Origin of the sequence: Chryseobacterium sp. Leaf180 (assembly GCF_001424585.1) — a bacterium.
Taxonomy (GTDB): Bacteria; Bacteroidota; Bacteroidia; order Flavobacteriales; family Weeksellaceae; genus Chryseobacterium.
Map to the genome: position 1 here is coordinate 346029 of NZ_LMPJ01000010.1, position 53339 is coordinate 399367.

The 53339-nt window shown below is 38.2% G+C and carries 51 protein-coding genes and 3 tRNA genes (1 of these 54 only partly in view); 20 read left to right on the forward strand and 34 right to left on the reverse strand.

The window, feature by feature from the left end:
* On the forward strand, positions 1 to 363 hold the 3' portion of the coding sequence (locus tag ASG01_RS12665) for a hypothetical protein (protein ID WP_055864162.1). The gene continues 15 nt to the left of window position 1, outside the view; only the last 363 of its 378 coding nucleotides appear in the window; its start codon lies beyond the left edge, outside the window; the stop codon is at positions 361 to 363.
* Positions 364 to 366: 3 nt separating this feature from the next.
* Here ASG01_RS12665 and ASG01_RS12670 read toward each other — a convergent pair whose 3' ends face one another.
* From ASG01_RS12670 to ASG01_RS12705, 8 genes are all read right to left on the reverse strand, one after another.
* A complete protein-coding gene (locus ASG01_RS12670; protein ID WP_055864164.1) occupies positions 367 to 1404 on the reverse strand; it encodes an NAD(P)/FAD-dependent oxidoreductase in 1038 nt (345 codons plus the stop codon).
* Between the two features lie 60 nt (positions 1405 to 1464).
* On the reverse strand, positions 1465 to 2403 hold the full coding sequence (gene gldN, locus ASG01_RS12675; protein WP_055864166.1) for a gliding motility protein GldN: 939 nt from the start codon (positions 2401 to 2403) through the stop codon (positions 1465 to 1467).
* A 15-nt stretch (positions 2404 to 2418) separates the two neighbouring features.
* Positions 2419 to 4011, reverse strand: coding sequence for a GldM family protein (locus ASG01_RS12680; protein WP_055864167.1), 1593 nt, complete (start codon positions 4009 to 4011; stop codon positions 2419 to 2421).
* A 39-nt stretch (positions 4012 to 4050) separates the two neighbouring features.
* A complete protein-coding gene (gldL, locus tag ASG01_RS12685) occupies positions 4051 to 4743 on the reverse strand; it encodes a gliding motility protein GldL (protein ID WP_055864169.1) in 693 nt (230 codons plus the stop codon).
* A gap of 58 nt (positions 4744 to 4801) precedes the next feature.
* Entirely contained in the window at positions 4802 to 6214 is a 1413-nt protein-coding gene (gldK, locus tag ASG01_RS12690; RefSeq protein ID WP_055864171.1) for a gliding motility lipoprotein GldK, read from the reverse strand.
* Positions 6215 to 6322: 108 nt separating this feature from the next.
* Positions 6323 to 8176 (reverse strand): glutamine--fructose-6-phosphate transaminase (isomerizing), encoded by a 1854-nt coding sequence (gene glmS / locus ASG01_RS12695; RefSeq protein ID WP_055864174.1) that lies wholly within the window; start codon positions 8174 to 8176, stop codon positions 6323 to 6325.
* A 21-nt stretch (positions 8177 to 8197) separates the two neighbouring features.
* A complete protein-coding gene (locus ASG01_RS12700; protein WP_055864176.1) occupies positions 8198 to 9769 on the reverse strand; it encodes a DUF4270 family protein in 1572 nt (523 codons plus the stop codon).
* A 10-nt stretch (positions 9770 to 9779) separates the two neighbouring features.
* Positions 9780 to 10550 carry a glycogen/starch synthase gene (locus ASG01_RS12705; RefSeq protein ID WP_055864178.1) on the reverse strand — a complete coding sequence of 257 codons (771 nt, stop codon included), beginning with the start codon at positions 10548 to 10550 and terminating at the stop codon, positions 9780 to 9782.
* A 168-nt stretch (positions 10551 to 10718) separates the two neighbouring features.
* Here ASG01_RS12705 and panC point away from each other — a divergent pair, with 168 nt between their 5' ends.
* On the forward strand, positions 10719 to 11564 hold the full coding sequence (gene panC, locus ASG01_RS12710; RefSeq protein WP_055864181.1) for a pantoate--beta-alanine ligase: 846 nt from the start codon (positions 10719 to 10721) through the stop codon (positions 11562 to 11564).
* A gap of 96 nt (positions 11565 to 11660) precedes the next feature.
* Here the strand turns inward: panC and ASG01_RS12715 are convergent.
* The 3 genes from ASG01_RS12715 to ASG01_RS12725 form a co-directional block, all read right to left on the reverse strand.
* Positions 11661 to 11733 (reverse strand) — tRNA-Lys (locus ASG01_RS12715).
* Positions 11734 to 11801: 68 nt separating this feature from the next.
* Positions 11802 to 11884 (reverse strand) — tRNA-Leu (locus tag ASG01_RS12720).
* A 34-nt stretch (positions 11885 to 11918) separates the two neighbouring features.
* Positions 11919 to 11991 (reverse strand) — tRNA-Lys (locus ASG01_RS12725).
* Positions 11992 to 12107: 116 nt separating this feature from the next.
* Between ASG01_RS12725 and ASG01_RS12730 the strand changes: the two genes are divergently transcribed.
* The gene (locus ASG01_RS12730) at positions 12108 to 12629 is read left to right on the forward strand and encodes a shikimate kinase (RefSeq protein ID WP_055864183.1); all 522 of its coding nucleotides are present in this window, start codon (positions 12108 to 12110) and stop codon (positions 12627 to 12629) included.
* Here ASG01_RS12730 and ASG01_RS12735 read toward each other — a convergent pair.
* Positions 12619 to 13053: an RNA-binding S4 domain-containing protein gene (locus ASG01_RS12735; protein ID WP_055864185.1), complete on the reverse strand. Its 435-nt coding sequence runs from the start codon at positions 13051 to 13053 to the stop codon at positions 12619 to 12621. The genes ASG01_RS12730 and ASG01_RS12735 overlap by 11 nt on opposite strands.
* Positions 13054 to 13107: 54 nt before the next feature.
* On the opposite strand from ASG01_RS12735, the gene ASG01_RS12740 reads away from it, so the two are divergent.
* Positions 13108 to 13848 (forward strand): hypothetical protein, encoded by a 741-nt coding sequence (locus ASG01_RS12740; protein WP_055864187.1) that lies wholly within the window; start codon positions 13108 to 13110, stop codon positions 13846 to 13848.
* A gap of 61 nt (positions 13849 to 13909) precedes the next feature.
* Here ASG01_RS12740 and mtaB read toward each other — a convergent pair whose 3' ends face one another.
* Positions 13910 to 15256 (reverse strand): tRNA (N(6)-L-threonylcarbamoyladenosine(37)-C(2))-methylthiotransferase MtaB, encoded by a 1347-nt coding sequence (gene mtaB, locus ASG01_RS12745; protein WP_055864189.1) that lies wholly within the window; start codon positions 15254 to 15256, stop codon positions 13910 to 13912.
* 156 nt (positions 15257 to 15412) lie between these two features.
* On the opposite strand from mtaB, the gene ASG01_RS12750 reads away from it, so the two are divergent.
* Both ASG01_RS12750 and glgP read left to right on the forward strand, forming a co-directional pair.
* The gene (locus ASG01_RS12750) at positions 15413 to 15748 is read left to right on the forward strand and encodes a nuclear transport factor 2 family protein (protein WP_055864191.1); all 336 of its coding nucleotides are present in this window, start codon (positions 15413 to 15415) and stop codon (positions 15746 to 15748) included.
* A 152-nt stretch (positions 15749 to 15900) separates the two neighbouring features.
* Positions 15901 to 17562, forward strand: coding sequence for an alpha-glucan family phosphorylase (gene glgP / locus ASG01_RS12755; protein ID WP_055864192.1), 1662 nt, complete (start codon positions 15901 to 15903; stop codon positions 17560 to 17562).
* Between the two features lie 56 nt (positions 17563 to 17618).
* On the opposite strand, the gene ASG01_RS12760 is transcribed toward glgP, so the two are convergent.
* On the reverse strand, positions 17619 to 18089 hold the full coding sequence (locus ASG01_RS12760) for a hypothetical protein (RefSeq protein WP_055864194.1): 471 nt from the start codon (positions 18087 to 18089) through the stop codon (positions 17619 to 17621).
* 116 nt (positions 18090 to 18205) lie between these two features.
* On the opposite strand from ASG01_RS12760, the gene ASG01_RS12765 reads away from it, so the two are divergent.
* From ASG01_RS12765 to recG, 6 genes are all read left to right on the forward strand, one after another.
* Entirely contained in the window at positions 18206 to 20335 is a 2130-nt protein-coding gene (locus ASG01_RS12765) for a S9 family peptidase (protein WP_055864196.1), read from the forward strand.
* 145 nt (positions 20336 to 20480) lie between these two features.
* Positions 20481 to 22133, forward strand: a complete 1653-nt coding sequence (locus tag ASG01_RS12770) for a peptide MFS transporter (protein WP_055864198.1) — start codon at positions 20481 to 20483, stop codon at positions 22131 to 22133.
* 135 nt (positions 22134 to 22268) lie between these two features.
* On the forward strand, positions 22269 to 23990 hold the full coding sequence (locus ASG01_RS12775; RefSeq protein ID WP_055864200.1) for a peptide MFS transporter: 1722 nt from the start codon (positions 22269 to 22271) through the stop codon (positions 23988 to 23990).
* 101 nt (positions 23991 to 24091) lie between these two features.
* Positions 24092 to 25765, forward strand: a complete 1674-nt coding sequence (locus ASG01_RS12780) for a peptide MFS transporter (RefSeq protein WP_055864202.1) — start codon at positions 24092 to 24094, stop codon at positions 25763 to 25765.
* 28 nt (positions 25766 to 25793) lie between these two features.
* Positions 25794 to 26327 (forward strand): thioredoxin family protein, encoded by a 534-nt coding sequence (locus ASG01_RS12785; RefSeq protein WP_055864203.1) that lies wholly within the window; start codon positions 25794 to 25796, stop codon positions 26325 to 26327.
* Positions 26328 to 26420: 93 nt separating this feature from the next.
* Complete coding sequence (recG, locus tag ASG01_RS12790; protein ID WP_055864206.1) at positions 26421 to 28505, forward strand: ATP-dependent DNA helicase RecG; 2085 nt, start codon at positions 26421 to 26423, stop codon at positions 28503 to 28505.
* Positions 28506 to 28529: 24 nt separating this feature from the next.
* Here the strand turns inward: recG and ASG01_RS12795 are convergent, their stop codons facing one another.
* The 4 genes from ASG01_RS12795 to dapA form a co-directional block, all read right to left on the reverse strand.
* Positions 28530 to 28811, reverse strand: a complete 282-nt coding sequence (locus ASG01_RS12795) for a type II toxin-antitoxin system RelE/ParE family toxin (RefSeq protein WP_055864208.1) — start codon at positions 28809 to 28811, stop codon at positions 28530 to 28532.
* On the reverse strand, positions 28793 to 29017 hold the full coding sequence (locus ASG01_RS12800) for a hypothetical protein (protein WP_055864209.1): 225 nt from the start codon (positions 29015 to 29017) through the stop codon (positions 28793 to 28795). The genes ASG01_RS12795 and ASG01_RS12800 overlap by 19 nt, the downstream gene beginning before the upstream one ends.
* Positions 29018 to 29069: 52 nt before the next feature.
* Positions 29070 to 29567 (reverse strand): GNAT family N-acetyltransferase, encoded by a 498-nt coding sequence (locus ASG01_RS12805; RefSeq protein ID WP_055864211.1) that lies wholly within the window; start codon positions 29565 to 29567, stop codon positions 29070 to 29072.
* A 330-nt stretch (positions 29568 to 29897) separates the two neighbouring features.
* Entirely contained in the window at positions 29898 to 30770 is an 873-nt protein-coding gene (gene dapA / locus ASG01_RS12810) for a 4-hydroxy-tetrahydrodipicolinate synthase (RefSeq protein WP_055864212.1), read from the reverse strand.
* A gap of 104 nt (positions 30771 to 30874) precedes the next feature.
* Between dapA and ASG01_RS12815 the strand changes: the two genes are divergently transcribed.
* From ASG01_RS12815 to recO, 4 genes are read left to right on the forward strand one after another with little or no spacing between them, the layout of a single operon-like run.
* A complete protein-coding gene (locus tag ASG01_RS12815; protein ID WP_082498364.1) occupies positions 30875 to 31633 on the forward strand; it encodes a 5'-nucleotidase C-terminal domain-containing protein in 759 nt (252 codons plus the stop codon).
* Positions 31633 to 32583: a bifunctional metallophosphatase/5'-nucleotidase gene (locus tag ASG01_RS12820; protein ID WP_055864214.1), complete on the forward strand. Its 951-nt coding sequence runs from the start codon at positions 31633 to 31635 to the stop codon at positions 32581 to 32583. Before ASG01_RS12815 ends, ASG01_RS12820 begins: the two co-directional genes overlap by 1 nt.
* 13 nt (positions 32584 to 32596) lie before the next feature.
* Positions 32597 to 34846 carry a T9SS type A sorting domain-containing protein gene (locus ASG01_RS12825; RefSeq protein WP_055864216.1) on the forward strand — a complete coding sequence of 750 codons (2250 nt, stop codon included), beginning with the start codon at positions 32597 to 32599 and terminating at the stop codon, positions 34844 to 34846.
* A 3-nt stretch (positions 34847 to 34849) separates the two neighbouring features.
* The gene (gene recO, locus ASG01_RS12830; RefSeq protein ID WP_055864218.1) at positions 34850 to 35536 is read left to right on the forward strand and encodes a DNA repair protein RecO; all 687 of its coding nucleotides are present in this window, start codon (positions 34850 to 34852) and stop codon (positions 35534 to 35536) included.
* Between the two features lie 3 nt (positions 35537 to 35539).
* Here the strand turns inward: recO and ASG01_RS12835 are convergent, their stop codons facing one another.
* Positions 35540 to 36349, reverse strand: coding sequence for a glucose 1-dehydrogenase (locus tag ASG01_RS12835; RefSeq protein WP_055864220.1), 810 nt, complete (start codon positions 36347 to 36349; stop codon positions 35540 to 35542).
* 169 nt (positions 36350 to 36518) lie between these two features.
* Between ASG01_RS12835 and ASG01_RS12840 the strand changes: the two genes are divergently transcribed.
* Complete coding sequence (locus ASG01_RS12840) at positions 36519 to 36947, forward strand: EamA family transporter (protein ID WP_055864222.1); 429 nt, start codon at positions 36519 to 36521, stop codon at positions 36945 to 36947.
* A gap of 9 nt (positions 36948 to 36956) precedes the next feature.
* On the opposite strand, the gene ASG01_RS12845 is transcribed toward ASG01_RS12840, so the two are convergent.
* The 4 genes from ASG01_RS12845 to ASG01_RS12860 form a co-directional block, all read right to left on the reverse strand.
* On the reverse strand, positions 36957 to 37649 hold the full coding sequence (locus ASG01_RS12845) for a DUF1684 domain-containing protein (protein ID WP_238584553.1): 693 nt from the start codon (positions 37647 to 37649) through the stop codon (positions 36957 to 36959).
* A 7-nt stretch (positions 37650 to 37656) separates the two neighbouring features.
* Positions 37657 to 38052 (reverse strand): hypothetical protein, encoded by a 396-nt coding sequence (locus ASG01_RS12850; RefSeq protein ID WP_055864225.1) that lies wholly within the window; start codon positions 38050 to 38052, stop codon positions 37657 to 37659.
* 28 nt (positions 38053 to 38080) lie between these two features.
* Positions 38081 to 39586 carry a malate dehydrogenase (quinone) gene (gene mqo, locus ASG01_RS12855; protein WP_055864227.1) on the reverse strand — a complete coding sequence of 502 codons (1506 nt, stop codon included), beginning with the start codon at positions 39584 to 39586 and terminating at the stop codon, positions 38081 to 38083.
* Positions 39587 to 39933: 347 nt separating this feature from the next.
* A complete protein-coding gene (locus ASG01_RS12860) occupies positions 39934 to 40974 on the reverse strand; it encodes an NAD(P)H-dependent glycerol-3-phosphate dehydrogenase (protein WP_055864229.1) in 1041 nt (346 codons plus the stop codon).
* A gap of 218 nt (positions 40975 to 41192) precedes the next feature.
* Here ASG01_RS12860 and ASG01_RS12865 point away from each other — a divergent pair, with 218 nt between their 5' ends.
* Positions 41193 to 42080: a M23 family metallopeptidase gene (locus ASG01_RS12865; RefSeq protein WP_055864319.1), complete on the forward strand. Its 888-nt coding sequence runs from the start codon at positions 41193 to 41195 to the stop codon at positions 42078 to 42080.
* A gap of 57 nt (positions 42081 to 42137) precedes the next feature.
* Here the strand turns inward: ASG01_RS12865 and ASG01_RS12870 are convergent, their stop codons facing one another.
* Genes ASG01_RS12870 through ASG01_RS12885 form a run of 4 tightly spaced genes read right to left on the reverse strand, consistent with a single transcriptional unit; the run spans position 42138 to position 44739 of the window.
* The gene (locus ASG01_RS12870) at positions 42138 to 42788 is read right to left on the reverse strand and encodes an NAD(P)-dependent oxidoreductase (protein WP_055864231.1); all 651 of its coding nucleotides are present in this window, start codon (positions 42786 to 42788) and stop codon (positions 42138 to 42140) included.
* A gap of 52 nt (positions 42789 to 42840) precedes the next feature.
* Positions 42841 to 43251 (reverse strand): Rrf2 family transcriptional regulator, encoded by a 411-nt coding sequence (locus tag ASG01_RS12875; protein WP_055864233.1) that lies wholly within the window; start codon positions 43249 to 43251, stop codon positions 42841 to 42843.
* A gap of 54 nt (positions 43252 to 43305) precedes the next feature.
* Complete coding sequence (locus ASG01_RS12880; RefSeq protein WP_055864235.1) at positions 43306 to 44253, reverse strand: hypothetical protein; 948 nt, start codon at positions 44251 to 44253, stop codon at positions 43306 to 43308.
* 51 nt (positions 44254 to 44304) lie between these two features.
* Entirely contained in the window at positions 44305 to 44739 is a 435-nt protein-coding gene (locus tag ASG01_RS12885; protein ID WP_055864237.1) for an FKBP-type peptidyl-prolyl cis-trans isomerase, read from the reverse strand.
* A 122-nt stretch (positions 44740 to 44861) separates the two neighbouring features.
* Between ASG01_RS12885 and ASG01_RS12890 the strand changes: the two genes are divergently transcribed.
* Positions 44862 to 45854 (forward strand): catalase, encoded by a 993-nt coding sequence (locus tag ASG01_RS12890; protein ID WP_055864239.1) that lies wholly within the window; start codon positions 44862 to 44864, stop codon positions 45852 to 45854.
* Positions 45855 to 45907: 53 nt separating this feature from the next.
* Here ASG01_RS12890 and ASG01_RS12895 read toward each other — a convergent pair whose 3' ends face one another.
* The 7 genes from ASG01_RS12895 to ASG01_RS12925 form a co-directional block, all read right to left on the reverse strand.
* Positions 45908 to 46933 carry a TerC/Alx family metal homeostasis membrane protein gene (locus ASG01_RS12895; RefSeq protein ID WP_055864322.1) on the reverse strand — a complete coding sequence of 342 codons (1026 nt, stop codon included), beginning with the start codon at positions 46931 to 46933 and terminating at the stop codon, positions 45908 to 45910.
* Positions 46934 to 47022: 89 nt separating this feature from the next.
* Positions 47023 to 47634: a TerD family protein gene (locus ASG01_RS12900; RefSeq protein WP_055864240.1), complete on the reverse strand. Its 612-nt coding sequence runs from the start codon at positions 47632 to 47634 to the stop codon at positions 47023 to 47025.
* Between the two features lie 48 nt (positions 47635 to 47682).
* The gene (locus ASG01_RS12905) at positions 47683 to 48603 is read right to left on the reverse strand and encodes a hypothetical protein (RefSeq protein ID WP_131725372.1); all 921 of its coding nucleotides are present in this window, start codon (positions 48601 to 48603) and stop codon (positions 47683 to 47685) included.
* Between the two features lie 30 nt (positions 48604 to 48633).
* Positions 48634 to 49791, reverse strand: a complete 1158-nt coding sequence (locus ASG01_RS12910) for a toxic anion resistance protein (protein ID WP_082498366.1) — start codon at positions 49789 to 49791, stop codon at positions 48634 to 48636.
* A gap of 7 nt (positions 49792 to 49798) precedes the next feature.
* Positions 49799 to 50353 carry a TerD family protein gene (locus tag ASG01_RS12915; RefSeq protein ID WP_055864244.1) on the reverse strand — a complete coding sequence of 185 codons (555 nt, stop codon included), beginning with the start codon at positions 50351 to 50353 and terminating at the stop codon, positions 49799 to 49801.
* Positions 50343 to 51167, reverse strand: coding sequence for a phosphoribosyltransferase family protein (locus ASG01_RS12920; RefSeq protein WP_055864247.1), 825 nt, complete (start codon positions 51165 to 51167; stop codon positions 50343 to 50345). Before ASG01_RS12920 ends, ASG01_RS12915 begins: the two co-directional genes overlap by 11 nt.
* Positions 51168 to 51171: 4 nt before the next feature.
* On the reverse strand, positions 51172 to 51840 hold the full coding sequence (locus tag ASG01_RS12925; protein ID WP_055864248.1) for an HAD family hydrolase: 669 nt from the start codon (positions 51838 to 51840) through the stop codon (positions 51172 to 51174).
* Between the two features lie 283 nt (positions 51841 to 52123).
* Between ASG01_RS12925 and ASG01_RS12930 the strand changes: the two genes are divergently transcribed.
* A complete protein-coding gene (locus tag ASG01_RS12930) occupies positions 52124 to 53062 on the forward strand; it encodes a LamG-like jellyroll fold domain-containing protein (RefSeq protein ID WP_055864251.1) in 939 nt (312 codons plus the stop codon).
* The last annotated feature ends 277 nt before the right edge of the window (positions 53063 to 53339 follow it).

The window sequence follows — 53339 nt, forward strand, 5'->3', positions numbered from 1 at the left end:
CTTCTCGCAGTATTCTGTCTTATAACACTGCAATGCACCCATTCTACTCAGGAAAGCCCGGCTGAAAATATTCAAAAAACTCAAACTGCCAAACCAAAAATTGCTGCTGAAGTTTTTCAGGATGACTTTGGAGATAAACTTGAAGTGTATCGTGACGAAAACGAAAAAAAACTGAGCGTAAAATTTGGCGGTAAAGTGTACGACCTAAAAAAAGAGTTTGAGAGTGCTAGCTTTTCCACCAGTGATAACGTCTATCAGTTTACAGAAACGAAACGCGAGATCACTTTTATGAAAAAAAACATTGGAATGGTGTTATTTCACGGGAAGAAAAATGCTGCTTATAACAAAATTGCAGCCCAATAATTTTTAATGCTTAAATCTTTCTAAAGATACTTCTGAAGGTAAATCGAGACCGTTTTCTAAATGATTATAAAGGATTTTTGAAAAATAACATCCGTTTAAAATTCCGCGTGCCCCCAAACCATTAAAAACTGCGAGATTTAAAAACTTTGAATGTCTTCCGATAATCGGACGCCTGTCTTTCACCGTTGGGCGAAATCCTACCTTCACATCTACAATCTCAAAAGAATGCGGATAAATTTCTTTCAGACCGTTTAATAACTGTAAAACCGCTGCCTCATCAACATTTGGATCTGCGGCATCTCGATCATATGTTCCTCCATAGAAATACAGATCATCTTTCAGCTGGAAAAAGAAATGCTTTTTCTTAAAAGTAAAATGCTCATCCAGAGGTTTGCTCAGGCAAACTTTTATATGATGACCTTTGTTTGCCTGCACCGGAATTTCACTGAAGAATGGATTGTTTATTACAGACATTCCTTCACAGAAAACAATTTTTGAATAATGATATTTTTTGTATGTTGATTCGGTCGGATTCATTTGAGAATAATCGAATCTATCTCTGATTAAGTTACCAGCATTTTCATGATAACGATGTAAATCTCGGAAAAAGTCACTCACATTCAGACGACCGGACTGTATTACTTCTCCACTCTGATAGGGATTAGTGATATCATCAAAACTTCTAAAAATACAATTTAAAAAAGCTTTCAAATCTTCATGAAGCGCTTTTTTAAGCCAAATGCTTTTTTCGTTTTCATCATGAAATATCCGATGAACCTTCTCATTGATAAAATAGTTCTTTCCAGTATATAACGCGATTTCAGATAAAACGAATTGAAGGTCACCAATCTGTTCCTGAGCTTTCCAGAAAGTTGTAAATTTCTTTAAAACAACAGGATTTATAATTCCTGCAGAAACTTGTGAAGCACTTTTCTTGGCTTCAGAAAAGATCCTGAAACTTTTATTGCGCTGAAGGAGTTGATGAGCAAAAAACATTGCAGCATAGCCATCTCCTACGATAATATAATCTATATCTTCCAATTTACGAATAAAAAAACCTGAGTAAAAATACTCAGGTTTTTGTTAAATATCAAGTGAAAATTAATAATTCCACATATCGTTTTCCATCTGAAGAATTTCAGCTTTGATACGGTCACTTTCTTCAATCTGCTCTTCAGCATTTCTTGGAATGTAATCTTTAATCAAACCGTCACCTGTACCGTTTGATGACTTGTAAATCACAGAAGTAAATCTTCTGGCATTGATTAGATCATCAAATGAAAGGTCTGCAGAAGAATTATTTTTATTAAATACATAGTTGTTTGCTAAAATATCTCTCGCCTTCGGATAATAAACCCAGAAAAGATCAACTAAATCATTAGCTCCTTCCATCAAGTTTCCGTTAGCATCCAATCTGTTCAAAGAAGATGGATCTGGTCCTAACGCTGCTATACCTAGAGGTCGATATTTCATCTGACCATCTCTCTTATCAATATACCACATACCGAACATCTTCAATGCTTTTACTTTGTCTGTCGTAGTGACAATTTTGTCGGTAAGTCTTGTTTTTTCTTCTTCTGTCAGTTGACGACCTGTATTTAGAATTTCGATAGCTCCATCATCCATTCTTATACTCTCCAGTTTTTTACGAATACCTTCTGGTGTCGATTTAGTTGAAAAGTCTTCGTCTTCGTAAACTTCTTCAATTTTACCTTCTAATGCAGCATCCAGTAAAATAGAATACAGAGATCTGGTTGTTTTAGACTGCAAACCATTGGGATTATCATAATAAAACGGTTGGTTTATTTTATCATTAAGATCTATAATCTCCCAAACAAACATACTTTTTAATACATCTTTGTCATCTACAAAGCCATATTCTAGTGGGGTTACTTTATTACTAATTACAGTATCACCAACTTTTCTCATGTTTTCAGCTCTCATTTGTCTGAATTCTTCTGGTGAAGAAGCATTTAAGATTGTTTGAGACAGGGCAAAACCTGAAACCAAAACTAATGCACTACTAATATATTTTTTCATAATAAATGCTTTTAATTATTGAACATTAATTGTCACTGGCGAAAGTTCCTTTAACATCTGATTTCCAAGTCCTGTTGCAGTAACTTTAATATCATAAATCTGAACCACATCTCCAGGTCTAAGATTTTTAATTAACCCTTCAGCAGAAGATAATGAATTGCCTTGAATCATAGTTCCTGCTCTTCCAGGTAGTTTTAAAATAAAGCTATTAACTGTAAATGATACAGGGAAGTCGAAATCTGGTAAAGCTGCAGTTACAATCTGGTTACCAATTGAACTAGCTGGCATAAAGTTCACACTTTTACCTCTAATCTGCCCTTGTGGTTTAGGAATACCTTTAATTCTGTATTCAAATACTTCAGAAACAGTTTTACCCGTTGGATCTGTACCTGATAGTGTTAATTTGACTGTAGTTCCAGTAGTAGGAATAACATTCCATTTTCCTTTACCCGTATTCTTAACAACAGCACCCGGAGCGGAAAGTGAAAGTTTAGCATTATCAGCACCAAGGATAGATCCAGTAACTGGGTTTTCTAAACCTCTGTACATCACGTTCATCTTATCAGCTGAAAGTAATAGACCTTTTTCTAATTTCACCTGCTGAGGTCCTGCGATCACATTATACGTATGTGTGAAAGGGAATTGCTGCGCTTTTCCTGTTGCATCAGTTAAAGTAATATTTCCACTGATAGTTCTTTCACCCAAACCACCTGTATTTAACGGAAGATAACCTTTACCGTTTTCAGTTCTGCTTACACCGCTAATTGCAATTTTATTACTGTTGGAATATGTTCCTAACATTACAACAGCTTCTGCCTGCTTACCAGACTGAATGTCTGAAGGAGCAGAAACAATCGCTTCATACTGATTAAACTTAATGCTTGCATCAACTTTTTCCTGAAGCATCAAAGCTAAAGCATCAGATTGAATGTTTCTGGCATCGTTCTGAATAATTCCAAGATTTGAAATCGCTGCAATCAAAGGCTGATTGTAGAATTTATTCTGGAACCATGTTTTACCGTTTGGAGATTTTCCATTAGCATAGCCGGTAATCAAAGATTTATTGGCTCTTTCAACCAATTTAAGCAATTGTGGATTAGCTCCGAATGTATTTACAATATACGCACGAACATCGTCCATTTTTCTTTTCAGTTCGTCAGCGTTTTTAGAAACTTTAGTTTCATCGCCATCGTTAAAGAAATAAGCAGTTGTCGCTTCATTGTTATTTAAAGCTGCAAAATTCTCGCTTACTTCAGCTTTTTTCCCGGTTTTAGGATCAATATCTTTAAACTCTGACTGCTTTTTAAGTGTCGTTTTGATTTGTTCTGCTGATGCTACCAAAACGTTGATCTTATCTCTCATTACTTTGTACTGCTCCCAAGGCTGAGCATAAGTATCCGGTACCTGCTGAGCTTTTGCTTCCAAAGTTTTTTCGAAAATATCTTCATTTTTTTGCTCTGTAAGAAAACGTGTTTCGTTCAAAGCTGTTGTAGAATCGTAATATGATCTGATGATTTCAACATCGATGTTTAGGGCCATCATCGCAATGAACACCAGATACATCAGGTTGATCATCTTTTGACGAGGCGTCTGTTTTCCTTTTGCCATTATTCTCTTTTCTTTATATACGTTTATTAATGGATAGGATTACGATTTCATTGCAGTTAACATACCACCATAAACTCTGTTTAAGCTGTTCAAGTTTGTGGTAAGACCTTGCAATTCTTGGTTGAATTTTTCTGAATGTTCAGCAGATTTCTGCATATCATCAACGTACTTCTTAGCAAAATCTGACTGTCTTTTGCCGTTCTCAAGCTGCATTGCATAAAGAGCATTCATGCTTTCCATATGCGAAGCTGCTTTGTTTAGTTGATCGTTATATTTGTGAGTAGATGCAGAAACGTCTACCGTTTGGTTGATTTGATCTACAGAGTTTGAGAATTTATCGATTCCTGTTCTTAATCTGTCGAATAACTGCACATCAAGTTTTGCATCCTGAAGCATTTTATCCAGTTTAGAAGAAAGAGAATTTTCAAGCTCAGCAAACTGTGCGTTCATATTCTTTCCTGTAACATTTGAGTGCAGCGGATTTGGATTGGCATTCTTATCCAAAAGTTCCGGATACACATTTTCCCAGTGGTAAGACTCTTCAGCTGCTGGAGGGTCAAACGCGAAAATAATAAAGATAATAGCCTCTGTAACCAAACCTACTGTAAGCGCAAGGTTACCATTGATAGGGCCAAATGTAATGTGCGTAATTTTAAGCCAAGCTCCAAGAATTACGATTGCTGCACCGAATGAATAGAAGAAGTTCATCCATGCATCTTTAGTCTTAAACATATAATTTAGTTTTTTTAAATATTAAAGTGAAAATTGAAATTGATAAAAAGAATGCAGGTTATCTGTTAACTCTCTTAGCTTTTACTGCAGCATCCGGAATGTCTTGAACCGTTCTGAAACCGATATAGCTTCTTGCAGAATCTTTTCTTTCCCAGTCTCTAGAGCCAGACATTAGCATATATCCAACATCTTTCCAAGAGCCGCCACGTACACCTTTTCTTGTATCTATCTTATCTTTAGTTGACGGATTCAAAGTTGAGGTAAATCCGTAAGAAGAATTGCTATATCCACTTTCTGTCCATTCTGAAACGTTTCCGGCCATATCAAATAAACCGTAACCATTCTTTTTGAATTTTTTTACTGGAGCTGTGTAAACGTAAGTACCTTTCACATCATCTTCCATATAATTACCTCTTTTTGGCTTAAAGTTTGCCAGATAACAGCCTCTGTCATCCATCAAACCAGGTCCACCCCAAGGATAAGGTGCATTTTGCATGCCTCCTCTTGCCGCATATTCCCATTCGATCTCAGTAGGAAGACGGAAAGACATTGGTCTTTGCTTTCTTCTTTTTAAACTTTCGTTATAGTCTGATTTTAACTTAGATCTGAAATAACAGTAAGCTCTAGCCTGATCCCAGGTAACTCCTACCACAGGATAATCTTTGTAAGCTTTGTGCCAGAAATACTGCTCGAACAAAGGCTCATTATATGCAAAGTGGAAATCTTTTACCCAAACTGTCGTATCAGGATAAATTGCGATGCTTTCACTTTTAAGGTAATTTACACCTCTTTCGTTATCAGCGATTGCAGCGTCCATATCTCCCCACTGATATGTATATTTTAATTTACTAACATCTAGAATTCTTTCACTACCCACTCTTGAAGAAGCCGGAAGATACATTGATTCTAAAACCTCAGCATATTCTACATCCGGGTATTTTGAAGTATTCCAGTGCAAAGGAATTTTCCAGTCTAATCTTTTTGATGCATCAAAACCATCTCCACCACCTTGCGCTTCAAGATATTCCTGGTAAGGTGTAAGATTTTCTTCTTTCTTAGCAAGATAAGCATAGTCACCGATGCTCTGTCCTTTGCCACCGCCTTCACCACCTTCTCCGGCAGCTTCAGCAAGCATAGTTCTTGCGATAGAATCTCTTACGTAATTAATGAATACACGATACTCCGCGTTTGTAGTTTCAGCTTCATCCATAAAGAATGAATTTACCGTAACAGTGGTAGCAGGTGCTTTTTCAGGATTGTTGGTAGGATCCCAATCAGTCATACCCGCAACGAAAGATCCCGCAGGAATAGCTACCATACCAAACGGTCTTTCAGCTACAAATGATTTTGTTTTTTCTCTCGGTATCAACTCTCCTTTTGTTCCGGGCTTCCCAACAGAAGAAGATCCACCACCTGAACAAGATACTGATGCTACTGATGCAGACAATAATAAAAGAAATATCCTTTTCATGTTAATTTTTATAATTAAGCCGTAAATATATAATTTTTTTAAGAAACTTTTAAGGTTTTTTTCTAATTAACGAAAAAAACCTGAATTTATTTTATTTGTAAAAAATCTCTACTCTACCGTGACAGATTTTGCAAGATTTCTCGGCTGGTCAACGTTTGCACCTCTGTAAACCGCAATATAATAGGCAAGTAACTGCAATGGCACAGATGCAACGATTGGAGAAAAACATTCGGAAGTTTCAGGGATTTCGATAACATAGTCTGCCATTTCACTCACCTGCTTATCACCTTTGTTTACAACGGCGATTAATTTTCCTTTACGTGCCTTGATTTCCTGCACATTACTTACAATTTTATCATAATGACCTTTTTTAGGAGCGATAATTACGATCGGCATATTCTCATCGATTAATGCGATCGGTCCATGCTTCATTTCTGCCGCAGGATAGCCTTCTGCGTGGATGTAAGAAATTTCTTTCAACTTTAAAGCACCCTCCAAAGCCGCCGGATAATTACAGCCTCTTCCTAAATAAAGGAAATTTGTTGCATTGATAAAATCCTTCGCAATTTCCTGAGTAAGTTCGTGTGTCGATTCCAAAACATCTTCAATCTTCTTAGGAATTGCATTAAGCTCAGCAATCAGATTCATAAACTCAGCATTCCCAAGATTACCGTTATGTTTCCCCAGTTTTAAAGCAATTAAAGAAAGAATGGTTAGCTGAGCAGTGAAAGCTTTTGTAGAAGCTACTCCGATTTCCGGACCCGCATGAGTGTAAGAACCGGCATCTGTGATACGTGCTATAGAAGAATCTACTACGTTGCAAATACCATATATAAATGCACCTTTTTCCTTAGCTAACTTTAAAGCTGCCATTGTGTCTGCAGTTTCTCCAGATTGGGAAATTGCGATGACAACATCTTTATCGGTAATAATCGGATTTCTGTATCTGAATTCCGAAGCATACTCTACCTCAACAGGAATTCTCGCGAACTCTTCAATTAAATACTCTCCAATCAATCCCGCATGCCATGAAGTTCCGCAAGCGATAATGATAATACGGTTTGCATTCTTGAATTTCTCCATGTGATCCCAGATTCCGGCCATTTTGATAACGCCTTCTTCTACGATCAAACGGCCACGCATCGTATCGTGAATTGATTTTGGCTGTTCAAAAATTTCTTTAAGCATAAAATGCTCGTAACCGCCTTTTTCAATCTGCTCTAAGCTCAGTTTCAACTCCTGAATTTCAGGAATAATTTTTGAGTTTTCGATGATTGTACGGATATCAACTCCTTTTTCAAGCGAAATAATAGCCATGTGACCTTCTTCGAGGTAAATCGCTTCTTTAGTAAATTCAACAAAAGGCGATGCATCTGATGCAATAAAATATTCATTTTCACCAATACCAATTGCAAGCGGAGAACCTAATCTTCCTACCACTAAAACACCCGGATAATCTTCGTGCATTACGGTAATTGCATAAGCACCATATACCTCATTTAAAGCAAAGCGAACCGCCGTCGGAAAGTCTGTTTCTGCATTTAGATCCATAAAATACTGAACCAGATTGACAAGAACTTCTGTATCTGTCTCAGATTTAAAAGTAAAACCTTTACCGGTAAGCATCACTTTAATGGTATCGTAGTTTTCTATAATTCCATTATGCACAATCGCAATTTTGCCATTGTTAGATACATGCGGATGCGAGTTTCTGTCACTCGGAACGCCGTGTGTCGCCCATCTTGTGTGGCCCATGCCTATGTGAGCAGTTCCTTTTAAATTTGATGAAATATTGACAAGATCTTCTACCTTTCCCTTAGTTTTTTCAACTTCAAAATTATTTTCTTTTCCTTCAAGCACGATTCCCGCACTGTCATAGCCTCTATATTCTAATCTTCTGAGACCGTTGATGACAATGTCGTACGCATCCTGAAAACCCGTATATCCTACAATTCCGCACATTCTATTATTGTGTTTTTATGATTATTTTGTTCCGTAAATGACGCGAAGTTTTACGCGTTTCGCATTCGTTAATGGTAGATTTCCTGAACCTACAAGCTGTATACGTTCCACTGCGAAAGGTCTTGTAGTAAGATTCCAGTTTATCAAAGCATTATTATTCTGACTTCTGATAAAATCTCCTATATCAATTCTAAGATTTTTATTTTCATAGCCATTTCCTTCTTCGATAATACTCTTAACTGTTTTTGTAATAATAAAATCATAGTAAGCAGGATTTTTTTCTAAATCATAAGCGCGCAGATAAGCAAATCCAGGTACTACAGCTGCATAATCTTTAAGATCCAGTGTAAATCCAGATTTTCCAGTTAAATTATTAGTCTCAACTATTGTCAGGACATTTGGTTTGCGGTAGCTATTTTTCCACGTTATCTCGTCTGTATACAGTCGCACTTTAGCATTAATAACAGCTGCTTTATTTTGGCTATACATCAATTTTAAAGAATCAAGGGTTGCGGGGGGAAATTTAAGTCCAACAGAAGGTCCGCCCATTCCCTGCAGAAACAATTTGTTATCTCCAGTTGTTGTATTTGGAGTAGCGCTCACATAGTTTGGAAACTGAGATCCAGCTCTGTTATACTGATAACTTCCTGCATGAACATTTCCTGTACCCAAAGCCAATTTAAATGTATTCTGAGGTCTTAAATTGGTAGTACCTTCAATCTTATCATTTTTATAATAAAGTACAATTTCCATATCGGCAGGATTGATCTGAAACAGATATCCATCGCTCTCGTCCACAGAAATTTTGATTCCTCTGAAATATCTAATAAAGTTGGCCACTTCTTTAAGCTCTGGCTGACCTTTCTTATTGATAATCTTATTCTGAAAAAATGTCGCGTCGAGATTTACGCGAATATCATTCGTAGACGTGAAAATCGCAGAATTATCAGAATCTTTCGTGATATTGACAGAAGTAACATTTCCATTAAAAACTTTTGTACCAAGTAGTGTAGTAACTGGAAAATCTTTATTAGACAAAATAGAATCTTCTGTTCCACCAAGAAAATCTTGAAGCTCACTGACTCTCAGAGTAAAATTGGGCACTGCACCATTTATCTTCGCTCTCCCGTATTTTCTGACAGGCGAGGTTGAAAACACTTTTTTGGCAGCAACAGTACCGACAGGATATATGTAATTTTCGTCTGTTGTCGTTTTCAATGAATCTGTACTTGCTTCAAAAACCGGTTTTAAAACCAATACAGCAGAATCCATCACCGCGTTCGCTCCAAAATCAGGATTATAAGTTGACAAACGTGCCTGCGTGATATAAGAAGCCTTCTGCAAACCAAATTGTGACTCATTAAAAGCACCCAAAGTTCCTAAAGTAAGCCTTGCTGCATCACTGCGGATCGCATCACCATTATTTATATTATAGGCAATCATCCCAAAACTTAGTTCTTTGCCAGTTGCACCGTCGCCATCGAAAAGCTGTACCCCAAAATTATCCGCTTCCGGTTCACAGTTGTATAAAAGCACACTTCCAAAAATCACCATCAAAACAGTGGTGAATATTTTTTTGAAATTATAAATCATTAAAATATATTTAGTAAAGTTTATTAATATTTTCCAAATCCAGATATTCAGATTTTGGAGTTTCGCTTTCGTTAAAAGCTTTGTCTAAGTCACCATCCAGAAACTCATCGCCTTTCACAATTGCATCTACATAGCTCATGCTTTCAATCACAAAACTTTCAAAACTGGGATTTTCTAACGCTTTTAAACCTGAAATATTATCAAACTTCAGTTTATCAGAAATTTTTGCATCCAGCGCAGCATTTTTCTCATTATATAGTGACAAAACTATTTTTGCATCTTTGAAATAGGCATCAGACTGGTAATATGTTTTAAGATAGATTGGCACAAAAGAAGCCATCCAGCCATTCAGGTGAATAACATCCGGAACCCAATTTAGTTTTTTAATGGTTTCAATTACGCCGCGTGCAAAGAAAATCGCGCGTTCGTCGTTGTCTTCAAAAGCATTTTCTTCGTCGTCGAAATAATACTGTTTTCTCTTAAAATACTCTTCATTGTCGATAAAATATACCTGAAGTCTCTCACCAGGAAGGGACGCAACTTTGATGATCAGTGGCTGATCGAGATCATTGATAATAATATTCATCCCCGAAAGACGGATCACCTCGTGCAGCTGAAATTTTCTCTCGCTGATCTGGCCAAACCGAGGCATAAAAACCCTCACATCATTGCCTTCGCCATGCATCTTGAGCGCCATTTTGTTTACCACCGAGCCTAAATTTGTATCTTCTTGGTAAGGGTACATCTCTGTGGTAATGTACAGTATTTTCTGATTGGGCATATATTTTTCTTATCTAATTTTAAAAATTGCTGAATGCGCAAAATTACAAAAAAACATCCAACATTATTCTAATTAACAATTTTTTACAACTGCAACGCCGTCAAACTGAAAATAACGCACACGGTAAGGTGATATTTTGCTATTTTTGAATAACATTAAAATAACATCATGGAAGTCTTCAGAAACAGGAAAACCCTGCAGGATTATATAGAAAGACAAAAAGAAATGGGTAAAAGAATAGGATTTGCCCCGACGATGGGCGCGCTGCATGAAGGCCATCTGTCCTTATATAAAGAAGCCCGAAATGAAAACGATCTTGTTGTCTCTTCGGTTTTTGTAAATCCTACACAATTTACGAATGCTGAAGATCTACGCAAATATCCGAGAGATGTAAATCGCGATCTCATGATTCTGAAAAATTCGGGTTTTGTGGATGCAGTCTATCTGCCGGAAACTATAGATATTTATCCGGAAAAAACAGAAAGTAAAAAGTATAATTTTGACGGTCTGGAGAATGAAATGGAGGGAAAATCTCGACCAGGACATTTTGATGGCGTCGGAACCGTCGTAGAAGAACTTTTTCGGCAGGTAAAACCTGATAATGCTTATTTTGGTGAAAAAGATTTTCAGCAGTTGGCCATTATTAAAAAAATGGTTGAAAAAAAGAAAATTCCGGTCGCCATTAAAGGTGTAAAAATCTACCGTGCTGAAAATGGCTTGGCATTAAGTTCACGAAATCAGAGACTTTCAGAAAACCGAAGAAACACTTCCAAAATTATTTACGAAACATTAAAGGATGTGAAAATTTGGTTTAAACATCTTTCAGCTAAAGAAATCACAAAAAAAGTAGAAGAAGTTTTTGATGATCAACCGGGAATGTTTTTGGAATATTTCATGATTGCTGATGAAAACAATTTGCACGAAGCAACTGCCTTTCATTCAGGAAAAAAATACCGTGCTTTCATCGTTGTAGTTGTAGACGGTATTCGCTTGATTGATAATATGGAACTTTAGAATATTATACAAAAATCAAAGGCTTCCGGAGGGAAGCCTTTGAACACCAAATCACAAAATATTAATATGAAAAAAATTTACCTTTCAGTAAACTTGTGACCCGGCTGGGATTCGAACCCAGGACCCATACATTAAAAGTGTATTGCTCTACCAGCTGAGCTACCGAGTCGGCCACAATAGATAATGTTTAAAATAAATTGAATCTACAAAAACATCTCTCATGTAAAAATTTTGCAGTGCCTGCGACTGGACTCGAACCAGCACATCCTTAGGAAACCACCCCCTCAAGATGGCGTGTCTACCAATTTCACCACACAGGCGAAAAAAATTACCCGAAAGTAAATTTTTCTGATGTGACCCGGCTGGGATTCGAACCCAGGACCCATACATTAAAAGTGTATTGCTCTACCAGCTGAGCTACCGAGTCGGCCACATTATTACCAAGTTTCACCGTTGTGTAATGTCCCTTGTTTTTAGTGGTGCAAAGATAGAACATTTTTTAATTTCTCAAAACTTTTTCGCAAATTTGTTTAAAATAAATCTATGATTATTTCACTCGTCGGATACATGGGAAGCGGCAAATCTCACATTTCCAAAATTTTAAGCCAAAAACTCAATTTCCGTGTGATAGACCTAGATCGCGAGATTTCTTTACAAAACAATCTGAGTATTGCTGAAATCTTCGAAAAGCGCGGCGAAATCTACTTTCGGAAAGTGGAAAAAGAAATTTTAGAAGTTATTTTGAATACTCAGGAAAATATTGTGCTCAGCGTTGGCGGCGGAACTCCGGTCTATTACAATAATATGGATACTATAAATGCGCTGTCCACCAGTGTTTTTCTGCAAACCTCTGTACCGATTCTTACCGAAAGACTTTTAAAACAGAAGGAAAAAAGACCTTTGATTTCCAGAATAGACGACGGAGACATCCCCGAATTCATCGCTAAACATCTCTTTGAAAGAAACGTCTTTTATTCTAGAGCTAAATATAAAGTCATTACAGATCGCAAAACTCCTGAGATGATCATTGACGAAATTATAAGTTTAGTCTCGCCTACTCTTTAGATTCTCCCGCATCTGACTCACCAAAAAAGTCGTCCCAATCGGTAAAGTCGCCTTCTACATCATTGCCTACGTAGTCATCCATTTCACGGCGGTCTTTCTTCGTAGGTCGCCCTTCGCCACGGTTTCGGTAATAATCCTGCGACATTTTACGCAATTTCAGAAGCTCGTACTGTTCTTTATCAGTCACATCTTTAATATGAAGCGGAACCAGCTTCGCGCCCATTCTACTTTTAGGAATTTCTAAAACCTTGATTTTATAATCAATCTGATTCTTGCGGATCTTTATTGTATCGCCAATTTTTACTTCGCGGGAAGATTTTACGACAGCGTCACCTATCTGAACTCTGTTTTTCTTTATCTCATCTGTTGCAAGTGTGCGGGTTTTATAAAAGCGAATACTCCACAAAAATTTATCTATTCTCATTATTTTTTATACTTTTGCCGTTATATTATTTGTAAAGTAATCAAAGTTTTTTAAATGAAAAAAATATTTTTATATATACTCGCGGGATCTCTCTGTTTTTCAGCTTGTAAGAAAGATGACGAGATAGAAACGTACAAAGAACCGGAAGATATCTCTATTCAGAATTCTTACGATGACATTTCAATTGAGAAGTTTTTAGGTGAAAACTATCTTGACGCACAGGGAAATATTAAAGCTTTCAGTGCGACAGATGCTTCAGATGATAATGAAACGAAGCTTAAAGATTTAAATCCGGCACCTGTTAAACTAAGCTCTGGGGTTATTTATATTGTAAGAAACGGTGCACAGCCAAACCCCGGAACTGAAATTAAAACTGAAAATGTAATGCGAATTATGATGAGGGCGAGAACATATCTTGCCGCAAATACTGATGGCAATACTGCTTTTTTTAATACATCAGACTTTGCAGGCTACAGCTCGTTAGACGGCAGCGGGACACCAATCGTTGATCCAGCTTTTTTTTATGCAAGGAAAGTATTAACTGATCTAAATCCTAGGAGCTACTATGAAATTGAGGGGTTTCAGGAAGCGATTACAAAATTCAGAGCTTTTGATTTAGATGATTCTGCCAATTACAACCTTCAGGGCGTGATTATCGTTCCTTCGCGGGCCGCTTTTGCGAGAGACAACCATTCTTCATTTGGTGTGCAGGGAACAAATATTTACCGAAACAAAACTTTTGTATTCAACTTTCAGGTTTACAAATCAAGGACTAGACTACCTAATGAATATTAAAAATAAAGAAGGCGTATCAATATTTGAAACGCCTTTTTTTTGCTTCATATTTAAATAAAATTTACACTTTCGCCAGAAACTCACTGAATAAATTTTCAACAGCGACAGAGCCGTCATCTAGGAGATTTTTAAGCGATACATTTTCAATTTCGTTTACGCTGTTTATATCATAATCTTTCGATACACGCACATAATTTTCAGTAAATCCATACATTTTTCCATTGCGGTTTTCATGCTCCCAAAGAACAGGTAATGTTTTCCCGATCTGCGAGCTGTAAAAAGCCATTTTTTTCTTTTCACTTAAAATTCTTAACATCTTATTGCGCTTTTTTCTTTCGAAAATCGGCACTTCACCCTCCATTACTGCAGCTTCCGTATTTTCTCTTTCTGAATAGGTAAAAACATGCAGATAACTTATCGGCAAATCATTTAAAAAATTATAGGTTTCCAAAAACAGCTCCTCGCTTTCACCAGGAAATCCTACAATTACATCAACACCAATCGCGGCTTGAGGCATCACCTCTCTTATTTTCAGAATTCTGTCGCGGTATAATTTTGTAAGATATCTGCGTTTCATCATTTTAAGCAGATAATCACTTCCCGACTGAAGCGGAATGTGAAAATGCGGTACAAAACGCTGACTTCTGGCGACCAGATCAATACTTTCGTCTTTCAGAAGATTGGGTTCTATCGAAGAAATTCTGATTCTTTCGATGCCTTCCACCTCATCAAGTTCTTTTATTAGATCTAAAAATGTATGCTCATGTTTTTTATTACCAAACTCACCTTTACCGTAATCGCCGATATTCACACCGGTAAGAACAATTTCTTTGATATCCTTTGATGCAATTTCTCTAGCATTGAAAACAACATTTTCGATGGTATCTGACCGTGAAATCCCTCTTGCCAAAGGAATCGTACAATAGGTACATTTGTAATCGCATCCATCCTGAACTTTTAAAAATGCTCTTGTACGGTCGCCAATCGAATAACTTCCGATAAAAAAATCGGTTTCTTCAATTTCACAGGAATGAATAATTCCAGAAGCGTGAGATTTCTGCAAATCATCAAGATAACTTAGAATGTTGAATTTTTCTTTCGCACCCAAAACCAAATCCACACCGGTGATCTGAGAAATTTCTTCCGGTTTAAGCTGAGCATAGCAACCTACAATTACTACCAGACCGTCCGGATTGGCTTTCATCGCACGTTTCACATGAAGTTTACATTCACGGTCAGCGTTTTCCGTAACCGAGCAGGTATTAATTACGTAGACATGTGCACGCTCTTCAAAATTTACCTTTTCGTAGCCTGCATTTGTCAGTTGGCGGGCAATAGTAGAAGTTTCTGCAAAATTGAGTTTGCAGCCAAGTGTGTGATATGCTGCAGTTTTGTTGTATATTGGCATGATATTTCGGTCGCTGAAATGCAAGTGCAAAGATAATCAAAAGAATTTTAGCTTAGAAAAATCTCAGAAAGCAAAATATATGAAAGATAAAACCGTTGTCGTAATTCACGCGTATATATTGAAAAGAAGTTGATGACGTGTAGAGTAAGCCAGTTCATGCAAGATTTAAATACATTAGATATAAATCTGATCGGTGAATGGTTTGTTGATGACAGTGAAATCTGGATTCCGCCTTCAAAAGAAATTTTCGGGAAAAGAAAAATTTTAATTTTATTCAGAGCTATTTTTAAACGTTACAGCACTTTGGAATGGTCGGTACAGAATATTTTTACTTTGGACGAAAATAAATTTATGTACCAGACCAAATCTTCAGGCATCATGAGCGATGGCAGAGATTATCAAAACGAGATCTGCACCATTATTCACTTTTCCACAAGTGGTAAAATCACTTTTTTATCAGATTATTTCAAGAATACCGAGATTTTCAATTAATTCTTACTTCTTAATATTCCTGTTTTTTTCGCGCCAAATTTAAATTTTCATAATTTTTGATTAAGTAATAATTCAGAAATTGTGAAATATACTTATGTATTACTATTTCAGACAAACCACTATTAATAAATCATAAAAAAACAACAGCGTACATGGATTTTAAAAATTTCAAGCTTCCCTACACAGCAGATGAAAAATACTCGCAAAAAGTTGCTTATTTCTCTATGGAATTTGCCCTAGAGCAGGTTCTAAAAATTTATTCCGGAGGACTGGGGTTTTTGGCAGGCTCTCATATGCGCAGCGCATACAATCTGAAGCAGGATTTAATCGGAATTGGTATTCTCTGGAAGTATGGTTACTACGACCAAAACCGAAATCACGACCAAACTTTACAGCCTGCGTGGACGAAGAAAATGTACAGTTTTCTAAAGGATACCGGCATAAAATTTCAGATCGACATTCACAGCTCGCCGGTTTGGGTGAAAGCGCTTTATCTCGACCCCGAAATCTTTCATACTGCACCGATGTTTTTTCTAACAACTGATGTCCCGGAGAATGATCATGTATCGAAAACCATTTCACACAAACTGTATGATGCCAACGAATCTACAAAAGTTGCACAATACATTCTTTTAGGAAAAGGTGGTGCGCAGCTCTTGGAAGAACTAAATGCCAACCGAGAAGTTTATCATTTGAATGAAGCACATGGCTTGCCAGCTGCTTTTCATTTGCTGAAAAAATTTGAGGGAAACATGCGGAAGGTTCGTGAGAAAATGGTTTTCACGACGCATACGCCTGAAGAGGCCGGAAATGAGAAACATCCTTTAAGACTTTGTCACGAGATGTCATATTTTTCCGGACTTGAAATTGAGGAGGTAAAAGAAATTATGGGCAGCAATGAAGACGTTTTCGATCATTCGCTTTGTGCACTAAAAATGTCGCGCATTGCAAACGGCGTTTCTCAGCTTCACGGTGAAGTTGCCCGCGAAATGTGGAGTAAATATCCCGGCATCTGCGAAATAAAATCGATTACCAACGCACAGGATTTCAAGTACTGGTCAGATAAAAAACTCTACAATGCGAAAGATGAAAATGATCATACTTCTTTTGATTACCGAAAGAAAACTTTGAAAAACCGTCTGTTTAAAATCGTTGCAGATCAGACAGGAAACCTACTCGATCCTGAAGTTTTTACGATTGTATGGGCAAGAAGATTTGCAGGATACAAACGTGCAGATCTACTTTTGCAGGACAAAGAAAGGTTTGCAAAACTTTTAAATAACGAAAAACATCCGGTACAGATCATCTGGGCAGGAAAACCTTATCCTATGGATTATTCTTCAATTTCGACCTTTAATACTTTGGTGGAAGAAAGCAACAGGTATACAAATATGGCGGTGCTTACAGGTTACGAACTTTCTCTGAGTAAATCTTTGAAACAGGGTTCGGATGTCTGGCTTAATAATCCGCGTGTGCCGAGAGAAGCTTCCGGAACATCGGGAATGTCGGCGGCAATGAACGGAACAATTAATCTGTCTACCGACGACGGTTGGATTCCGGAGTTTGCAAAACATGGCGAAAATGCTTTCGTCGTTCCTAAAGCTGATTATGAAAATCTCGATACGTATCAGCAGGATCAGTACGATATGAATGCATTATACGAGTTGCTAGAAAATGAAATTCTTCCTTTATATTACGACAACAAAGATGAATGGAGAAAAATTCAGCAGACCGCGATGGACGATGTGAAAAAACAGTTCAGCAGCGATAGAATGGCAGATGAATATTACGAACTGCTTTATAAAAATTCTTGATAAGAAAAACAAAAGCCCTGAAAATTTCAGGGCTTTTTTATTTTTAAAAAATTTAATTATTTTGGAACTGATACTGCAAGTTCATAGACTTTCGCATGTTTCAGATATTTTGAACGTTCTCTGGAAGTAACAGATTCTAAACGGTCATTTTTTAAAACAATAATCGGATCTTCTGTATTTTCAATCTCAAAATTTGCGATGTAACGCTCGTCTGGCGGTGACTGTGTGAGTTTTGCTTTTATCTTCTGAAGCTCGTCTGCATAATCTCTGAAACCGGGATCTGAAGAATGAACAAACTTATATTCATCACCCGCATTTACATAATAATGCAGTTTTTTATCAATTAAACCTGCTTCAGTAGATATCACAGGATTGTCATTTCCGTCTTTAAAAGCAACTTCTACAAGCTTTCCGCCCAATTCGCCGGCATGCTTTTCTGCATCTGCATAACTTCCAAATCCCGTATACAGGGTTTGATCTTCGAGGTCATATTTGTTTAACTTCTGGTCGTAGTCATTAGTTTCCATGATTATATATTTTTTTGTGAAAATGATGATTCAATTTGTCTGCCAAATTGCAATATAGGCAAGCTTTCGGTAAAAAATATGCTAAAATTGCTATCTTTGAAATCCATACTTAAACAATGAAAAAATTTCTTATCACACTCAGCCTGGCCGCAGCGTTTTACAGCGTCTCTGCACAGGAAATCACTTTAGATAAAATATACTCGGGATATTACCGCGGCAAAGGTATTTCAGGAATCACGTCCATGAAAAACGGCGAAAATTATCTTGTGATCGAACCTTCCGGCTTGGCCAAATATTCTTACAAAACTTCACAGAAAGAAGGAAATTTAGTTGACGGAAGTTTTCAGAGCTACGAATTTTCTGATGACGAATCGCAGATTTTACTTTTAAAAGCAAGCGAGCCGATCTACCGTCATTCTTTCCTTGGAAAATTTGATGTAAAAGATTTAAAATCAGGAAAAACCATGACTCTGAATGAAGGAAAATTTGTGCAGGAGCCCAGATTTTCTCCAGACGGAAAAAAAGTGGCTTTCGTTGCTGATAACAATCTGTTTTATCAGGATTTAGCTTCAGGAAAAATCACACAGATTACAACTGACGGCAAAAAAAACAATATACTGAACGGTCTTGCAGACTGGGTTTACGAAGAAGAATTCGGTCATGCGAGACTTTTTGAATGGACAAAAAATTCGGATGCGATTACTTATGTGAAATTAATTGAAACCGAAGTTCCTGAAATTTTCATCCCGATCTACGGCAAATCTCTGTATCCGACCGAAATGCGCTATAAATATCCTAAAGCCGGGGAAAAAAACTCGGTCGCTTCTGCACATATTTTCAGGCTTGATAATGCTAAAAACATGACCGTGCAGCTTCAGGATTTTAAAAATTATTACATTCCGGATGTTTATCAGACCGCTAATGCTGACGAAATTGTACTGATCACATCCCAGCGTACGCAAAATGCTTCAGATGTTTTAAAACTGAATACAAAAACCGGCGCTGTAAAAAAACTTTTTACGGAAAGCGATGACAAATGGTTAGATACTGATAATGTTAGCCTTGAATTTTTGGACGATAATTCATTTCTTTGGGGAAGTGAGCGCGATGGTTTCCGTCATTTATACTGGTATGATAAGGATGGAAAGCTGAAAAAACAGGTAACAAAAGGCAATTGGGAAGTGACCGAATATTATGGCTACAACCCAAAAACGCAGGAAATCTTTGTACAGACTACCGAAAAAGGAAGCATCAATAAAGTGGTCTCTAAAATAAATATCAATACCGGAAAATCTCAGCTAATTTCTGCTGCAGAAGGAAATAACTCGGCGAGCTTCAGCAAAAATTTTAATTATTTTATTGAAACTTCATCCAGCGCAGCAAAACCTTACACTTTTGTATTGAAAGATGGCAACGGAAAAATGCTGAAAGAACTGCAGAACAACAGCGAAATGCTGAAAAAACTGGAAGCTGATAATTTTACGGTAAAAGAATTTATGACGATTCCGAATGAAGCAGGCGATCAGATGAATGCGTGGATTATTAAGCCTAAGAACTTTGATCCGAATAAAAAATATCCGCTGTTTATGTACCAGTATTCAGGTCCGGGATCGCAGCAGGTCGCGAATTCCTGGGACGGCGGAAACGCGATTTGGTTTGAAATGCTCGCTCAGAAAGATTACATCGTCGCGTGTGTAGACGGCCGTGGAACCGGTTTTAAAGGAGCGAAATTTAAAAAAGTTACTTATAAAAATTTAGGAAAATATGAGATCGAAGATCAGATCGCAGCTGCAAAATGGTTTGGAAATCAAAAATATATTGATAAAACGCGTATCGGAATTTTCGGATGGAGTTTTGGCGGATATATGGCAAGTCTTGCAATGACGAAGGGTGCCAACGTTTTTAAAACGGGGATTGCTGTAGCGCCGGTGACCAACTGGAGATATTATGATTCTGTGTATACCGAAAGATTTTTGCTCACGCCGCAGGAAAACCCGGCCGGTTATGACGAAAATTCTCCAACGACATATGCAAATTTACTGAAAGGAAATTTCTTGCTGATTCACGGAACTGCCGATGATAACGTACATTTTCAGAATTCGATGGAGTTTTCTGAGGCGTTGATTCAAAATAAAAAACAGTTTGATTTTATGGCGTATCCCGATAAAGATCACGGAATTTATGGCGGACAGACGCGACCGCAGCTGTACAAAAAAATGACGGATTTTATTCTGGAGAAACTTTAGAATTTATTTTAGAAAATGTAAACCGCAGCAACTGTTGCGGTTTTTTTGTGAAATTTAAACAGAAATCATTTTAAAATTTTGTGTAAAAATTTTACGACTAAATCAACGATAAAAGTTTATTTTTGGGAAAATTGACAGAAAACTTATGAAAACAAAACACCCAAAAGGCCTTCCCTATCTTTTTTTCACAGAAATGTGGGAGCGTTTCGGCTACTATCTCATTCTCGGAATTTTTGTGCTATACATGATCGACAGCGAAAAGGGCGGACTCGCCTTCGACGATAAAAATGCCGACGATATTTTCGGAACCTTTATTGCGCTGACATATCTGACACCTTTTTTGGGTGGATTTCTAGCGGACCGCGTTTTGGGATATATAAAAGCTATTTACATCGGTGGCGTTCTTATGGGTTTAGGTTATCTCGGTGTGGGTTTTTTTTTAGAATTGCCGCTTTTTTATGCTTCTCTAGCTTTAATTATTATTGGAAACGGTTTTTTTAAACCCAGTATTTCTACGCTTTTAGGAAATTTATACAATGAAGAACCTTATAAAGCCAACAAAGATGCCGGTTATAATATTTTCTACATGGGAATCAACATCGGCGCGTTTGTATGTAATATCATCGCCGCCTTTATGCGGAATAAATATGGCTGGGGACCTGCTTTTATGACGGCAGGAGTAGGCATGTTTGTCGGTTTGCTGGTCTTTACGATTGGAAGACAGCATATTATAAAAGCCAATATTCTAAAACCCTCACAGGAAGGCGATACCAAAATCACCGATATATTGCTTAAAGTTTTTCTGCCGGCAGTTATTTTTGGTCTGATTGGTTGGTTTTTACCAAATGATATTTTTGGAAGCGACAGCACAGATGCATTCATCTTTGCCTGCGTTCCGGTAATATATTTTTATGTGATGCTCTATGTAAAAGCCAATGCGGAAGACAAAAAACCGATCGGAGCATTGCTCGCAATTTTTGCAGTGAGTTTGATGTTTTGGGCAGTTTTCAAGCAAAACGGAACTGCACTCACACGCTGGGCAAATTATTATACCGACCGTACAGTGCCTGCTTCATTAGAAAAACCATTAGAATCTATTTATCTCGTTGATAAAAAAGATTTCCAGGACAAGGAAGTTTCGGTATACGATGAGCAATATCAGGTAAAAAAGAATGCTGTAGGAAAGCCTATAAAAGAACAGGGAAAAGATGTGTATTTCAGAAATGTCAAGCCGGATGATAAGGCAAAACTGGAAGCAAATCCTGCCCAAAAAGTAAATCTTTACAACACCGAATTATTTCAGTCGATCAATCCGGGATGGGTCATTTTGCTCACGCCGGTCGTCGTCGCATTTTTTATGATGCTGCGCCGAAAAGGCAAAGAACCTACAACCCCAACGAAAATTGTGATCGGATTATTTATCAGTGCATTATCCTGTTTAGTAATGGTTGGCGCAGTTTATGCAGGTCAAAACGGCTTGATCAAAGTTTCTGCTTTATGGCTTGTCGCCGCGTACGGTGTGATTACGGTAGGAGAATTATGTCTGTCGCCGATGGGATTGTCTTTGGTCTCAAAGCTTTCTCCGCCGAGATTAACCGCTTTAATGATGGGAGGATTTTTCCTTTCTACTTCAATCGGAAACAAACTTTCAGGGGTATTAGCGAGTTTTTGGTACGATTATGAAAACAAAGCCAACTTTTTTATCGTCAATTGCGGCCTATTACTTTTGGCAACATTGCTGGGTTTACTGATTTTGAAAAGATTAAATAAAATCATGAAAGAGAAAGGCGTCAATTAATTTTAAATCAAAAAAAAACATCATAAAGCTGCAGTTTTCTGTGGCTTTTTTGATTAAAATAAAAAATTAAAACCTTGCTCAAAACGCAAAAAAAACTATATTTGCTAGTCTTAACAAAAAATTAACAGATACAATATGGATACAGCCATTCAGCCAAAAACAAAGCACCCAAAAGGATTGTGGGTTCTATTTGGAACAGAAATGTGGGAGCGTTTCAATTTTTATGGAATGAGAGCATTGCTTACCTTATTTATGGTAAACTCTCTCCTGATTAAAGAAGCAGATGCAGCGATTATTTATGGAGGATTTTTGGCATTGTGCTATCTGACACCGCTTTTGGGAGGTTTTATTGCAGATAAATATATTGGCAATAGAAACGCGATTCTAATTGGTGGAACTTTAATGGCCATCGGCCAGTTGCTTCTGTTTTTCAGTGCATCTACTTTTTCTGCAAACCTTGGTGGTGCAAAAACTTTAATGTGGCTTGCATTATTCATCATCATTTTTGGAAATGGTTTTTTTAAGCCGAATATTTCCTCAATGGTTGGAAGTCTTTACCCGAAACAGGAAAAATCTAAGCTTGATTCTGCATTTACGATCTTCTATATGGGGATTAACATTGGGGCATTTTTAGGACAGTTCATCTGCCCATATCTTGGTGATGTAAAAGATGCTTCTACTGGAGTAAGAGATATTTTTGCTTTCAAATGGGGCTTTTTAGCTGCATCAATCGCAATGCTTGTCGGTACAGTAACGTTTTTTATTCTTAAAAATAAATACGTTGTAACGCCGGAGGGCAGACCGATCGGAGGTTTACCGAAAAACAGTACGCAGGAAGATTTTGAAGAAGGCGAAACACAAACCGCAAAATTCTCAGGAAAAAATATGGGAATTGCTGCTATACTTTTTGTTGTACTTTTCTTCGTTTTCAGATACGTTTTGGTGGCCGAACTTGGTTTCTCATCTGTAGGAATGGGACAGTTAATCAAAGGTCTTATCTATCCTTTCATCTACGCTGCAGGTATTTCTTTGGCATTTTTGATCATGAGTTCTGCAGAGAATAAAGTGGAAAGACAAAGAATCTGGGTAATTTATATCGTATCTTTTTTCATCATTTTCTTCTGGGCAGCTTTCGAGCAGGCAGGTTCATCTTTAACATTTATCGCAGACAATCAAACCGACAGAAATATTTTCGGATGGAATATGCCACCGTCAATGGTGCAGATCTTCAACGGATTATTTGTAGTTCTTTTGGCTTTACCTTTCAGTTTGCTTTGGGATAAATTGAGAGCTAAAGGAAAAGAGCCGGTTTCGCCAATGAAGCAGGCCATGGGTCTTGCTTTAATCGCTTTGAGTTATTTCATCATCGCGTACAACGTAAAAGATTTAGGCAACAGTGGAATGCTTGCGATCAAATGGTTGATCTTACTGTATCTGATCCAGACCATGGGCGAGCTTTGCCTTTCACCAATCGGTTTGTCATTGGTTGGCAAACTGGCTCCAAAAAGATTTGCTTCTTTGCTATACGGTGTATTTTTTATCTCTAATGCTGCAGGTTACGCTTTGGCGGGTTCTTTGGGAGCAATTATACCGGCAACAGGTGATAAATTTGTTAAGGCTGAAAAATTAGGGGTAAATCTTCAGGATGTTTTAGACAAAAAAGTAACGCTTACCGCTCAGCAGGCAGCTTTGTTTGAAAAAGAACAGATTCCAACTGCTAATACGTCATTTGCAGGTGTTGAAATTCACAATTTATTTGAATTTTTCATGGTGTTTGTAGTCCTTTGTGGAATTGCTGCGGTAATTCTGGCATTGCTTTCTCCAAGACTAAAAAAAATGATGAACGGCGTAGGCTAATCAACATTTTATATAAAAACACAACCTCTGATTTTTCAGAGGTTTTTTTCTTTACATTCGTATCTTCTTTTTAATTTAAATTATTACAATTTTAAAAAATCATGAATCTCACCATCGAAGAAATACAAGACTTTAAAGGTAAATATCCCAAGCAGATCTGGAGCCTTTTCTTCTCCGAAATGTGGGAACGTTTCTGCTTCTACGGAATGCGCGGAATGTTGGTTTTCTTCATGATTTCGCAGTTGAATTTCCACGAAAAGGAAGCCAATCTTCAGTACGGTGCGACGCAGGCTTTCGTGTATGCCTTCACTTTCGTCGGCGGTCTTTTTGCTGATAAAATTTTAGGATTCAGGAAATCTCTGTTTTGGGGCGGACTTCTCATGATTGTCGGAAGTTTAATCTTGGCTGCAGATCCGCATCAGTTTTTCTTTTTGGGAATTGCTTTCACCGTTGTTGGAACCGGTTTTTTTAAACCTAATATTTCCTCAATGGTCGGTCAGCTATATAAACCAAATGATTCACGTGCCGACGCCGGTTTTTCACTGTTCTACGCTGGAATCAATCTTGGCGCCCTTCTCGGCGGTTATCTCTGCATCGCGATCGGTAAAGGTGAACTTTTCGCAAACTACATTCCTGAAGCGCTTCGCTGGAATGTGGCCTTTGGTTTCGCTGCAATTGTCATGGTGATAAGTCTGATTAATTTTGTATTTACTCAAAAATCTTTAGGCCCGATTGGTTTAGAACCAAAACTTCCGCAGGCGCTTACGAAAAAAAACGTGAGAAACTTTATCATCGGCGCTGTTTTAATTTTTCTGTTTTTAGGAAGAATGCTCATTCGGTATTTAGACAGCGAAAAAACTTTTGTCACAGGAAATTTACTGATTTTCGCGGCAGTTTTGTTCACGATTATTTATGCAACAATCTGCTATCTTTTCTACAAAGGCGGAAAATCTCTGAAATTTGCCGTTTACATTCTGTCACTGGTTTTTGTACCGATTATTATGCTAATGGTCTCGGTGCCGCAATACACCAATTATTTCATGGCGATCGTCGGTCCGCTTACATTACTGTATCTGTTTTATGAAATGACAAAAGTGACGCCTGCCGAACGGAAAAAACTTTGGGCAGCATTAATTTTCATTTTGTTTTCCATTGTTTTCTGGGGAATTTATGAGCAGAGCGGCGGCTCGTTAAGTATTTTCGCCGCAAAAAACTTGAATAAAGATCTCTTAAATCTCGATCCGAACGGTGTTAATAATTCTGCCGGTGCGTTTTTTATTATCTTTCTCGCTCCACTCGTTGGTCTGTTATGGATTTGGATGAGCAAAAAAAGGATTGAACCCAACACGATTATTAAATTCGGGCTCGGTTTTATATTTCTTGGCCTTGGATATTATGTTCTCTTTGCCACCCGTTTTTTCGCCGATCTGCAGGGGATTACATCATTAAATTTCTTCACCTTAGCTTTACTGATCATCACTTTAGGCGAACTTTGCCTCTCTCCCATCGGACTTTCGATTATGACAAAACTTTCCACCAAAAATCTGCAGGGAATGATGATGGGACTTTGGTTTCTCGCGTCCGCCTACGGACAGTACGTTGCCGGAATCATTGGGGCAGAATTGGCAACCGCCAAAGAAGGTTCAACCAATTACGACGCTCTTTTAGCATACACCGAAGGTTACCGAGATCTGGCCATCTATGCCGTAATCGCCGGGGTGGTATTGATTTTGATCTCCCCACTTGTGAGAAAACTCATGCAGGAAGTAAAGTAATTTTCTGCTAAAACCGTTTTTAAATTTTATGAAAAAGTTTGCAGTCCTCATATTACTTTTAATTTTAAATTTCAACCATGCACAAATACAGTGGATGAGCATCGATCAGGCTCTTGAAGCCCAGAAAACGCAACCCAAAAAAATCCTGATCGATTTCTACGCAGACTGGTGCGGTCCGTGCAAAATCATGGAAAAGAAAACCTACGGAAATACTGTCATCGCATCATTTATTAATGAAAATTATTATCCGGTAAAGTTTAATGCAGAAGAAAAGAAGCAGCTTGAAATCTACGGAAGAAAGTTCTCTAATGAAAATATCTCGCAACGGAAGGGAAGAAATTCTTTGCACCAGTTTACACAATTTATGAATGTAAATGCCGTTCCGAGCACTGTTTTTCTCGATGAAAAAGGCGCACCAATCACGATTCTATCTGGAGAACTGACTGCCGGCGAACTGGAGCCTTATCTTTCGCTCATTTCAAATGACGATTATAAAAAAATAAAAACCCGCGAAGAATGGGAAGGTTATCAGAAAAAGTTTAAATCTAAACTGAAAGATTAGCCTTCAAAAAATCAAAATACATTAAGCTTTCGTCATCGGAAGCTTTTTTAATGCTTTAAAAATGCCGAAATTTACGGTGCTAAATATGATCTTCTGACTTTAGAAACTCCCATAGAATACGTAAAAGGAATCGGTTCCGAACGCGCCAAACTTATTAAAAATGTATTGGGAATTTCGACTGTGGATGATTTTCTTAATTTTTTCCCGATACGGTATTTAGATAAAAGCCAAGTTTTTACCGTTTCTCAATTGCAGGAAACGCCTAATGAGGTTCAGCTTAAAGGAAAAATTATCGCTGTGCAGGAAATCGCCACTGGAAAAATGAAAAGGCTCACCGCGAAATTTCAGGATGCGACAGGCACATTGGATCTGGTTTGGTTTCAATATTCTAAATGGCTCAAAGAGCAGCTTCCGGTGAATCAGGAAGTCTATATTTTTGGGAAACTTAATCTGTTTAATCAGCAGTTTTCGATGCCGCATCCGGAAATTGAAGCGGTAGAAAGTAAAAATAACGACACGCGTCTGCAGCCGCTTTATCCGAGTTCCGAAAAGCTCACGAAACGCGGCATGAGCCAGAAATATTTTCAGAATATTCTGAAAACCATCTGTCGCGAAATTCCGCAGCTTATCGAAGAAAATCTGCCTGAAGAACTGATGAAGTCGATGAAGTTTTTATCACGCCAAAGAACCTATGTTAATATTCATTTTCCTAAAAACCAGCTTTTTTACGAAGCAGCGAACAGACGTCTCAAGTTCGAAGAATCATTCTTTTTTCAGTTGGGATATGCTTTAAAAAAACTGCATCACAAAACGCAGTCGGTGGGAAATCCGTTTTCGATTGTGGGCGATCATTTTGTAGATTTTTACGAAAATCATTTGCCTTTTGAATTGACCAATGCGCAGAAAAGAGTTTTGAAGGAGATAAGAACCGACATGAAAAAGCCCATTCAGATGAACCGTCTTCTGCAGGGCGATGTTGGTTCCGGAAAAACGATGGTGGCGCTTCTGACGATGCTCATCGCGATGGATAACGGTTTTCAAAGCTGCATCATGGCGCCGACAGAAATTCTTGCGCAGCAACATTACAACGGTATTAAAGATCTTTTGAAAGACACGCGGGTAAAAGTAAGTTTACTGACCGGTTCGGTAAAAACTTCCGCAAGAAGAATCATTCACGAAGAACTTGAAAACGGCGAACTTTCGATTCTGGTAGGAACACACGCCGTTTTGGAAGATAAAGTGAAATTTAAAAATCTCGGTCTGGCGATTATCGACGAGCAGCACCGTTTTGGAGTCGCGCAGCGGGCAAAACTTTGGGCAAAAAACAGAATTCCGCCGCATATTCTGGTGATGACGGCAACGCCGATTCCGCGAACGCTGGCAATGAGTTTTTATTCTGACCTCGATGTTTCGGTGATCGACGAGCTTCCGATTGGTCGAAAAGCGATTATCACGGCTCATAGAAAGGAAAAAGACCGCAATTATGTATACCAGTTTTGCCACGAGGAAATCCGGAAAGGTCGCCAGATTTATTTTGTCTATCCGCTCATCGAAGAATCGGAAACTTTGGATTATAAAAATCTCATGGAAGGTCTGGAGCATGTGATGGATAACTTTTCAAATTACAACGTTACAATGCTCCACGGAAGAATGAAACCTGCTGAAAAAGATGCAGCGATGAATTATTTCGCTTCAGGAAATTCACAGATTATGGTTGCGACAACGGTGATTGAAGTGGGCGTCAACGTACCAAATGCTTCGGTGATGGTGATTGAAAGTGCTGAAAGATTCGGGCTTTCACAACTTCATCAGCTTCGCGGTCGCGTGGGTAGAGGCGCCGAGCAGAGCTACTGCATCTTAATGACGTCGGATAAACTCTCGAAAGAAAGCCGCACGAGAATAAAAACCATGACGGAAACCAATGACGGTTTCAAAATTTCTGAGGTTGATATGCAGCTTCGTGGTCCGGGAGATATTTTGGGAACGCAGCAAAGTGGCGTGGTTGATTTCAAAAAACTGGATCTTGTAAACGATGGTGAAATTATCCAGATTACTAAAAAATTGGTGGAAAAAATCTTAGAAATCGATCCTCATCTTACAAGAATTGAGCATCAGATCATAAAAAATTTTTACTTAAAAAATTATAAAGGGAAAAATAAGTGGAGTAAGATATCGTAACAATAATTAAAAACTCCTCTTTGTTTATAAATCTCTCCTACCGTCCCAGATAGAAAGAACCTTAATCTGAACGTCCGAAAAATCGTAAAACATCAGATAATTTCTAACAATTTTTACTCTGCCATCTTTCAAATCTGTTTCACGCCCAATTTTCGGGTTATCTGCAAGTTGCTTAAGAGTCTTAATGAAAAGTTTGTTCAACTTAACACTGTAAGTTTTTGATTTATTATTTTCAATCCAAAACTTAAGAATTTCTTTCCTTTCAGAATTTGCTTCCTTTGTCCAAATTATTTTTCTTGAAGCCATTTTTCAATTTCATTATTTGCTTCATCTTCTGTAAGAATTTCATCATTTTGAGCTTTTAAAAGTCTCTCTCTCTGCTCATCGCTTAACTGAAAAATGGATGAATCCTGTTCGAAATCTAAGAAACTTGTAATTTCGTCTATGAGTCGAGATTCTTTCAGATTTGCGATTCGATTGATCAAAGCTAATTTAACTTCTGCTGCATTCATGGTTTTATTATTTGTTCAAATTTACAAATTATGTGAAAACGTAATCAACATCTTATATATATTTCTCCATCAGATAATCATCCATTAAAAAGTCTTCTCCAATGTCAAAAACGCCTTCATCATACACTTTGTAACCTTGTGATTCATAAAAGCTTTTTGCCGGATTATACTTATTCACGTTTAAAATAATTCGGCTGTCGCCGCTGGCTTTGGTTTTCTCCGCTAAAAATTCGAGGGCTTTTTTTCCCAGACCTTTACCTTTACTTTCCGGTACGAGATACAGGCGGTGAAGTTTGGTCGTGTTTTCTTCGTAATGATTTTCATAACCGACAAATCCGTCATAAATATTTGAAATTTCATCATAAATCAGGAAATAATGATAATCCGGATTTTGCATCTGCGCAGAAATTTCTTCTTCAGAATACATCGTATCGAGCATATATTTCATCTGTTCTCCCGACAGAATTTCGGCGTACGCGTTTTCCCACGACCTTTTCGCCAGATCTTGGATCAACGGAATATCTTTTTCTGTTGCTTTGATTATTTTCATGATAAATCTGTTTTATTTCTTAATTTTCGCGCTTGCTGGCTCATTTCTGCGTTTACTGATTCATTTCCGCGCTTGCTGATCCATTTCCGCGGCTTGCTGACTCATTTCTGCGGGTTGCTGATCCATTTCCGCGGCTTGCTGATCCATTTCTGCGGTTGCTGATCCATTTCTGCGGGTTGCTGACTCATTTCCGCGGCTTGCTGATTCATTTCCGCGACTTGCGGTTTGTTGTCTTCGTTTTAAAATAAAAAAGTGAAAAGCATCAATCCTTTCACTTTTAATTTTATTACTGTACTTAAAAATTCATAATTGACTCATTGACAGTTCATTTTAAATATTCTTCATTTCCGCTTTAATTTTTGCGTGAAGTCCTTCTGATGCCGGAATAAGAGGAAGTCTGAGATAATTTTGAATAATTCCCATCTCACTCAAAACTGCTTTTATACCACCTGGATTTCCTTCTGCAAAAATAAGTCGGGTCATTTCTACCAATCTGTTATGAATGTTGTACGCTTCGTCTACTTTTTTCTCAAAACCGAGCTTCACCATCGTAGAAAATTCTTTTGGATACGCCTGCCCGATTACTGAAATCACTCCTGCTCCACCAGCCAGCGTAACGGGAAGTGTAAATTCGTCGTCACCAGAAACCAGATTAAATCCTTCCGGTTTTTTTCGCAGAATATCGAAATACTGAAGAATGTTTGGAGCGGCTTCTTTTATTAAAAATAAATTGGGGAATTCATTGGCCAGGCGGAGCGTGGTTTCGGCCTCAATATTTTGTCCGGTGCGTGACGGAACATTATAGATAATTATATTTTTACCCGTCGAAGCAAGCATTTTATAATGCTGATAAAGCCCTTCCTGATTGGGTTTGTTGTAATAAGGCGACACCGAAAGAATGGCTGCAAATTCTGATAAATCGGTTTCCTCGATCTGTTTTTTCACCTCAAGTGTATTGTTTCCGCCGATTCCCAAAACCAGCGGAATGCGCTTCGCATTTACTTTAATTATATGAGCAATTATCTGTTTCTTTTCATCGCCGGAAAGTGTGGCGGCTTCTGCAGTCGTCCCTAAAACCACGAGATAATCGGTCCCGTTTTCAATATTATGGTTGATAAGTTTCGTCAGGCTGTTAAAATCTATCGATAAATCTTCGTTGAAAGGCGTAACGAGTGCTACACCAAGACCTTTTAAAATGCTCATTTTGCTGAATTATTTTATTCAAAAGTAATAATTTACCGCAAGAATTTAGAATAATAAACTCATTTTATTCTGCATATAATTATATTTGCATTATACTAGAAAATATGTTGAGAAGTAGATTTTTATGGATTATCAGTGCTTTGAGTTTGCTCAGCGCCTGCAAAACCTCATCTCTGAAGGTAGCAGACGTGAAGACTCAAAACAACATTTCCATAAATGCGGAGATTAAAGATGAGCCAACGTTTACCAGTTTTATCGAGCCTTACAAGAAAAAACTGGATCTGGAAATGAATCAGAAAATTTCTTCAACTCGCGTAGATCTGACAAAATCGGGCGACAACAGCAACCTTGGAAATCTATTGGCTGATTACACCTTCGACGGCGCTGATAATTGGGCCAAAAAAAATCTGAATATCAGTATTGATGCAGCTTTAATCAACATTGGCGGCATCCGTACAACTATTGGGAAAGGTGATATTCTACTGCGAAATGTTTATGAAGTGATGCCCTTCGAAAATGAGGTGATCATTATGAAAATGAAAGGTGCAGATATGCAGGGTTTATTTGATTATTATGCTAAAAATGAAGTCAATAATCCCGTTTCCCATCTGTATATTGAAACTGAAAATCATCAGCTGACAAAATCGCTCATTAGCGGAAAAGCGGTTGATCCAAATAAAACCTATTATATCGCAACCTCAGATTATCTCGCGCTTGGCGGCGATAATATGAAGTTTTTCAGCAAAGGAGAATACATTGCGACAGGCATTAAACTGCGCAATCTGTTCATAGAATATTTTAAGAAAAACGCCGACATCAACCCGAATGAAGAGATTCGTTTAAACTTTATTGAAAAGAAATAATGGACAGAAAAAGTTTTTTGAAAACAGTAGCAGGCGGAACTTTAGCAATGTCTCTGGCGCCAAATCTAATGATGGCCGAAAATCTGTCACAAAATTACGGGAAAGCATCTTCGAAACTTACAATTCTCCACACCAACGACCAGCACAGCAGAATTGAACCTTTTGATGCGAGCTATACTAGAAACCCAAATCAGGGAGGTTTTGCAAGGCGTGCAACTTTGATTGAGCAGATCAGAAAACAGGAAAATAATCTTTTGCTGCTCGATTCCGGAGATATTTTTCAGGGAACACCGTACTTCAATTTTTTTGGCGGTGAGCTTGAATTTAAATTAATGTCGATGATGAAATATGATGCTTCCACAATGGGAAATCACGATTTCGACAATGGTTTGGACGGATTTTTAAAAGTTTTGCCAAACGCTAAATTTCCATTTATCTGCTCCAATTACGATTTTAAAAACACTGTTTTAAATGGGAAAACTGAAAACTATAAAATTTTCGACAAAAACGGAATCAAAGTGGGAATCTTCGGTGTCGGTATAAAACTCGACGGTTTGGTGGGCAAAAAGCAATATCTTGAAACCGAATATTTAGATCCGGTTGAAACCGCGCAGCATTATTCCAATTTTCTGAAAAACGAAAAAAAATGCGATCTTGTGATCTGCCTTTCACACATCGGTTATGATTATCGCGGCGAACCGGAAAAGATCTGCGATAAAATTCTGGCGGCCAAAACAGAAAATATCGATTTGATTTTGGGCGGTCATACGCACACTTTCCTTCCCGCGCCGGAAACTTATACGAACAGACAAGGCAAAAACGTTTTGGTAAATCAGGTTGGCTGGGCAGGTTTGCTGCTTGGACGCATCGATTTCTTTTTTGATTCTAATAAAAATGTACAACAGATTACCTGGAATAATCAGGCAATTGATAGCAGCATCACTGCATAACAGAAAATCACACATGAAAAAATTCTCTATCGTTTCTCTCGGCATTCTGGCTTCTTTCCAGTGGATGAATGCACAGAATATTACCTCAAAAAAGTGGGCTGATATTTTTTCTTACAATAATGTTTTGGCCTTAAAGGAAGATAACGGAAAAATCGTTGCCGCGACCGAAAACGGAATTTTTTACTACACCATCGCATCAGGAGAAGTCAGCAAACTCAGTAAAGCCAATGGTTTACATGATGTCAAAATTTCTGCTTTTGACTACAATCCGCAGACGAAGATCGGTTTGGTCGGCTACCAAAACGGTTCTCTCGACGTGATTACGCCTCAGGGAATTTTTTACATTGTAGATATTCCGATTGCGACAGGCTATAACGGAAGCAAAAAAATCAATCATATTTCGATCACGGGCGACCGGGCTACGGTTTCTGTTGGCTATGGCGTTTCTATTTTTAATTTAACAAAAAGGGAATTCGGTGATTCTTCGTTTTTCCTTACGCCCGGCGGTTTTCAGGCCAGCAACGAAGCGACAATTATCGGGAACAAAGTCTATTCAGCAACAAATAACGGCTTGAAAAGTCATGAACTGAATGTGACATTTCCAGTTTTTTCAACCTGGACAACCGATGCGCCAGGAGCTTTTACCAACATCGATTCTGAAAGCATTCTCGCCTATTCATCCGCGACAAACGTTTTTATTCTAAATAATAATGTTCCGGTTTCTTTAAGCACAAGCTTTGCTGGTGTGCGCGATTTGGTGACAAATACAGATAATATTATTGTGACCGATGCCGCCAGAATTTACACTTTTGGTCTTACCGGAAATCTTTTAGGCTCTGTAGCTTTAGGCGAACAGTGCAATACGGCGACACGGGTTGGCGGTAAAATTTTTGGCGGAACTGTTCTTTCGGGAATCAAAAACGAGGATAACATTTCTTTCCGGCCAGAGGGACCATATTTCAACGATTCGTATAAAATGAGATTGCTGAATGATAATAAAATCTTGGTGTCAACCGGAATTCGCGCAAACGGCTATAATGAGCCTCAGCCAAATGCTAAAAATCCTGGATTTTACTATTTTACGGGAACCGAATGGGTGTATCCTTCCATTTTCGTCGGAGGCACAACCGTTTTTAACGTAGTTGATGCTTTCGCAGATCCGGCGAATAATAATGATGTCTTTTTTACCAATTACAACAATGCGGCAGGTCACGGAATTTATAAGATGCGCTTCAACAGCAGCAACAAAAATTTTGATTTCCTGAAATTATACGATCTCGCTGCGTCCAATAATTTTGACCGCCGTCCCGTAGGATTTACCGCAGATGAACAGAATAATATTTTTTGCTCAGTGGCTTTTGTAGATGCCAGCAGCGGTTTGGCAGTTTACGACCGTGCTGCAGACAATTTTCTTCTTAAAGATTTAAATGCCAGCGCCGGTATTCAGTTTCCTACTTACGTGAACGATCTGATGTGGATTCCGATTCCGAGATCGACCAATTTCATGGTGTACGATACCAAAAAAACAGCTACTTTTTCAGATGATTCTCAATATTATTTAGACCAAACCAATAATCTTCCGGCGAACACCATTTCTTTTGCAATGGATAAAGAAGGCGATGCTTGGATTGGTACAGAATCCGGAATCCGTATTTTGCCAGATGCCGCTTCTGCTGCTAAAACAGATCCCAATCTTGAAGCTATTGTCATCGAGCAAAACGGAATTGCCGAGGAACTTTTCAGAAACTCTGTGATTTTACATATTGAAGTCGATGGCGGAAACCAGAAATGGGTTTCTGTAGAAGATGGCGGCGTCTATTATCTTTCCGAAGATGGTCAACGGGTTATAAAACGCTTTACAAAAGACAATTCTCCGCTTCCGACAAACTCTGTTACCGATATCAAGATCGACAAAAAAACCGGCAAGGTATATTTTGTGACTTTCCAGGGAATTGTAACTTTTCAGGGTGATGTTGCCGACGTTACTTCCAATTTCGGAAATGTTTTGGTATATCCGAATCCGGTTGTGTATTCTCAGTTTAAAGGGAAAGTGACAATTAAAGGTCTTGCTGAAAAAACCAATATCAGAATTACAGACGCTGCGGGTAACATCGTTCATTCGGCGGTTGCCAGATCAGGTTATTACGAATGGGATCTTAACAATCTGCGCGGCGCAAGAGTTGCTTCAGGAATTTATTTTGTTTTAATGACCAACGAAGATGGCAGCGATAAAGCCACAGCAAAAATTGCGGTTGTAAATTAATAAATGACTTCTCAAAATGCTTTTTTACTTTCGTTTTTGAAATATGGCGAAAACGATGCTATCCTGCACTGTTTCACCGAAGAAGATGGTTTTCAGTCATACTTCCTCCGCGGAATTTATACGCAGAAAAATAAGAAACGCGCTTTTTTGCTTCCGCTGAATCATCTTTTTTTCTCTGTAAGAACGGCAAAAAGCGGAAGTATGCAGACTATTTCCCGATTCGAAACACTTTCAGTACAGGATTTTTACAGTGATATTAAAATCAATACCGTTGTTTTTTTTGTCGCAGATTTCCTTCATCAAATTTTAAAGGATGAAAATAAAAATCTGTTAATTTTTGAGAATATCGAAGAATTTAGTGAACAGCTGAACCAGAAAAACTACCGTGCGCATCTTATTTTTTTAATAAAAATTCTGATGATCAATGGCGTCGCACCACTTCCCGGAAACGGAGATTTTTTAGATCCCGAAACCGGAACTTTCAGAACTTCGCAAGTGCATCCGCTTTTTAATGTAGAAATATCTTTGCTCTGGAAAACTATTATTTCAAAAAATGGAAATTACAGCATCAAAATTCCACCGAAGATTCGGCGTGACTTTTTAGACAGTCTGATGGTATACTATCATTATCACGTCCCGGAATTTAAAACTCCTGTTTCGCTGGAAGTGATTCAGCAGATTTTTGAATAAAATTTATCCATTTCCGTCAAAACTCTCCAGACTCGTCATGCCGCCATCCACAAAAATACTCGCGCCGCTGATATAATCGGCAAGATCGCTGGCAATGAAAACCGCTAAATTACCAACATCTTTCGGCGTTCCAATTCGGTTATACGGTATTAATTCCATCAGAGAATCTCGTGCTTCTTCAGTTTCCCACGCCTCTTTATTAATAGGTGTTTTAATCGCACCCGGACCAATCGAATTCACACGAATTTTCTCTGCACCGAATTCCTGTGCGAGCGTCTGCATCAGCATTTTTAAAGCACCTTTGCTCGCAGCATAATTCGCTCTTCCTGCCCAAGGAATAATCTCGTGAACCGACGAAATATGGATAATTTTTCCGCATGCAACAGATCTTGAAGTATCAATTCCCCTACGGAGAAATTCTTTAATCGCTTCACGTGCGCACAAAAACTGTCCGGTAAGGTTTACGTCAATCACTGCATTCCAGTCGTCCAGCGTCATTTCGGTAAATTTTGCATCTTTCTGAATGCCCGCATTATTAACAAGAATATCTACTGTTCCGTATTTCTCAACAACTTCAGCAAACATTGCAATTACTTCTTCTTCTTTCGACACGTCACAGCGAATCACCATTCCATCGCCGCCAGCTTCTTTTATCTCCTTTAAAACTTCGTGTGCACTTTCTGTAGATTTTTCCGACGAATGGTTGATTATTACTGTTGCACCAGCTTCCGCCATACATTTTGCAATGCCGATTCCGATTCCGCTTGAAGCACCTGTGATAATCGCCACCTGATTTTTTAAAGAAACTTCCATAGACTTTTGTTTTTTTGTTCGTTAATTGCCTGAAACTTTCTTGCCAAACTTACCACCGCAAAACAGTAGACCGACTAAATTCACAATTAATTTATACAAAGCCTCACTAAATTTTTGAAACCGTTTCTTTGGGCTGTCTTTTGCTTGGCTATCGCCAGAAATCAGTAATATGTGGATACTTTGGGCAGTTTTAGCGGCGGTTTCCGCAGCGTTGGTAGTAGTTCTTACAAAGGCCGGACTCAAAAATGTAGATTCAAGTCTGGCTTTCGCAATTCAGGCAATCTTGATTTTAGCCATTACGTGGTCAGTTGTTTTATTCCAGGGCAATTTTACAGAAATTAAAAATATTGAGCGCAACGCGTGGATTTTTCTCCTCGCAGCTGGCGTTTTCACGTCACTTTCCACTCTTTTTTCTTACAAAGCACTTTCAACAGGCAATGCATCATATGTAGCAACCATCGAACGGACTTCCCTGGTAATCACCATTATTTTATCGATTATCTTTTTAAAGGAAAAACTCACATGGCAACTCGTAGTAGGCGGAACTGTAATGATCGCAGGCGCCGTACTTATTTCGTTTTCTGGAAACGAAAAATAATTTTGAATTTTAATGATGATAAACGTCATCATACATTACGCCGGCACGGATTTCTGCATCCATTTTATTTTCCGCAGGAACAATAGGGCAGTTGTAATCATACGCATTGTACGCACAATATGGCTGATACGAAAGATTAAAATCCAGAACAATCATGTCGCCTTCAGGAATTTTCAAATCTAAATATTTTCCGCCGCCATAAGTTTCTTTCCCGTTGGTGAGATCGCGAAAAGGCAGAAATAAATGATCGCGGTACTCTTCCGTTTTCATTAAATCTAAACTCTGATAAATATTCACCGTAAGAGGTTTTCCACCAAGTAAAAACGTCGCTTTCCCGTATTCCTGATAAGATTTTGATTTGCCGGAAGAAGTCGGCAGTTCAAAAGGCACGGGATTTTTATTTTTCTCAAACTTAGCCGTGACGCGGTATTTCAGATCAATCGGGAAAAACGGATGACCTTTAAACTTCCTAAAATTATCACCGCGCAAAGGCGTTTCTTCAGCATTAAGGTATTCTTCATTTAAATCTACCTGAAACTTTTTAATCTCGCTGATTGTATTTGAATGATCATTTTTTGGCGAAACTGAATCGGCTTCTACAACTGTGATCGTTGGAGGCTGGTGAATTTGCTTTTTCTTGTTTTGAGAATAGGCAGACAGTGACACTATGATAAAAAAGATAGATAAAAGATTTCGCATCATGTAATAATTATTCTGAGATTTTTATTCTGTAAATGTCCGAAGAGTTTCTTTTAATTGAGTTCACAAAAAAACCGCCTTCTTCAGGTATAATTTCTTTAAAATCAAAAACGCTGCATTCTTTTGGCAAGCCGGAAAAAATTAAGGTAAACCAAAAATCCCGCATGAACGGAACGACCGTCCAGTCTGGAAAAATACTGATATTTTCTGCATGCAGCAATCTGCTGTGATGGCCGGAATTCCTGTCGATCAAAACCGTAGAATTCCATATTCTGATGAGGTTACCAAACATTGGCGAAGCGGGAAAACAGCAATGCACAATAACCTGTTTTTCTTCATCAAATTTAGCTTTTAAAGATTCTAAAATCTCTGTGGCAATAATCGGTTTGGTAAGAACTTCAGACATTCTGGCGATACTTATATTTTAATTAAAATTACATTTTCAGAGAAAGTTTCTCCTTGCTGCGCGCGCGTACTTTCTCGGTAAGTTCTCTGTTTTCGGCTAATTTCTGACCGTAAGAAGGGATAATTTCCAGAAGTTTTTCGCGCCATTCGCTGTTCATTTTCTCAGGAAAACAACGTTCAAGAACATTCAGCATGGCAAAAGCTGCGGTTGAAGCACCGGGAGAAGCACCCAAAAGTGAGGCGATCGTTCCGGATTTATTCACAACGACTTCAGTTCCAAATTCAAGTTTCCCACCGTATTTTTCGTCTTTTTTAATGATCTGTACGCGCTGTCCGGCAACTTTCAGCTCCCAGTCTTCTTCTTTTGCATCTTTTACAAACTCACGAAGATGCTGTATGCGCTGCGCTTTGGTCATCGCCACCTGCTGAATGAGATATTTCGTCAGCGGAATATTATGCCACCAGGCGCCGAAGAGCGATTTTATATTTTTAAAGTTGACACTTTCCGGCAAATCAAGATAACTTCCTTCCTTCAAAAACTTGCTTGAAAAACCTGCAAACGGGCCAAAAAGTAAAGCTTTCTCACCATCAATAATCCTCAAATCGAGATGCGGAACCGACATTGGCGGCGCATCAACTGTTGCCTGCGTATACACTTTCGCTTCATGTTGCGCAACCATTTCCGGATTATGCGTCACAAGCCATTCCCCAGAGACAGGAAATCCGCCATAGCCTTCACTCTCTTTAATATCCGAACTTTCGAGCAGCGGAAGCGCGTAACCGCCGGCACCGATAAAAACAAAATCGGCCAAAACTTCCTGACGGTGACTGTGGATGCGGTCTTTGATCATCATCTCCCACTTTCCGTCTTCGCGCGGATCAATATCTTTCACCTCATGATAGAGAAAAACTTCAACATTTGAGTCTTCGGTTAAATGCTTCGCCATCTTTCGCGTAAGCGCCCCAAAATTGACATCGGTGCCGATTTCCATTCTGGAAGCCGCCATTTTTTCGCTTTCGTTACGCTTTCGCATAATCAAAGGAATCCATTCGCGAAGCTGGCTGTGATCTTCAGAAAATTTCATTCCGGCAAAAAGCGGCGATTCTTTCATTGTCAGATAACGCTTTTCGAGATAATCGGCATCTTTTTCACCAAAAACCAAACTCATGTGCGGGCACGTATTGATGAATTCTTCAGGTTTATCGATATAATTTTTATCAATTAAATACGACCAAAACTGTTTTGAAATTTCAAACTGCTCGGCAATACTTTCCGCCTTAGAAATATCGATGCTTCCGTCTTCCTTCTGCGGCGTATAATTCAGTTCACAAAAAGCGGAATGCCCCGTTCCGGCGTTGTTCCAGGCGGCAGTACTTTCTTTGGCAAATCTGCCGAGGCGTTCAAAAACAGCGATATCGAGATTGGGATCAAATTCGTGTAAAAGTGTGGCGAGCGTGGCGCTCATAATGCCGCCGCCGATCAGCACAACATCATATTTTGGCTTTGGCGTACGGCGGAATATCGATTGAGACATGCAGTAAATTTTCTATCTAATTTCGGGAAAACTTTCGGTTTCCGGTGTCTGTTTAATATTATTTAACATCAATAATAAACATAAAAAAAACCGGAAAACTTCCCGGTTTTTATATTTTGAACTATTCATTATATCTGTCTTAAAAAAACCTTTGCGAAAGCCGATCATTAGTGCTCTTACAAAAGGTACTGATCATTTAAGCAAATCGTCACTATCTTTTACCTAACTCGTCAGTACCTTTTACCTAACTCGTCAGTACCTTTTCTGTTAATCATCGAAAGGTTTTAAATTAAGAACTTTGCAGGTCGATTTTGATAACCGAAATCGATATTAAAACTCAACTTTAATTAATTCAGTTTTGCCGTAAGTTTTTTAAACTGTTTCTCTGCATTTTTTCCTTCATACAGAATGCCGTAAACGGTATCGATAATCGGAAGTTTCAGGCCTTTCTGCTTTGCTGTTTTATAAATAGAATCTGCCGCGTAATAACCTTCTGCCACCATATTCATCGACTGAATGGCAGATTTTACGGTGTAACCTTTACCGATCAGGTTGCCGAGATTCCGGTTTCTGGAGAAAAGTGAATAGGCAGTTACCAGTAAATCGCCGAGATAAGCGCTCTCATTCACGTCGCGTGGCGATTCATAGATTGATTCAAGGAAAATCTCCATCTCGCGGATCGCGTTAGAAACAAATACCGCCGTGAAGTTGTCACCATAGCCAAGTCCGCTTGCGATGCCCGCACCTACCGCAAAAATATTCTTTAAAATCGCACTGTACTCGTTTCCTAAAATATCGCGGCTGGAATTTACTTTAATGAAATCTGAACTGAAAATCTCCTGAAGCCTCTGCGAAACTTCATCTTCCACCGTCGCGATCGTGAGGTAAGAAAGCCTTTCCATCGCTACCTCTTCTGCGTGGCAAGGCCCAGCGATCACTGCCTGATTTCGGAACCCAATCTGAAATTCCTGCTTCAGATAATGCGCCACGACATCATTCACTTTAGGAATAATCCCTTTTATCGCGGACACAAAAATCTTGTCTTTGCAGTCGGCAGTCAGTTTATCCATCATATCCGAAAGATAAATGGAAGGCGTTGCCAAAACGATGATGTCGCAGACAGAAACCAGCTCGTTGATATCGGTGGTAAGTTTTAGATTTTTAAGATTGAAATTAACGGCCATCAGATAATTCGGGTTGTGACCCCGAAGCTCAATGGCACCTTTCACAAATTCGCTGCGCACGCACCAATGCACGGTTTTGCAGTTTTCTACAAGCATTTTCACAATTGCCGTCGCAAAACTTCCGCTGCCTACAACGCCAACCGCAGTTTCGTTTTTCGCCTTTCTGGAAGATTGATTCTCAGGATCTGTTTTCTTTTTCGACATAATTTGAATCTGTTGCAAATATATATTAAACTCTCAGCCAACAGAAATTATACCAAGCAAATATTACGTATTTGTTACACCATGTACGACAAGGCAATTTTGTACCATATTTTGCGTTTAAGGTTAAATAAAATATAAAATCTACCATCAAACTTGTGAAAAATTATTTTTCCTTAAATTTGCAGCTTCAAAATTCAAAAATAATTTCAGATACCGCAATGAAGAAATTCTTTCAAAACAGAAAAAAAGTAAATACGTTATTGGCTATTTTGTTAGCCGTAGTTTTTACACAAAGTATTTTAATTGCCAGTTTATATGCAAGAAAAGACGATAAGAATTATGAGGTAAATCTCGTGCAGATAAACACTCAGAAAGACAGCATAGATTATCTTAAAATGAAAACCGACCTGAATGTAGTCGACCATACGATCGGAGAACTTAATTCTTTTTTAAAATCTAAAAATATACAAAGCGAGCGGCTGATGATGCTGGATCACGACAGTCTCTCAAACTCTGTTTATCTGGCAAAACAGGCAAACCGATACAGTCAGTATTTGGTAAATCTTCAGCAGAAACTTCTGCAGGTGCCTTTGGGAATGCCTACGGAAGGTTATATCTCGTCAAATTTTGGCGTGAGGAAAAACCCTATTCCTGTGAAGATGGTTTACGCTTCAGTTTTACCGCTTGGAAATGCAAAAACAGAAAATACTGAAGTTCCAACTGCAGATGTGAAAACTCCGGATGTGAAAGAAAATGTGGCTAAAACCAATGCTGCACCTGCAGAAGCAGACCAGATGCAGTTTCATAAAGGATTGGATATTGCCGTGGCTTTTGGTTCGAATGTAATTGCAACCGCAGCGGGGAAAGTTATTTTTTCTGGACAGAAAGGAGGTTATGGAAACTGCGTGATTGTTTCTCACGGAAATGGTCTTGCAACACTTTACGGACATTTGTCTGAGCTGATCGCTAAAACGAATGATGAGGTGAAAGTGGGTCAGGTAATTGCAAAATCCGGAAACTCAGGGAGATCTACCGGACCGCATCTTCACTATGAAGTTCACAAAAACAATAATCCTGTAAATCCTAAACTTTTTATGAATTTATAGAAATTATGAAAAAATAAAATTACGGCGGCACCTTCGGTGCCGCCGTAATCAATTCCTTTAGTATGCGGCCGTAAAACGTTCGCGAATGTGATTATTCTGCTCCAATTCATCGACAAGCGCGACCGCGACATCCTCCACCGACAGAATACTTCTACCATTTACATCAAAGACCGGATTTTCCAGCGCTGTACGGTATTCTCCCGTTCGCACGCCTGCAGTTCCCTGATGCATTTCGATGGCCGGACTGAAAAATGTCCAATCCAGCGTGTTATTCTTTTTAATTTCATTTAGATAATCACGCGCTGCCAATGCTCCAGGTTTGATATCAGCGGGAAAATCTGCTCCATCAACAATCTGTTTTCCGTCTACAAATAAACTTCCGGCACCTCCAATCGTAATAAAACGTTGGACTCCGGCTTTCTCTACCGCTTTTTCAATATTCTGACTGCCTTTTAAAAAATCATCATAAAGATTCGGATTCGTCCAGCCTGCATTGAATGCGTTTATTACTGCATCGCTTCCTTTTAAAACGTCTGCCAAAACATCCACGTTATTGACATCTGCAATATTTGCATGCACATTTTCATTATGCTCTACTTTTGAAGAATCTCTGGCGATCGCATTCACCGAATATCCACGGTCTGCTAATTCCTTAACCAAGTGTTTGCCAACAAAACCGGTGGCGCCAATTACTGCTACTTTTTTCATTTGTTTTGATTTAAATTGTAATATTTATTGTTACATTAATGTTTAAAATTTTTTATCTGAAAGTTTCAGCAAAATCATGGAGCAATTTTTTATTCAGAAAAGAATTCACCATAGAATCAGTTTCAGTAAAAAGCTGCTCAAGTTGTACATTGATATCTCTGCCTACAGGACATTTCGGATTGGGATTTGAATTTTTCCTTCCCAAAACTTCGGTATTTTTCACGGCTGCAAAAATATCACCCATACTTATTTCTTCAGCCTTTTTTGCCAGCATACTACCACCCTCTTTTCCTTTTCGGCTGGCAATGAGACCTGCAGATTTTAAAACACCAATTTCTTTACGAATCATCGCAGGATTTGAATTCAGGCTGCCAGCAATCCATTCTGAAGTGAGCCATTCATCCGAATATTTTGCCAGAAGAGTCATGATGTGAATCGCAGTTGCAAACCGTGTATTGCTCATAATTTTTTCAAAGATACAAATTAATGTAATATATTTTATTACAATTAAAAAATTTTATAAAATCAATTTATCAAGATCCAGCAAAAGATAGTTAATTGTCTGATTAATTGTGCGTGTTGCCGACTGCATTTGATTAAGCATAGCCGCCCGAATCTGCAGATCTTTAGAAAAATACATTCCTCCATCACTAAAAATAACCGAACTATCTGCCCGTTTTTGATCATCATCAAACTGATAATGCAGCCAGCCGGCTTTTATACTTTCTATTGCCGCAACATTATCTCGGCTGAAGCGTGGCTCGGTGTACATATACCAGATAAATGGAGGAAAATTTGTAGATGTAAGTTTCTCATTCCAGATGTCGCTAAGTAAGTTTCTTTTGTGAATAAACTCTACCTTTTTTCCTTTCGGATCTAAAGTGGCGAGACCAAAAGCCGCTCCCAATCCACCTCCTGAAACATCGATTACTCTACTCCAGCCATCATTTGTCACAATTCCTCCGGCAATTGAAGCTGCCGCGCCTGTAATGACCGAAAACAAAATCAGACGCTTATTCCGTACGTCATTCAAATTGTCTACATAGCCTTCAACCTGTTCTACTCTCTCACCTTCACAGTCAAATTCGGCTGCGACAGCATCCAGTTCGCTGAGTGCAAGTGTGATTTTACTGTTGATTTTCATTTTCAACTGCAACACTTTTACCTGCGCGCTGAGATCCTGCTTTTTCTTCTGATCGATAATCTCGTTCACTTCATCCAGATTTCCCAAAGCATTAAGCATCAAAATACTTTGATCAGAAAAATTAGCTTTCAGATTGCTGTTCGTCAGCAAAATCGAATCAGAATTATACGAAGGCAGTTTTTCATCATAATTATAATGAAAAGGCGCCTTGCAATAGCTGTCGCGCAGTGTAAGAATATTTTGCCTGATCGCAAGATTTTTCTTTGAAACACAGGATGTGCTCAAAAAGACCAACAGTGAAAGCAACAAAATTTTCTTCATCGTGTTAAAACAAAAATCACCCGACCAAAGATCAGGTAATTGAGTGACAATTTATTTAATTCCCAAAAGTTCGACCTCAAAAATAAGGGTTGAGTTGGGACCGATTTCTTTGCTGATCTGCTCCTCACCATAGGCAAGATTCGGTGGTAAAAACAGTTTCCATTTGCTGCCGACAGACATTAGCTGCAACGCTTCCGTCCAGCCGGAAATTACTCTGTTTAAAGGAAACGATGCCGGAGTTCCTCTTTTTACTGAACTGTCAAAAACTTTTCCCTCGATCGTGGTGCCGTGATAATGACATTTCACCGTACTTCTCGGTCCCGGTTTTTCGCCGTCGCCTTCTTTCATTATTTCGTACTGAAGCCCGCTTGGCAATGTGATCACGCCTTCACGTTTTGCATTTTCTTCAAGAAAAGCTTTCCCTGCATTCAGGTTTTTTTCTGCCTGTTCTTTTTTGCGCTTAAAAAGCATATCTGCTACTCCCATTATTTTTTCAGTAAAGATAAAATTTTAAAAGGAAGCACAAATCTTAAAATTCAAAATAATATAATATTCTCTTAACGTAGAATAAAACACATGGCGTTATTATTGACTTCAGATAAAACACAATGCAGCAACCGATTCTTTACGACAAAATTTTTGACCAGCTTACCTACGAAGAAAAAATGCTTTTAGAAGAAAACAAAAAAAGCATTCAGGATTTTGTGGAGCATTCTTCGGCGATCAGCAACGTAAATCATTCTACGCGAAATGCGCACGCAAAAACATATGCAGTTCTGAACGGAATTTTTAAGATTGATAAAAATATCCCACGAAATATCCGTGAAATTTTAGACCGCGATAAATATTCTGTTACAGTGCGCCTGTCGAATGCGCATCTCAAAATCAAGAAAAATGATATTCCGGCGTATGGTTTTGCCATCAAAATCAAAGATGAAGCCAGCCGCACCATTGCGAATTTTCCGCTGGTAAATTTTCCGGTTTTTCCGATAAAATCGGTCTCGGATTTTCTGAAACTTTTTACTTCTGTTAACCGTTTTTTCATCAGCAAAAGAAAAGGATTATTGCCTCTGATCAAACAAATTTTTAAAATCTCACCGTATTTTTTCTCGACAGAATTTATAAAACACGCATTCAGCTTTTTAAAACGAAAGAACGATTTTCTGCTTTCGTTTAATTATTATTCGGTGGGCGTTTACCGTTTTGGGAATGAAATGATGAAAATTAAACTCAAGCCTAAAAACATTTCAAAAAGTTTCGGAAAAGATCTTCCGGTAAAAGAATCGGTAAACAAGTTTTGTTTTGAAAATGATTTCACGGCAGATGTTTTTCTGAAGTTTTGTTTCAATGAAAAAGATCAGCCGATAAATAATTTAAGCAAAAAATGGAAAAATTCGCCTTATGTAAAAGTTGGTGAAATTGTGATTCATAAAAATTCTTTAAGCAAAAATCACTGCGAGAACGAACTGCTTTCTTTCAATCCTTTTGAGAGCGCAGAGATGTTTTCTCCCGTTGGGAAGATTCAGAAACTTCGTGAAGAAACCTACAAAGTTTCGCTTCAGACAAGAAAAAGAATTAACAAACTTCTTAAATATCAATAGAAAAGGCTCTGCGAAATGCAAAGCCTTTTGTTTTATTTAAGATAAAATTTAATCTAAGCTTCCTCTTCTTTTTTATCTGGAAACGCGATAGAAACCAATACCGAAAGTATCAAAACGCCACCTACGATTCCCAAAGAAACCGGCGAAGAAATATGATACCAAGGCGCGATAAGCATTTTCACACCAATAAAAGCGAGAATAATTGCCAGACCGTACGGCAGTTTGCTGAACATATGAATGAAATTTGCCAGCAAAAAATATAAAGATCTTAATCCTAAAATCGCAAAAATATTTGAAGTATACAGGATGAACGGATCTTTTGAAATCGCAAAAATCGCAGGAATTGAATCTACCGCGAAAAGTACATCAGTAAACTCAATAACGGCTACAACCACCAAAAGTGGCGTCGCCATACGGATTCCGTTTTGTACCGTGAAAAACCTGTCGCCATCGTAGTTATCAGAAACTTTATAGAATTTCTTAATCAGTTTCGCACCTGCGGTATTGCTGTAATCTTCGTCTTCATCGTCGCCACCGCCGCCCCAGGAATTAATTCCGGCGTAGATCAGGAAGAGACCAAAAAGCGTCATCACCACATTGATTTTCACGGGATGACCGAAAATATTCATTTCAGGCAAATACGTAAGCTCGATCAGCTCAACGCCTGCAAAAATAAAGATCGCACGGAAGATTAACGCTCCGATAATTCCCCAGAAAAGAACTTTATGGTGTAGAAATTTCGGCACTTTAAAAAATCCGAAAACCAAGATAAAGACAAATAAATTATCTACCGACAATGCTTTCTCAATCCAGTACGCTGCCTGATATTGTGTGAATTTTTCTACCGCCACGGCATGACTTTCCTGACTTCCGTCTGTATTGAAAACCCAATAAACGACGCCCGAAAAAACCATCGAAAGTGAGATCCAAACAATCGACCAGATAGTCGCTTCTTTAGACGAAACCTCATGGCTTTTCTTATTAAAAACGCCAAGATCGAGCATCAGCATGATGATCACCGTTATGGCAAATCCCCAGACGAGACCGGGATGAAGTTCTAAAATATTATGACTTTCCACTATTTTTGATATATTTAGATGATATGAAAAAGCAACAGCCGTAAAAATACAGTCATTGCTCATTTAGTTTTTAAAATTAAAATCCCTCTTTACAAATATTTTTGCTGAACCGTCTGTATGGTCTGCTCAAGTTTTTTGTCTGCAGTGGGATCTCCAATGGCATTGAATTTCCACTCGCTGTTTTTTCTGTAAAAAACGCCCATCACCATTGCTACGTGTCCGCTGAAAGATTTGTCGTTGGCGATATCATATTTCGCAAAAACCTCGCGCACATTGGTCGGCGAACCTTCGTAAATACGGATTGAAGCGAAAGGAATCGTTCCGAAATCCTGTCCGCGGTAACTGTTCAAAACCAAAGCTACGTGATCAACATTTGCATCAAGTCCGGAAAAATCAATTGTAATCACCTCGTTATCCAGACCGTCGTCACCTTCAGTATCACCCGTAAGATCGTCGCCGCTGTGTTTTACCGAACCGTTTTTAGACTTTAAGTTTCCAAAATAAACCACTTCAGTAGCCGTTTTGTTTGCATCGTACAAAATGCAGCTTGCATCAAGATCTACCGCTTCTTTTTTGCTTCCGCCAAAAAAGCTTTTCTTCTCAATGGCGCCCCAGTTTATACCCACGCAAGCTTGTGTAAGCGTCGTACCGTTGGATTTCGTAAGGTTTATCCTCTGCCCTTTCTGTAAGTTAATAGCCATTTTATTTTTGTTTATTTATTATTGATATGATGTTAAAGTCTAAAATTTTTAATTATTTAAATTTAAATTGAGCATTGCCCGCAGAATATTGGTTTCTTCATTCACATCGAAAATCTTGCTCATGATGTCGATGCTTTCCAGATTTTTTAAGTAATCTTTTAAAACCAAATCTACGCCTTCCGGAAGTTTTCTTTTCTGTTCCTGAATCGTTTCTTCCAAATCTTCATTCCGTGCGCGAAGCTTCAAAATCAATGAAGCCTGATTAGAAACATTGGCCGAAATATCAATTTCTTCTTTCACCACATCTTTCAGATAGAGTTTTTTACCTTCCACGTCGAAAAAGAAATAATCATCCGACTGAAAAATCCTGAAAATCTCGTATTCCTTTCTTCCACATTTATATCCGCAGACAAATCGTACTTTGAAATTCTGAATATTCAGTTTTCCTAAAAGTTTCCGCTCAATCTGAAATTCCTGGTACAGATAATGCGGAATATTTCCAATCGTCAGCTTACTTTCTTCCTGCGTTTCGCGGTAAAATTCAGCGGCATATTTTTTATGAAAATACAAAACTTCATTCCAGTTATTCCGCTCTTTTTCTTCCGTCAAATCTGAATATACTTTATGCAGAAAATCTGAAAAAATTCCGCTGTAGAGTTTTCTTTCCAGATCAAAATGATCAGTCTGTTTCTCTTCAAAAGCTGCGATGTACTGATTATTGATGTTGATTTCGTTAATCACCGTCAGCAGATCGTGTTCTTTTTTCTTTTTTATTTTCGTTAAAAGCTCAATCAGACTGTCGGTATACTGCAGATGAAAAAGCTCAAGTTTGCTGTAATCAATCGTTTTATTTTCTTCAAATAATTTGTGGATAATTTCCGTTTTGATGTAGATCGAAAGCACATCGATGTTTTCAAAGAAATTAGAAAGAAGTTTAAGCCTTGTTAATCTTCTTTTGCTCTGGGACATTATGCTTTCTGCTTCACCATCCACGCTTTCCTAGCCTCTGATATTTGATTTTAATTCGTGCTCGAGTGTCTGCAAATCCTGATCCAGCTTGCGGCGGTTTTCTGTTCCCTGTTTTTGGATCTGTTTTACTTCATTTAATGTATTGATCAGCATTGCCGTAGTTTCCTTTAAAGTTTCGGCAGAAACAATAGTCTGCTCATTTGCACGCGCTACATTTCTTGAATTCTGGCCTAAACGCTCTGCATTTTTTCTCAAAATATCTTCCGTGGTCTGCGAAACTTTCTGCTGTACTTCGATATTCTGCTGCTGTCTGTGCATCGCTACCGCCAGCGAAAGCTGATTTTTCCAAACCGGCAAAGTAGTCGTAAGAATTGTCTGCGCTTTTTCGGCAATCGAAACGTTATTATTTTGCACAAGACGAATTTGCGGAAGCGATTGCATCATAATTAAACGGACCACTTTCAGATCTGCCAGTCTTCGGTCTAATCTGTTGATGAAATCACGTTTGTCTGCAATCTGATAATCCGCATAATTCTGTACGTTGGCTTCCATTTCTGCCAGTTCATCGCCTGCTTTCTGCATTCTTAGATTTCCGGCAATCACCAAATCTTCAATGGCTTTAATGGAATTCACATTGCTGTCGAAAATGGTCTGCAGTACTGCATTATCTTTCGTAGAAGTGATAATTCCGGCGTTTACTTTATGCGAAATCTGATCGATGTTACTGGTAATTTTATCGTATTTCGCGAAAAGATTATCAACCTGAGTCAGCATCTTTTTCATAAAAGGAAGCTTGCTCAGAAAACCTTTTACACCGCCATTATTAATTTCATCAACATCGACATAATTAAGCTCAATCAAAAGATTATTGATGAGTTCACCGACTTCTCCCGAGTTTGAGCGGCGCACATTTCCAAGAAAACTGTCACTCTGATTCGCCAATGTTTTCTGAAGATCAGAACCGAAATTGACAATCGATCCCGGATTTGTTTCATCAATCGCGTTGGCAATCGATTCATATTTCTGTCGGTCCTCATTTTTAATATGCGAGACATTTACATTTCCGTCACGGTCCATCAAAACGGGCGGGCCTGCATTTTCATGTGGTGCAGGAACATTCGGCTCGAAAGTTTTCAACGGTTCGATCGAAGAAAGCGGATCGTGATTTGGGTTATTTTGATTATCCATAAAATTCTTATTGATACATTGATACAAATTTGTCTAAGCCTTCTCTCTGTCCGCTTCCTACGGCTTCGAATTTCCATTCGCCGTTCCTGTTGTAGATTCTTCCGAATTCTACTGCCGTTTCTATCGAAAAATCTTCGTCGAGCTCATATTTCAAAAGCTCTTCGTTTGTATCTGTATTAAAAATTCTGATAAAAGAATTTCTTACCTGCCCGAAATTCTGCTTTCTGGCATCTGCCTCATGAATCGTCACCACAACGGTAATTTCTTTCACTGCAGCATCAATTTTAGTAAGATCGATTTTAATTTGCTCATCATCACCATCGCCGTCTCCTGTAAGATTATCTCCGGAGTGAATCACCGCTTTGTCCGGCGACTCCAGATTATTGTAAAAAACAAAATGACTGTCGGAAACCAGTTTTTTATCGTCTCCCAAAAGAAAAAGTGAAGCATCAAGATCGAACGCTCCGCCTGTAGACGTATTGTTGGTGTCCCAGCCCAGCCCGATCGTAAATTTTGGTGCGTTGATGTTTTCTCTCTGTCCTTTCTGTAAATTAATAGCCATAATTATATTCTGTTTGTGTTAAAGCATTGATATTGTTCTCATATTCGGCGATCAGGTGATAATTGTTGCTTATCGCAAGTTCCAGAAGAAGCTCAGCCTGACCACTTTTTATTTTAGACGTAAGATAATCAAAATTACTTGAATCGAGACCTAAAATATACTTTACTATTCGGGTATTAAACTCAAATCTCGGCTTGTGCATCACCTCGATCACATCATGTACATTTTTCACCGCGAAATAATTAAAATAATTTTCAATCTTTGGGTCGATGCTCATATCGGTGAGTTCAGCAAAGTATAGAAATACGAAATCTGCCTGCACATTATATTCATTCAGGATTTTAGTTACAGTAAATTCATGGCTTCCGGTGATTTTTATATCATCAATAAAAATACAGAGTTTATCTTTCAGAAAATCTTTATCAAGATAATACGTATCGTTGGCAATCAGTTTTTTACGGTCTTCAAAACTGAGATTCCCATAGTCTGTCGTGTACGTATGATTTCGGTTTATTTTTGAAATAATGCTTGCCTTTTTTCCGTTTTTAAAAAGATAAAAATCAAGTCTCTTTTTAAAATAAAAACACAGGAAATTCGACGCGGTCGGAATCGCCATGTACGGGCTCGGCAAAACGACAATCTGCTTATCTGTATTGAATATTTCGTCGTGATTTTCAAGAAGCCCGAGGAAAAGTTCTTCAGCAAATTTTTCGGCAAAAGTTTTATCGCCGTATTTGAAAAAACTGTAATCGGCGGGAGAAAAAGTAAAGTCTTGCGCAGAATTTATCTTGTGCAAACTGTATCGTAGATTCATGAAATTAATTTTGAATTAAATAAGCACTGAAACCAAAATCTCTCGCGCCATTGTAGTCAGCAACAAGATTGTCGCCAATGTGAAGAATTTTTTCAGGTAAAATGTTTTTATTTTTGATTTGATTTAAAACTGCTTTGAAAACTTCCGGATTTGGTTTTGAAAACCGTATTTCATCGGAATAGATCTGAAAATCGATGTACTGATCAAGTTTTTGGTGGTGTAAGAACTTCCGCATCGTTTTTCCTTTGATGAAACCGGTATTACTGAGAATATTTATGGTTTTCCCTGCGGATTTTATCTCTTCAAAGAGCCCGTGCACATTTTCCATAATAATCTGCGGATGATATTTCAGAAAAAGCTGCTCAGATTCAATGTAAAAATCTTCAAACAGCTTCATATTTAAAGTTTTAAGATCCACCTTTAATGAAGACAGAATCATCAGATAAATTTCGAAAGTTTCGATATTGCCACCTACGATCTCATTGCTTGTGTTGCAGAGATTATCATAGTATTTTACGGTCGACATAACATCGTCAAACGGCTTATCAATTTTAAAAAACGATTTAAAAAGCTCAGCTCTTTTTGTTTTAAATTCATAATGTGATTTGATGACAGTAAGCCAGAGATCAAAAGAAAAATGCTGATAATCCTGTATCGAAAAATTTGCTTTCACGAGTTTCTAAATTGAAAATGGTTATAAATGATGATGCGCATTTATATAATTTACCCCGCAAAATCAGTTCAAAGATAATTAAATTTTGCGGTGAAATATCTAATCTTTTTTAATTGAAATAATGACTTATCATGAATATAGTGAAATATCAGTAATTAAAATTATACACCTTAAACTTAACATAATATTTTAAAAATACCATTTAAAATATAAATATTTTATTAAAAAGGTAATTTATATAATTAATTTAATACATTTGTGGATTAAACAAATTAAGTAAGCTATGAAAAAACTTTCTCTTCTTGCATCCCTGATTTTCGCAGGAATGTTATCAGCTCAAACTCCGAGCTATGTACCGAGTACCAATCTTGTGGCCTGGTGGGGATTTACAGGTAACGCTAATGACTCGAGTGGCAACGCGAACAATTTGACGGTAATCGGTGCAACGCTGGTTGCAGACCGCGCTGGAAATGCAAATTCTGCTTACAGCTTCAACGGAACTACAAATTATCTGACGAAAAGTTCCCTTACGTATAATTTTTCATTAGCAGGAGCATACTCAGTTTCTTTCTGGATGAAAAAAAACGGTGCCTCGGAAGGTGTTGCCCTAATGAGCGGGTCTAACGTTCAGGGGAACTTTATCTGGCTTCTGCAGTGCGATACGACAAAAACGGTTTTCGGAACAAATGAGCAAGGTCAATCCTGGACATTTCTGAATGGTACAAACTATTCTACAACTGCCTGGGAGCATTTCGTTTTAGTTTATAATAACAAAGTGATGCAGATGTATAAAAATGGATCACTCGTCGGAACACTTACAAACACCTACACAACAGCAACATCGGCAGCATTACCATTTTACATTGGAAGTGCCATCGGTGGTGGCGGAAACATCAATGCCAATATTGATGATGTAGGAATTTGGAGCCGTACGCTGACTACCACTGAAATTTCGCAGCTATATTCTGCAGCGCTTGGTACAGCAGAAACAAAGAGTACACAATCTGCAGTAAACATTTCGCCAAATCCGGCCAAAGATTTTATTATGGTAAATTTCGTAGCCAAAACCAATGGTAACTATTCTATTGTTGACGTTAATGGCCGTACAGTACAAAACGGTATTTTATCAGCAGATAAGAAAGTGAATGTTGCTTCTTTAAATAAAGGAATGTACTTTATTCAGATCCAAGGATTACAGTCACAGAAATTTTTAAAAGATTAAAATTTAATTTTGCTTTTTGAACGAAGTCTCAGCAGATGCTGAGACTTTTTTATCTTATAATCGTGTCTAACCCAGATGTAAGTAAATCAGAAAGAGATTTGAGCAAAAAACTTTTAGAATACTAGATCTAAGACCAAATTTCATATTTACTTATCAGTACTTTTAGTTAGAAATTGGTCACAAAAAAACTCCTTCATTTTTTGATGAAGGAGTTATTGGAATAAAAAAAGACTGGCGGCGACCTACTCTCCCGCTTTCGCAGTACCATTGGCGCTGG

What these genes read in the sequence shown, in the direction of transcription:
- ASG01_RS12705 (WP_055864178.1), bottom strand. Translation starts at nt 10,550, where the DNA reads ATGCCCAATCAGAAAATACTGTACATTACCACAGAGATGTACCCTTAC.
- ASG01_RS12835 (WP_055864220.1), bottom strand. Translation starts at nt 36,349, where the DNA reads ATGGAAGTTTCTTTAAAAAATCAGGTGGCGATTATCACAGGTGCTTCA.
- ASG01_RS12740 (WP_055864187.1), top strand. Translation starts at nt 13,108, where the DNA reads ATGAAAAAAATATTTTTATATATACTCGCGGGATCTCTCTGTTTTTCA.
- glmS (WP_055864174.1), bottom strand. Translation starts at nt 8,176, where the DNA reads ATGTGCGGAATTGTAGGATATACGGGTTTTCAGGATGCGTACGACATT.
- ASG01_RS12730 (WP_055864183.1), top strand. Translation starts at nt 12,108, where the DNA reads ATGATTATTTCACTCGTCGGATACATGGGAAGCGGCAAATCTCACATT.
- ASG01_RS12915 (WP_055864244.1), bottom strand. Translation starts at nt 50,353, where the DNA reads ATGGCTATTAATTTACAGAAAGGACAGAGAGAAAACATCAACGCACCA.
- ASG01_RS12880 (WP_055864235.1), bottom strand. Translation starts at nt 44,253, where the DNA reads ATGAAGAAAATTTTGTTGCTTTCACTGTTGGTCTTTTTGAGCACATCC.
- ASG01_RS12920 (WP_055864247.1), bottom strand. Translation starts at nt 51,167, where the DNA reads ATGAATCTACGATACAGTTTGCACAAGATAAATTCTGCGCAAGACTTT.
- ASG01_RS12885 (WP_055864237.1), bottom strand. Translation starts at nt 44,739, where the DNA reads ATGGGAGTAGCAGATATGCTTTTTAAGCGCAAAAAAGAACAGGCAGAA.
- ASG01_RS12775 (WP_055864200.1), top strand. Translation starts at nt 22,269, where the DNA reads ATGGATACAGCCATTCAGCCAAAAACAAAGCACCCAAAAGGATTGTGG.
- ASG01_RS12910 (WP_082498366.1), bottom strand. Translation starts at nt 49,791, where the DNA reads ATGGATAATCAAAATAACCCAAATCACGATCCGCTTTCTTCGATCGAA.
- ASG01_RS12795 (WP_055864208.1), bottom strand. Translation starts at nt 28,811, where the DNA reads ATGGCTTCAAGAAAAATAATTTGGACAAAGGAAGCAAATTCTGAAAGG.
- ASG01_RS12930 (WP_055864251.1), top strand. Translation starts at nt 52,124, where the DNA reads ATGAAAAAACTTTCTCTTCTTGCATCCCTGATTTTCGCAGGAATGTTA.
- gldL (WP_055864169.1), bottom strand. Translation starts at nt 4,743, where the DNA reads ATGTTTAAGACTAAAGATGCATGGATGAACTTCTTCTATTCATTCGGT.
- ASG01_RS12905 (WP_131725372.1), bottom strand. Translation starts at nt 48,603, where the DNA reads ATGTCCCAGAGCAAAAGAAGATTAACAAGGCTTAAACTTCTTTCTAAT.
- ASG01_RS12870 (WP_055864231.1), bottom strand. Translation starts at nt 42,788, where the DNA reads ATGAAAAAAGTAGCAGTAATTGGCGCCACCGGTTTTGTTGGCAAACAC.
- ASG01_RS12760 (WP_055864194.1), bottom strand. Translation starts at nt 18,089, where the DNA reads ATGGAAACTAATGACTACGACCAGAAGTTAAACAAATATGACCTCGAA.
- recO (WP_055864218.1), top strand. Translation starts at nt 34,850, where the DNA reads ATGACTTCTCAAAATGCTTTTTTACTTTCGTTTTTGAAATATGGCGAA.
- ASG01_RS12785 (WP_055864203.1), top strand. Translation starts at nt 25,794, where the DNA reads ATGAAAAAGTTTGCAGTCCTCATATTACTTTTAATTTTAAATTTCAAC.
- gldK (WP_055864171.1), bottom strand. Translation starts at nt 6,214, where the DNA reads ATGAAAAGGATATTTCTTTTATTATTGTCTGCATCAGTAGCATCAGTA.
- ASG01_RS12700 (WP_055864176.1), bottom strand. Translation starts at nt 9,769, where the DNA reads ATGATTTATAATTTCAAAAAAATATTCACCACTGTTTTGATGGTGATT.
- ASG01_RS12765 (WP_055864196.1), top strand. Translation starts at nt 18,206, where the DNA reads ATGAAAAAATTTCTTATCACACTCAGCCTGGCCGCAGCGTTTTACAGC.
- ASG01_RS12680 (WP_055864167.1), bottom strand. Translation starts at nt 4,011, where the DNA reads ATGGCAAAAGGAAAACAGACGCCTCGTCAAAAGATGATCAACCTGATG.
- panC (WP_055864181.1), top strand. Translation starts at nt 10,719, where the DNA reads ATGGAAGTCTTCAGAAACAGGAAAACCCTGCAGGATTATATAGAAAGA.
- gldN (WP_055864166.1), bottom strand. Translation starts at nt 2,403, where the DNA reads ATGAAAAAATATATTAGTAGTGCATTAGTTTTGGTTTCAGGTTTTGCC.
- ASG01_RS12750 (WP_055864191.1), top strand. Translation starts at nt 15,413, where the DNA reads ATGCAAGATTTAAATACATTAGATATAAATCTGATCGGTGAATGGTTT.
- ASG01_RS12890 (WP_055864239.1), top strand. Translation starts at nt 44,862, where the DNA reads ATGCAGCAACCGATTCTTTACGACAAAATTTTTGACCAGCTTACCTAC.
- ASG01_RS12860 (WP_055864229.1), bottom strand. Translation starts at nt 40,974, where the DNA reads ATGTCGAAAAAGAAAACAGATCCTGAGAATCAATCTTCCAGAAAGGCG.
- ASG01_RS12850 (WP_055864225.1), bottom strand. Translation starts at nt 38,052, where the DNA reads ATGTCTGAAGTTCTTACCAAACCGATTATTGCCACAGAGATTTTAGAA.
- ASG01_RS12840 (WP_055864222.1), top strand. Translation starts at nt 36,519, where the DNA reads ATGTGGATACTTTGGGCAGTTTTAGCGGCGGTTTCCGCAGCGTTGGTA.
- ASG01_RS12825 (WP_055864216.1), top strand. Translation starts at nt 32,597, where the DNA reads ATGAAAAAATTCTCTATCGTTTCTCTCGGCATTCTGGCTTCTTTCCAG.
- ASG01_RS12845 (WP_238584553.1), bottom strand. Translation starts at nt 37,649, where the DNA reads ATGATGCGAAATCTTTTATCTATCTTTTTTATCATAGTGTCACTGTCT.
- ASG01_RS12770 (WP_055864198.1), top strand. Translation starts at nt 20,481, where the DNA reads ATGAAAACAAAACACCCAAAAGGCCTTCCCTATCTTTTTTTCACAGAA.
- dapA (WP_055864212.1), bottom strand. Translation starts at nt 30,770, where the DNA reads ATGAGCATTTTAAAAGGTCTTGGTGTAGCACTCGTTACGCCTTTCAAC.
- ASG01_RS12820 (WP_055864214.1), top strand. Translation starts at nt 31,633, where the DNA reads ATGGACAGAAAAAGTTTTTTGAAAACAGTAGCAGGCGGAACTTTAGCA.
- glgP (WP_055864192.1), top strand. Translation starts at nt 15,901, where the DNA reads ATGGATTTTAAAAATTTCAAGCTTCCCTACACAGCAGATGAAAAATAC.
- ASG01_RS12805 (WP_055864211.1), bottom strand. Translation starts at nt 29,567, where the DNA reads ATGAAAATAATCAAAGCAACAGAAAAAGATATTCCGTTGATCCAAGAT.
- ASG01_RS12900 (WP_055864240.1), bottom strand. Translation starts at nt 47,634, where the DNA reads ATGGCTATTAACTTACAGAAAGGGCAGAGGATAAACCTTACGAAATCC.
- ASG01_RS12865 (WP_055864319.1), top strand. Translation starts at nt 41,193, where the DNA reads ATGAAGAAATTCTTTCAAAACAGAAAAAAAGTAAATACGTTATTGGCT.
- ASG01_RS12875 (WP_055864233.1), bottom strand. Translation starts at nt 43,251, where the DNA reads ATGAGCAATACACGGTTTGCAACTGCGATTCACATCATGACTCTTCTG.
- ASG01_RS12800 (WP_055864209.1), bottom strand. Translation starts at nt 29,017, where the DNA reads ATGAATGCAGCAGAAGTTAAATTAGCTTTGATCAATCGAATCGCAAAT.
- mqo (WP_055864227.1), bottom strand. Translation starts at nt 39,586, where the DNA reads ATGTCTCAATCGATATTCCGCCGTACGCCAAAGCCAAAATATGATGTT.
- ASG01_RS12815 (WP_082498364.1), top strand. Translation starts at nt 30,875, where the DNA reads ATGTTGAGAAGTAGATTTTTATGGATTATCAGTGCTTTGAGTTTGCTC.
- ASG01_RS12780 (WP_055864202.1), top strand. Translation starts at nt 24,092, where the DNA reads ATGAATCTCACCATCGAAGAAATACAAGACTTTAAAGGTAAATATCCC.
- ASG01_RS12735 (WP_055864185.1), bottom strand. Translation starts at nt 13,053, where the DNA reads ATGAGAATAGATAAATTTTTGTGGAGTATTCGCTTTTATAAAACCCGC.
- mtaB (WP_055864189.1), bottom strand. Translation starts at nt 15,256, where the DNA reads ATGCCAATATACAACAAAACTGCAGCATATCACACACTTGGCTGCAAA.